Origin of the sequence: Dermabacter hominis NBRC 106157, assembly GCF_001570785.1 — a bacterium.
Classification (GTDB): domain Bacteria; phylum Actinomycetota; class Actinomycetes; order Actinomycetales; family Dermabacteraceae; genus Dermabacter; species Dermabacter hominis.
In genome coordinates this window covers 230,687-272,479 of the sequence record NZ_BCSI01000003.1, presented here as the reverse complement: position 1 = coordinate 272,479, position 41,793 = coordinate 230,687, and the positions used below count along the sequence as shown (strand labels likewise).

At 62.8% G+C, this 41,793-nt stretch carries 35 protein-coding genes (1 of these 35 running past the window's edge); 15 read left to right on the top strand and 20 right to left on the bottom strand.

Features of this window, described 5'->3' with window-relative positions:
• Window positions 1–208: 208 nt before the first annotated feature.
• From DEHOM01_RS05370 to DEHOM01_RS05355, 4 genes are all read right to left on the bottom strand, one after another.
• Window positions 209–655 carry a DUF6318 family protein gene (locus DEHOM01_RS05370; protein ID WP_061211828.1) on the bottom strand — a complete coding sequence of 149 codons (447 nt, stop codon included), beginning with the start codon at window positions 653–655 and terminating at the stop codon, window positions 209–211.
• 359 nt (window positions 656–1,014) lie between these two features.
• On the bottom strand, window positions 1,015–3,675 hold the full coding sequence (gene acnA, locus DEHOM01_RS05365) for an aconitate hydratase AcnA (protein WP_061211827.1): 2,661 nt from the start codon (window positions 3,673–3,675) through the stop codon (window positions 1,015–1,017).
• 39 nt (window positions 3,676–3,714) lie between these two features.
• The gene (locus DEHOM01_RS05360) at window positions 3,715–5,040 is read right to left on the bottom strand and encodes a class I SAM-dependent RNA methyltransferase (RefSeq protein WP_061211826.1); all 1,326 of its coding nucleotides are present in this window, start codon (window positions 5,038–5,040) and stop codon (window positions 3,715–3,717) included.
• Window positions 5,041–5,081: 41 nt separating this feature from the next.
• Window positions 5,082–7,046: an APC family permease gene (locus DEHOM01_RS05355; protein ID WP_061211825.1), complete on the bottom strand. Its 1,965-nt coding sequence runs from the start codon at window positions 7,044–7,046 to the stop codon at window positions 5,082–5,084.
• A gap of 144 nt (window positions 7,047–7,190) precedes the next feature.
• Here DEHOM01_RS05355 and DEHOM01_RS05350 point away from each other — a divergent pair, with 144 nt between their 5' ends.
• Both DEHOM01_RS05350 and DEHOM01_RS05345 read left to right on the top strand, forming a co-directional pair.
• Window positions 7,191–7,859, top strand: coding sequence for a potassium channel family protein (locus tag DEHOM01_RS05350; protein ID WP_016664660.1), 669 nt, complete (start codon window positions 7,191–7,193; stop codon window positions 7,857–7,859).
• Window positions 7,856–8,566, top strand: a complete 711-nt coding sequence (locus DEHOM01_RS05345) for a potassium channel family protein (RefSeq protein ID WP_061211824.1) — start codon at window positions 7,856–7,858, stop codon at window positions 8,564–8,566. Before DEHOM01_RS05350 ends, DEHOM01_RS05345 begins: the two co-directional genes overlap by 4 nt.
• A gap of 40 nt (window positions 8,567–8,606) precedes the next feature.
• On the opposite strand, the gene DEHOM01_RS05340 is transcribed toward DEHOM01_RS05345, so the two are convergent.
• Genes DEHOM01_RS05340 through dut form a run of 4 tightly spaced genes read right to left on the bottom strand, consistent with a single transcriptional unit; the run spans window position 8,607 to window position 10,854 of the window.
• Window positions 8,607–9,305 carry a DUF3159 domain-containing protein gene (locus tag DEHOM01_RS05340; protein WP_061211823.1) on the bottom strand — a complete coding sequence of 233 codons (699 nt, stop codon included), beginning with the start codon at window positions 9,303–9,305 and terminating at the stop codon, window positions 8,607–8,609.
• Window positions 9,302–9,664, bottom strand: coding sequence for an OB-fold nucleic acid binding domain-containing protein (locus DEHOM01_RS05335; protein WP_061211822.1), 363 nt, complete (start codon window positions 9,662–9,664; stop codon window positions 9,302–9,304). The genes DEHOM01_RS05340 and DEHOM01_RS05335 overlap by 4 nt, the downstream gene beginning before the upstream one ends.
• A gap of 3 nt (window positions 9,665–9,667) precedes the next feature.
• Complete coding sequence (locus tag DEHOM01_RS05330) at window positions 9,668–10,351, bottom strand: DUF3710 domain-containing protein (RefSeq protein ID WP_061211821.1); 684 nt, start codon at window positions 10,349–10,351, stop codon at window positions 9,668–9,670.
• Between the two features lie 2 nt (window positions 10,352–10,353).
• Window positions 10,354–10,854 carry a dUTP diphosphatase gene (gene dut / locus DEHOM01_RS05325; protein WP_034373341.1) on the bottom strand — a complete coding sequence of 167 codons (501 nt, stop codon included), beginning with the start codon at window positions 10,852–10,854 and terminating at the stop codon, window positions 10,354–10,356.
• 123 nt (window positions 10,855–10,977) lie between these two features.
• On the opposite strand from dut, the gene DEHOM01_RS05320 reads away from it, so the two are divergent.
• Window positions 10,978–11,457 carry a DUF3093 domain-containing protein gene (locus tag DEHOM01_RS05320; protein WP_051120659.1) on the top strand — a complete coding sequence of 160 codons (480 nt, stop codon included), beginning with the start codon at window positions 10,978–10,980 and terminating at the stop codon, window positions 11,455–11,457.
• A 14-nt stretch (window positions 11,458–11,471) separates the two neighbouring features.
• Here the strand turns inward: DEHOM01_RS05320 and DEHOM01_RS05315 are convergent, their stop codons facing one another.
• Window positions 11,472–11,774, bottom strand: coding sequence for a DUF4193 domain-containing protein (locus DEHOM01_RS05315; RefSeq protein WP_016664667.1), 303 nt, complete (start codon window positions 11,772–11,774; stop codon window positions 11,472–11,474).
• Between the two features lie 244 nt (window positions 11,775–12,018).
• Between DEHOM01_RS05315 and sepH the strand changes: the two genes are divergently transcribed.
• A complete protein-coding gene (gene sepH / locus DEHOM01_RS05310; RefSeq protein WP_061211820.1) occupies window positions 12,019–13,302 on the top strand; it encodes a septation protein SepH in 1,284 nt (427 codons plus the stop codon).
• Between the two features lie 22 nt (window positions 13,303–13,324).
• Here the strand turns inward: sepH and DEHOM01_RS05305 are convergent, their stop codons facing one another.
• Genes DEHOM01_RS05305 through DEHOM01_RS05295 form a run of 3 tightly spaced genes read right to left on the bottom strand, consistent with a single transcriptional unit; the run spans window position 13,325 to window position 17,417 of the window.
• Window positions 13,325–14,419 carry an alkaline phosphatase family protein gene (locus DEHOM01_RS05305; protein ID WP_061211819.1) on the bottom strand — a complete coding sequence of 365 codons (1,095 nt, stop codon included), beginning with the start codon at window positions 14,417–14,419 and terminating at the stop codon, window positions 13,325–13,327.
• Entirely contained in the window at window positions 14,416–14,973 is a 558-nt protein-coding gene (locus DEHOM01_RS05300; protein WP_061211818.1) for a DUF5998 family protein, read from the bottom strand. Before DEHOM01_RS05300 ends, DEHOM01_RS05305 begins: the two co-directional genes overlap by 4 nt.
• Window positions 14,970–17,417, bottom strand: a complete 2,448-nt coding sequence (locus DEHOM01_RS05295; protein WP_061211817.1) for a GNAT family N-acetyltransferase — start codon at window positions 17,415–17,417, stop codon at window positions 14,970–14,972. Before DEHOM01_RS05295 ends, DEHOM01_RS05300 begins: the two co-directional genes overlap by 4 nt.
• Window positions 17,418–17,479: 62 nt before the next feature.
• Between DEHOM01_RS05295 and DEHOM01_RS05290 the strand changes: the two genes are divergently transcribed.
• A complete protein-coding gene (locus DEHOM01_RS05290) occupies window positions 17,480–19,942 on the top strand; it encodes a DNA gyrase/topoisomerase IV subunit A (protein WP_061211816.1) in 2,463 nt (820 codons plus the stop codon).
• Window positions 19,939–20,808 carry a D-hexose-6-phosphate mutarotase gene (locus DEHOM01_RS05285; protein ID WP_061211815.1) on the top strand — a complete coding sequence of 290 codons (870 nt, stop codon included), beginning with the start codon at window positions 19,939–19,941 and terminating at the stop codon, window positions 20,806–20,808. The genes DEHOM01_RS05290 and DEHOM01_RS05285 overlap by 4 nt, the downstream gene beginning before the upstream one ends.
• 3 nt (window positions 20,809–20,811) lie before the next feature.
• Here the strand turns inward: DEHOM01_RS05285 and DEHOM01_RS05280 are convergent, their stop codons facing one another.
• Window positions 20,812–22,929 carry a DNA gyrase/topoisomerase IV subunit B gene (locus DEHOM01_RS05280; RefSeq protein WP_061211814.1) on the bottom strand — a complete coding sequence of 706 codons (2,118 nt, stop codon included), beginning with the start codon at window positions 22,927–22,929 and terminating at the stop codon, window positions 20,812–20,814.
• Window positions 22,930–23,079: 150 nt separating this feature from the next.
• Between DEHOM01_RS05280 and DEHOM01_RS05275 the strand changes: the two genes are divergently transcribed.
• Window positions 23,080–23,280 carry a DUF7455 domain-containing protein gene (locus DEHOM01_RS05275; RefSeq protein WP_016664675.1) on the top strand — a complete coding sequence of 67 codons (201 nt, stop codon included), beginning with the start codon at window positions 23,080–23,082 and terminating at the stop codon, window positions 23,278–23,280.
• A gap of 90 nt (window positions 23,281–23,370) precedes the next feature.
• Here the strand turns inward: DEHOM01_RS05275 and DEHOM01_RS05270 are convergent, their stop codons facing one another.
• From DEHOM01_RS05270 to DEHOM01_RS05260, 3 genes are all read right to left on the bottom strand, one after another.
• Window positions 23,371–24,906, bottom strand: coding sequence for an RNA polymerase sigma factor (locus tag DEHOM01_RS05270; RefSeq protein ID WP_156468307.1), 1,536 nt, complete (start codon window positions 24,904–24,906; stop codon window positions 23,371–23,373).
• Window positions 24,907–25,033: 127 nt separating this feature from the next.
• The gene (locus tag DEHOM01_RS05265) at window positions 25,034–25,459 is read right to left on the bottom strand and encodes a universal stress protein (RefSeq protein WP_061211813.1); all 426 of its coding nucleotides are present in this window, start codon (window positions 25,457–25,459) and stop codon (window positions 25,034–25,036) included.
• Window positions 25,460–25,533: 74 nt separating this feature from the next.
• Window positions 25,534–26,829: a hypothetical protein gene (locus DEHOM01_RS05260; RefSeq protein ID WP_061211812.1), complete on the bottom strand. Its 1,296-nt coding sequence runs from the start codon at window positions 26,827–26,829 to the stop codon at window positions 25,534–25,536.
• A gap of 162 nt (window positions 26,830–26,991) precedes the next feature.
• On the opposite strand from DEHOM01_RS05260, the gene DEHOM01_RS05255 reads away from it, so the two are divergent.
• A complete protein-coding gene (locus DEHOM01_RS05255) occupies window positions 26,992–28,074 on the top strand; it encodes a polyprenyl synthetase family protein (RefSeq protein WP_061211811.1) in 1,083 nt (360 codons plus the stop codon).
• A gap of 51 nt (window positions 28,075–28,125) precedes the next feature.
• On the opposite strand, the gene DEHOM01_RS05250 is transcribed toward DEHOM01_RS05255, so the two are convergent.
• Window positions 28,126–28,500 (bottom strand): Rv2175c family DNA-binding protein, encoded by a 375-nt coding sequence (locus tag DEHOM01_RS05250; protein ID WP_232049701.1) that lies wholly within the window; start codon window positions 28,498–28,500, stop codon window positions 28,126–28,128.
• A gap of 64 nt (window positions 28,501–28,564) precedes the next feature.
• Between DEHOM01_RS05250 and pknB the strand changes: the two genes are divergently transcribed.
• Complete coding sequence (gene pknB, locus DEHOM01_RS05245) at window positions 28,565–30,694, top strand: Stk1 family PASTA domain-containing Ser/Thr kinase (RefSeq protein ID WP_245630659.1); 2,130 nt, start codon at window positions 28,565–28,567, stop codon at window positions 30,692–30,694.
• Between the two features lie 6 nt (window positions 30,695–30,700).
• Here pknB and DEHOM01_RS05240 read toward each other — a convergent pair whose 3' ends face one another.
• Window positions 30,701–32,101 (bottom strand): class II 3-deoxy-7-phosphoheptulonate synthase, encoded by a 1,401-nt coding sequence (locus DEHOM01_RS05240; protein ID WP_245630658.1) that lies wholly within the window; start codon window positions 32,099–32,101, stop codon window positions 30,701–30,703.
• Window positions 32,102–32,171: 70 nt separating this feature from the next.
• Entirely contained in the window at window positions 32,172–32,897 is a 726-nt protein-coding gene (locus tag DEHOM01_RS05235; protein WP_061211808.1) for a lysophospholipid acyltransferase family protein, read from the bottom strand.
• Between the two features lie 133 nt (window positions 32,898–33,030).
• Between DEHOM01_RS05235 and DEHOM01_RS05230 the strand changes: the two genes are divergently transcribed.
• Window positions 33,031–34,830 (top strand): AMP-dependent synthetase/ligase, encoded by a 1,800-nt coding sequence (locus tag DEHOM01_RS05230; RefSeq protein WP_061211807.1) that lies wholly within the window; start codon window positions 33,031–33,033, stop codon window positions 34,828–34,830.
• A gap of 13 nt (window positions 34,831–34,843) precedes the next feature.
• Window positions 34,844–36,616: a DEDD exonuclease domain-containing protein gene (locus tag DEHOM01_RS05225; RefSeq protein WP_061211806.1), complete on the top strand. Its 1,773-nt coding sequence runs from the start codon at window positions 34,844–34,846 to the stop codon at window positions 36,614–36,616.
• On the opposite strand, the gene trpD is transcribed toward DEHOM01_RS05225, so the two are convergent.
• Window positions 36,567–37,664, bottom strand: a complete 1,098-nt coding sequence (trpD, locus tag DEHOM01_RS05220; RefSeq protein WP_156468306.1) for an anthranilate phosphoribosyltransferase — start codon at window positions 37,662–37,664, stop codon at window positions 36,567–36,569. The genes DEHOM01_RS05225 and trpD overlap by 50 nt on opposite strands.
• 228 nt (window positions 37,665–37,892) lie before the next feature.
• On the opposite strand from trpD, the gene ctaE reads away from it, so the two are divergent.
• The 4 genes in view from ctaE to qcrB are tightly spaced (at most 48 nt apart) and all read left to right on the top strand, a layout consistent with a single transcriptional unit that may run on beyond the window.
• Window positions 37,893–38,579: an aa3-type cytochrome oxidase subunit III gene (ctaE, locus tag DEHOM01_RS05215; RefSeq protein ID WP_016664687.1), complete on the top strand. Its 687-nt coding sequence runs from the start codon at window positions 37,893–37,895 to the stop codon at window positions 38,577–38,579.
• 48 nt (window positions 38,580–38,627) lie between these two features.
• Complete coding sequence (qcrC, locus tag DEHOM01_RS05210) at window positions 38,628–39,428, top strand: cytochrome bc1 complex diheme cytochrome c subunit (RefSeq protein ID WP_061211804.1); 801 nt, start codon at window positions 38,628–38,630, stop codon at window positions 39,426–39,428.
• Between the two features lie 5 nt (window positions 39,429–39,433).
• Entirely contained in the window at window positions 39,434–40,510 is a 1,077-nt protein-coding gene (gene qcrA / locus DEHOM01_RS05205; protein WP_034374937.1) for a cytochrome bc1 complex Rieske iron-sulfur subunit, read from the top strand.
• 6 nt (window positions 40,511–40,516) lie between these two features.
• Window positions 40,517–41,793, top strand: partial view of a cytochrome bc1 complex cytochrome b subunit gene (gene qcrB, locus DEHOM01_RS05200; RefSeq protein ID WP_061211803.1) — the 5' portion only. It continues 355 nt past the right edge of the window; only the first 1,277 of its 1,632 coding nucleotides appear in the window; its start codon is at window positions 40,517–40,519; the stop codon falls past the right edge of the window.

Below are 41,793 nucleotides of genomic sequence, written 5' to 3'. Positions count from 1 at the left end.
GTCACGCTTACCCGGCGACATATCCACCGGCCGCTCAACAGAATCACCACGACCACGACCAGGCTTCGGATCACGCCGCACCGTAATGGTGATGCTGTCGTCTTCGCCGTCCCCAGTGAAGACGTCGCCGGTTCCATCGTCGGCTAGCGCTAAAGGGGCTAAACACAATTGTCCGCACAGGATAAACGCACCAAGGGGTAACCGGCTCTTAGTCCTGAACATCGTTGGCGTCCTTCCAAGCCACTCCTTCAACTCGCCAGCCCTTTGACCCGTATTTAAGGTGAAAGCCTGCGGCGTACTGAGTTTCCGGGTAGTCCTTCATTGGGCTGCCGCTTTTAAATTTTTGGGTCTCGCCAGTGGAGTAAACGTATTGCACTTTCTTCACGTCACCGTCGTTGCCGGAGACCCAAACATCTTCCGAGTTGAGTGTCACGGGAGCGAGGTAAATTCCACTGGTACGCCATGATTGAACTTCTGAGACAACCCGGTTACACGCACCGCATTGGTCGAGGTTGACGACGCTTAGAAATGGTTCTAGATCCCCAGTGGCATAGGCGTAATACATGGCATCGAAGAAGTACTTAGCCGTCTCCTGGGCTCCCTGATCGGTCTCGTACTTTATGCCCGTGTAGTCCTTGAAATCGGGAGCCTCCAACGCGGCATTCTCAGGCGGAAGATTCGCCGTTCGAGAGGACGATTCCCCACCGCCATCGCTCGCACCGCCACCGTCCGAGCCGCCAGCATCGCTACTAGGCGAAGAAGCCGATGACTGCGCGGCAGGCGTCGGACCGTCAGCAGGTTCACCCCCACCGCAGCCGGCCAATCCAGCCGCCACCAACGCAACAACGCCCAAAACACCACACGCCCGCGCTCGCCCGCTCACCATGCACTCCCCCGATCCGGTTCACTACCGCCCCACTCCCCCGAGCGAGGCCCATGTCACATAGCCAACCAGAACGCTACAGCCCGCGCAACAGGTGTCGCGCGGGCTGTGGACAAGCGGAGCGTGTGCTCTTACTGGGCGAGCGAGCGAAGCACGTACTGGAGGATGCCCCCGGCACGGAAGTAGTCGGCCTCGCCCGGGGTGTCGATGCGCACGATCGCCTCGAACTCGATGGGCTCTGCACCATCGCGTGTTGCGCGTACGGAGACGGTTTTCGGGGTGACGCCTTCGTTGAGAGCGCTCGCGCCAGAAATGGAGAAGGTTTCTTCGCCCGTGAGGCCGAGGCTTTCAGCCGATTCACCAGCGGGGTACTGCAGCGGCAGTACGCCCATGCCAATCAGGTTTGAGCGGTGAATACGCTCGTAGCTCTCGGCGATGACCGCGCGGACGCCCAGCAGCTTCGTGCCCTTGGCTGCCCAGTCGCGAGAAGAGCCCGTGCCGTACTCCTTGCCGGCGAGAACGACGAGCGGGATTCCCGCTTCGGCGTAGTCCTGGGCAGCATCGTAAATGAAGCTCTGCTCACCCGTGAGGAAGTTCCTCGTGTACCCACCTTCGACGCCGTCAAGAAGAAGGTTCTTGAGACGGATGTTCGCGAAGGTGCCACGGATCATGACCTCGTGGTTGCCGCGGCGCGAGCCGTAGGAGTTGAAATCCTTGCGGTCCACGCCGTGCTCGCGCAGGTACCGTCCGGCAGGCGAGTCGGCCTTGATGGCTCCCGCGGGCGAGATGTGGTCGGTCGTAGTCGAGTCGCCGACCTTCACGAGTACGCGAGCACCGTCGATGTCACGAATGGCATCAAGCTCCATGCTCATCCCCTCGAAGTACGGGGGCTTGCGCACGTAGGTCGAGTCTTCGCTCCACTCGAACGTGTCACCGTCGGGAGTGTCGAGGCCGCGCCAGCGTTCGTCACCGGCGAAGACATCGGAATAGTCGTTTTCGAACATCTCCTGCGTGATGTTCTCGGCAATCGTCCGCTCGACCTCGGTGGGGCTCGGCCAGATGTCTCGCAAAAAGACCTCGTTGCCGTCGGCATCGCGCCCGAGCGGGTCGGTGTCGAAGTCGAAGTCCATGGTGCCCGCGAGGGCATAGGCGATGACGAGGGGCGGCGAGGCCAGGTAGTTCATCTTGACGTCCGGGTTGATACGCCCCTCGAAGTTGCGGTTGCCCGACAGCACAGCGGTCACGGCAAGATCACCCTCGGCAATGGCTTCGGAGATCTCGGGGGCGAGGGGGCCGGAGTTGCCGATGCAGGTCGTGCAGCCGTACCCGACGAGGTGGAAGCCGAGTTTCTCAAGGAGCGGCCATAGGCCGGCTTTCTCGTAGTAGTCGGTGACGACTTTCGAGCCTGGCGCCATGGAGGTTTTCACCCAGGGCTTTACTTCGAGGCCGCGCTCAGTCGCGTTCTTCGCCAGCAGCCCTGCGGCCATCATGACCGATGGGTTCGAGGTGTTAGTGCACGACGTGATCGAGGCGATCGAGACGATGCCGTGGTCGATGGTGTAATCGGTTCCCTTGACCGCTGTGGGGTTCGAGGTGTTCTCGGCATAGGCCGGCAGGGATTTCGCGAAGCTTTCTTTCGCTTCGGTGAGCACGATGCGGTCTTGCGGGCGCTTGGGTCCGGCGATCGAGGGGACGACGGTTGCAAGGTCAAGCTCGAGGTACTCGGAGTACTCCGCTTCCCGCTTCGGGTCATGCCAAAGCCCCTGACGTTTTGCGTAGGCCTCGACGAGGGCGACGTGTTCGTCGTCGCGACCCGTGAGGCGTAGATAGTCCAGGGTCACGTCGTCGATCGGGAAAATGGCGGCGGTCGAACCAAACTCGGGGCTCATGTTCCCGATCGTGGCGCGGTTGGCGAGGGGAACCTGTGCGACACCTTCGCCGTAGAACTCCACGAACTTGCCGACGACACCGTGCGCGCGCAGCATTTCGGTGATGGTGAGAACCACGTCGGTAGCGGTGGCCGCGGGCGGAATCTCTCCCGTGAGCTTGAAGCCGACGACTCGCGGGATAAGCATCGAGACGGGTTGGCCGAGCATCGCTGCTTCTGCTTCGATGCCACCAACACCCCAGCCGAGAACGCCGAGCCCGTTGACCATGGTCGTGTGGGAGTCAGTACCCACGCACGAATCGGGATAGGCGCGCAAGGCGCCGTCGACCTCGCGGGTCATAACGGTGCGGGCGAGGTACTCGATGTTGACCTGGTGGACGATGCCCGTGCCCGGCGGGACAACCTTGAAGTCATCGAAGGCGCCCTGACCCCAACGAAGGAACTGGTAGCGTTCGCGGTTGCGCTCGAACTCGAGGTCCATATTGAGCTCGAGTGCATCGACGCGGCCGGCGACGTCGATCATGACGGAGTGGTCGATCACCATTTCCGCGGGGGCGAGCGGATTGATTTTCGAGGGGTCTCCGCCAAGCTCACTCATGGCTTCGCGCATTGTTGCCAGGTCGACGATGCACGGCACGCCGGTGAAGTCTTGCATGATGACGCGCGCCGGCGTGAATTGGATTTCTTCGCTCGGTTCAGCGTTCGGGTCCCAGCCGGCGAGGGCCTGGACGTGCGCCGCAGTGATGTTTTCGCCGTCCTCGGTGCGCAGGAGGTTTTCGAGCAGCACTTTCAAACTGTAAGGAAGCCGACGGTAGCCTTCGACGGCATCGAGGGCATAAATCTCGTATTCGCGCGCATTGACGGTCAGGGATGTCTTGGCACCGAATGAATTCACCGTGCTCATGGGGTCTCCAATCGATAGTGGGGTCGATCGTTATCAGAATTATCGCGCGGCTCGTTCGAGCTTCACGACGCATTCCATGTGGTGGGTGTGGGGGTAGAGGTCGAAGACCTGGAAGTCAGTGATGGCCCACCCTTCGTGCTCGGCAACGCGCAGGTCACGGGCGAGGGTCGAGGGCTCGCACGACACGTACACCATGCGCGTTCGCGTGAGCTCGGCGAGGCGTGCCATCGCGGCTTCGCCGACGCCTGCGCGCGGTGGATCCATGACAACGCGGTCAGCACCCTCGGTGGAGCGAGCGAGGAAGTCGCGAACGTCAGCACTCACGGTCCTGGCCTGGGGGTATGCGGCAAGGTTGGAAGCGGCGTCAGCGCTCGCTCGCTCCGCGCCTTCGACGCTCACGAGTTCGCCTTCGGCTCCAACCGCGCGGGCGGCAGGGACGGAGAAGAGGCCCGCCCCGGCGTATAGATCCCAGACGCACTCGCCTTCGCGTGCGTCGAGGGCCTGTCCGACGGCGCCTGTGAGGAGGCGGGGAGCATCGACGTGCACCTGCCAGAAACCACCGGCATAGAGCGTGAAAATGTCGTCGCCGACTATTTCGCGAACGGTGTCGTCGCCGCGAAGCGTGGTCGTGGCCTTGCGGGTGGTGAGCAGAACACTCGCCTTGTCGCAGCCTGCGGGGAGGTTAAGCTCCTCGAGACTCAACTCTTTTTCGGCGCGCACAATGATCGCGGGGCTGCTTCCGCTCGGGGCTGCGACATCGACTGCCACGACCCCGCTCGGGGCTTTCCATACCCCGATTCCGAGGCCCTGGATAACGGGGTGGGCAAGAGGATTGGAGCCTACTTCGTGAATGTCGTGGGAGCGCCATCCGCGCATGCCCACCTTGCCGTTGTCGACGGCAAACCGAACGCGGGAGCGCCAGCCGAGGCCCGTGTGGTCGTCGCGCGCGGGTTCGATCTGAATGTCTTCGATCGGGTAGCTGGTGATTCGCGCGCGAGTCATTAGTTCCTGCAGAACTTCGGTTTTGATGCGCCGCTGGGCTTCGATACGGATGTGGGCGTAGTCGGCCCCACCGATCCCTTCGTAACCGGATTCAGGCCATGCGCTCGGTACTCGGTCAGGGCCGGCCTCGATCACGTCGATTGTTTCGGCACGCCAGAAGCGCGCACTCGAACTCGACTCGGGAAGGAGCTCAGCGACGACGGTTTCTCCGGGGCAAGCGCCGCGAACGAAAACGACGCGGCCGTCGTGCCGGGCGACGAACGTTCCGCCATGCGCGGGCTTACCGACCGTCACCGTGATGAGCCGCCCCTCCCCTGCGAGCTCCTGGACTTCTTCGGGACGCTCAGACGCAGGACGGGTCATGGGGTGCACTCCTTGACGACAGTGGTCGGGATGGTCACGATCTATGCGCTGTGCTCGGGATCGTTGAGATCCCAGGGGACCGGGCAAATGGACACGCGCTCGTACTTATCGAGCCGCGTTGTCACTCGCCTGAGCACGTGATTGTGCATGATCGACTCCCACCAGTGTCCCACGAGATATTCCGGAATGTAGACAACGACAGCGTCGCGCGGATAGGTGCGTGTAAAAGATCGCACGTAATCGTCGAGGGGCGCGAGCAGATCACGATAGGGCGAGTTAATGACGCGAAGCGGGATGGGAATTTCGCGCCGGAGCCATTCAGAGCTGAGCTTGTCGATCGCCGAGTCGTTGGTTCTCACCGCGACAGCCTGGAGACTCAGGTGCGGCGAGCTCATCGCCTTCTTAATGGCATGAATCGCTGGCCTGTTGAGCTGCGTGAGGAGCACGATTCCGCGCGTGGGGTCCTTGCCATCGAGGGGTGCGGGTGCAGCGATAGGCCAGCGGCCGCAGTCGTCGTTCTTTTCGAGAGCGAGGCGCGAGGAGATCCGTGAGTAGTACCCACTCACAATTGTCATCACGCCCCACATGAGGGCTACGGCGCTGAGCGTGACCCAGGCTCCGAGGAGGAAGTTTGCGGTCGCGACGGTAAGCAGCACCGCGGTGAGGCACACGGCAGCGACGATGCTCACGACGCGTTTACGACCGTAGCGTTGGCGTTCCTTGAGCCGCACCGCGAGGCGGTATTTCTTCGTGTAGTGACGGAACATGCCGAATTGGCCGATCGTGAAGGTGGTAAACACACCCACGACGTACATGTGAATCAGCAGCGTGATGTTGGCTCCGGTCGCGAGAACGACAACGCCCGCGAGTGCTGCGAGAAGCAAAATGCCGTTGGAGTACACGAGCCTGTCGCCCCGTGCGGCAAAAACGCGAGGGACATACCCGGTGCGCGCGAGAGCAGCCGTCAGAACGGGGAGGCCCGTGAACGCAGTGTTCGCAGCGATGCAGAGCACGAGGGTTGCCATCGCGAGCATTGCAATGGCCATGATCGACCCTGGCCCGAAGATCGCTTCGGCGATCTGCCCGAGGACCGGGATCGCTTCACTCACGCGAGCCCCGCCGGCTTGGCGAGGAGAAAGGGACACCCCGGTGGCACTGGCAAGGATCATCACCCCGACGAAAAGTGTCGCCGTGAGCGCACCGGAGATGACGAGAGTGATCCGCGCGTTGCGAGCCTTCGGTGGTTGAAAGACGGGCACGGTGTTGGTGATGGCTTTGATCCCTGACACGACGGGCAGACCGCTGGAGAAGGCTCGTGCGAGAACCAGGATTCCCCCGAGTGCGGTGAGGGCAGCTGGCGCCCCCTCCCCCGGCTCTGGGATGCTCCCGGCCTGCGGCGACATGCCGAGAGTTCCACGCATCGCTTCAATTCCGCCCCACATGAGCGTCGCAGCTATGAGGCCGATGAAGCCGTACACGGGCAGACTCACGAAGCGCGCTGACTCCCGCGCTCCTCGGAGGTTCACGAGGGCGAGGAGCGCAACGATCACGATCGCAATGCCGGTTTGGAAAGGGGCGAGGGCGCTCATGGCACCGCCGATGTACGCGCCGGCCTGCGAGGTGGCGACAGCGACCGTGAGCACATAGTCGGTCACGAGTGCGGCGCCAGCGAGACGCCCCGCGTGGGGTCCAAGGGTTGTGCGAGCAACAACAAAGTCGCTGCCACCGCCCGGGAACTCCTCGATCACATTGAGGTGGGCCGTCACCACGATGGCCATAACGGCAACAACGGCGAGAGCTACCCACGGGCTTAGCGCGAGAAGGCCGACGCCTGACAAGCCGAGCGTGAGGATGATCTCGTCTGGTGCGTACGCGAGTGCGCTGACGGTATCGGCGGCGAAGGAGGGGATTGCAAAGCGTTTGGGAAGGCGCTGGCGCGCAAGGCGATCGGAACTGAACGGACGCCCGATGACGATGCGTTTGACAGAAGCAAAGGGGCCAAGCACACGATTAATCTACTCCGCGCCCACGTCAGACGCACATCCGCACCGCTTGCACACATCCCTTCTCCGGTGTGCGCGCTAGGCTGGGCGATGCACGGGCACTACCCGTCACACTCTAGACATCCGCATCTGCGCGAGGATCACTCAATGCATATCGTCATCATGGGCTGCGGCCGTGTCGGCGCCACGCTCGCCACGAAGCTCCAGGCAATTGGGCACTCGGTAGCGATCATTGACCGCAACGACAAGGCCTTCCGTATGCTCCCCGATGATTTCACGGGCCTAAAGGTCCACGGAATTGGTTTCGATCGCCGCTCCCTCGAACGCGCGCGATGCGACGAAGCGGTCGCGTTCGCCGCCGTTGCGGGCGGGGACAACTCGAACATTATCGCGGCACGTGCAGCGAGACAGCTGTACGGGATCCGCAACGTTGTCGCTCGCATCTACGACCCCAAACGCGCCGAGGTCTACGAACGTCTCGGCATCGCGACGGTGCCCACGGCCCGCTGGACGACGAACCAGATGCTCACGCGACTCATCCCCGGGCAGTCAGCTCGCGAATTTCAAGACATCTCCGGCAACGTGTCGATTCTTGCGTGCGACTTCCACTCGAGTTGGGTAGGAACGACCCTCGCAGACCTCGAGGAACTGACCGCTTCGCGCGTCGCGTTCGTCACCCGATACGGCGAGGGAACCCTGCCCGCTCGCGACTACCGCATCCAGGAAGAGGACATCGTTCACCTCGCACTCGAAACGACCCGCGAGGGTGAAGTCACCGCGCTTCTCACCCACCGATTCGAGGAGGAAGCCGAATGAAAATCGTCATCGTAGGCGCAGGAAGCGTCGGTCGGAGTATCGCGCGCGAGCTCATCGATAAAGGCCGCACCGTTACCCTGGTCGACCTTGAAGAGGCACGGCCCGGCCTCGAGGACGTCTCGTGGGTACAGGGCGATGCCGCTGAGCTCGATGTCCTCGAGCGTGCGCAGCTCGCCGAGGCGGACGTCGTCGTTGCAGCGACGGGCGATGACAAGGTCAACCTCGTCGTCTCGCTTCTCGCCAAGACAGAGTTCGGAGTTCCCCGCACCGTCGGTCGCGTCAACCACCCTCGCAACGAGTGGATGTTCGACGACGCCTGGGGCGTGGACGTTGCGGTCTCGACCCCACGCATCATGACGTCCCTCGTTGAGGAGGCCGTGAGCGTTGGCACCGTTGTCACTATGTTTTCGTTCGCAAAGTCCGAGACGGACATGGTCGAAATTACGGTCCCGGAGACCTCCCCGATCGTCGGCAAGGACATCGGCGACGTTGCGTGGCCATCAAGCGCGACGCTCGTGGGCGTCGTACGCGAGGGGCATCCGCGCCCCCCGGCGCAGTCCGAAGCCCTTGAGCCGCGCGATGAACTCCTCTTCCTCGCACACCGCTCGTGCCTGACCGCGCTCCAGCACACGGTCGTCCCCCGCGGTCTTGAAGAAACCACCGCGGCGCTTCCGGTCGTTCGCGACGCGGATGAGGACGACGACTAGACGCCGCGCGAATGAGCCACGAGCCCGACGCTCGCAGGCTTCACGCGCTCGGCGCAGAAGGGTGTGAGGCGCGGGAGGCGTCGGATTCCATTCGCCCCACGAGCGCTCGGTGCTGCAGAAAAACCGCGTAGGTCACGAGGACAAACGCGGGTATTCCCATGAGCAGTTTGGCTACGCCGAGCGCGTCCGTCGCCCCCGCGAAATACAGCGGGGCCTGCACCGCGACCTTGAGCACGAAAAGTCCTGCAAAAAGGAGCGTGGAAGAGGTGTAGGTGTGCATGCCCGCTTTTGACGATCGCCACTGGGCCACGCGCGGGTCAACGATCGCTGCGACATAGCCCACGGCGGGATGTCTCACGAGCACAGAGAGCAGAAGTCCGATGGCGTACACGGCGTTCGTGACAAGGCCCGGCACATAAAAGCCGCTTCCGTTGCCGCTTTTAATGGCGATGAACGCCCCAAGAGCCACCCCAATTGCACCGCTTATCGCCGGCGTGACCTGGCTTTTCGTGACAATCCGCCAGATGAGGGCAATAGCCACAACGGCAAGCGAGGCGGCGCTTCCGATGACGACGTTGCGAGTGAGCAAGAACAGGATGACGAAAAGGAGAGTCGGCACGACCGACTCGACTAGCCCGCGCACACCGCCGATCGCGTCCACGACGCTGTATTCCTTGGAGGAAAAACTCGCCTTGAGGCCGGTTGCGGGTGGCTCGGGAGCAGAAGAAGGAGAGGTCACTGGCCGTCGTCCTTTACACCGTGGATTGCGTAGCGCGGGTTGTACATGAGGCGTTTGCGGCCGCGAAGACCCACAAACCCCTCGACTTCGAGACGTGTCCCAGGCTCGATGCCTGCGATTGATTGCCGCCCGAGCCAGACGAGTGCGAGCCTTCCCGTGCCGTCGTGTAGCTCGACGTCGAGCTTCGGGTCGCGGCCGGCCGGCTGCACGACGATCGAGCTCACCGTGCCGAGGCAGCGGGCGCGGCGACGCGAGGTGATCGAACCAATCTCATCGCGATCCGCGAGGCCGTCATCCTCATCATCGGTGACCGACGATGAGACGTTCAGGATTTCCTTCGCCTTCGCAAAGACGCTCACGCGCTACCTCACTTCGGCGATTGTGGGCCCCTGACCGAGCGGGTCGGTTTCATCCGGGAGCGCAGTCGCAGCACCTTCCCCAGGAATCGTCAACTCGAGTACCTCGCGGGGTGCCTTCGCCATCGAACCGCGAACGACGACGATTGAGCGAATGATGTCCTCGATCTCTTCGCGGATCGGTCCCGCCTGCAGTGCGGCACCGGAAATGACAGCGCGCAAGAACCAGCGGGGACCATCGATACCCACGAAACGCATGGGTCGGTGCGCGCGCGAGTTCGATCCCTTGACGGCGATCGGGATACGAGCGTAAAGCTCGGTGCCGAACGCCCCCTCGCGCGTTTCAGTTGTCCCGCCTTGCGACGCGATCGATTCGCGCAAGGACTTCCGGATCTCATCCCACAGCCCTTCGCTTTTGGGAGCCGCGAACGCATTGACCTGGACCTGGGAATCCCCGTAGGTCAGGGTGAGGCCCGTGACAGCCCTCGAGCGTTGCTCGACCTCAACGGCGATGCTCATACCCTCGCGTGCGGGGATTTGCAGCGATCCGAAATCGAGTCGCTCGTCGTCGGGCGCGTCCGCGATGTCGTAAGGTCCCTTCACCTCTTCTGGTTCAGGGGCGCTTTCCTCTGAAGCCTGCACGTTTTCAGCGGGCGCAGCCTTCCTCTTTGAGCGTCCAAAAAGTCCCATGACTATGCCTCGTTTCCTGTGCTGACAGCGGTCGAAGAAAAGCCGCCGCTCGAGCCAAAACCTGCTTCGCCTCGCTCTGCTTCGTCGAGAGAATCCACGTCCACGATGCGCGGACGCAGAATCGGGACGATCACGAGTTGCGCGATGCGATCACCGCGGGAAATGCGAAGAGTGTCGCTCCGGTCCGTGTTGAGAAGGGCAACCTTGAGTTCGCCACGGTAGCCCTCATCCACGATCCCGGGACCATTCACAATTGTGATGCCATGCTTTGCGGCGAGCCCCGAACGGGGGCACACAAGTCCGACGGTAGCCGACGGAAGCGCGATCCTCACTCCCGTGGGAATGAGAGCGCGTTCACCGGGGGCGAGCTCGTAGTCAATGGCACTCGCGAGATCAAGTCCCGCATCGTCGGCGTGCGCTCGTGTGAGCGAGAGTTCTGGAGCGTCGCACACGGTCTGAAGTTCGACCGCCGACGCCGTGGATGCCGTGGCGTTTTCACTCATGTCTCAAGCCTATCCCCGCGCGGGTCCTTCTCGCTGATTCCTGGGTGCGTGGTGCGGCACGTATAGAGACGAACCCAAGGCGCGACGCGTGTACGCCTCGAGGCATGTGAGACGATGGCAGCCATGACCTCCCTGTTTCATGAGCGCCTCCATCCCGGCCCATTTGTCGTGTGCATCGCGATTATCTTCGGTGTTTTGCTAGGGGCGATTCTTACTCCATTGAGCGAGATCGTCGGTATTGCCACCGCCATCACCCTCGGGGCTTTCTTTCCGGCGCTTCTCGTCGCCTCCTCGCCCGTGGTGGAGGTTCGCGAGGACGTGGTTGCCGCAGGTCCCGCGCGCATCGAGGTGGATGTTCTCGGTGAACCGCGCATCCTGAACAAAGCGGATTTCGAAAAAATTCTGGGACCGGACATTCGCCCTCTTGATTTTCGAGTTGTACGCGGATGGATTTCGACCGGCGTGGAAGTACCGGTTATCGACCCCGACGACCCGACACCCGCACTCGTGTTATCGCTACGACGCCCCGAAGATTTTGCCTTGGCTCTCAAAGCCGCGCAGAAAAAACGGGCGCACGAGGATTCTTCCTCGCACACCCGCTAAAGGTTCGCAGGGTTTTAGTCGCCCGAGCATTCTTTACAAATGATGAGCTTGCCCTCGACGTGATCGATCTGGCTGCGGTGCTTCACAAGGAAGCACGAGCCACACGTGAATTCGTCAACCTGACGAGGCAGCACGGTTACCGAGAGTTCCTCGTTGGAAAGGTCGGCACCGGGAAGTTCGAACCCCTCGGCAGCTTCGGCTTCGTCTTCGTCAACGGCAGGCGAGGCGTTATCGTTCCGGCGCCCCTTGAGTTCCTCAATCGAGTCCTCGCTCGAGTCGTCGTCCTTCTTGAATGGGGCGTCGTAATCGGTGGCCATGATTCTCTTTCACGGGGGTCTGGGGCGCTGGGGGTTTTGCGCCAAATGCGGAGTTGAGCAACGGCGGGAATTCTCCCAGGTTGGCTCTCACTTTTCAAGCTGTCCGAAGAAGATACCAGAGTTCCGCTCCTCGCGCCTCTATCGCCGCGATCGCTCTGACCTCGACGTGTCAGCAGTATTTTTCGAGGCCGGCCCTTTAGTATTGGCAGCACGCGAGACCTCGACAGAGAAAGAAGGCCGTTTAATGCGCGAGCTCACACTCGGCGGATTGCACGAGAACTCCGATCACCTCATTCTGCTCGATGCTGAGGGCGAGCGGTACACGGTGCGCATTGATGAGGCTTTGCGCGCGGCGGTGCGCCGCGATGCCTCGTCCGTTGGCCTCATTCAGCAGTCCCATTCGTCCGCGCTGCGACCGAAAGACATCCAAGCCATGCTCAGGGGTGGCTCGACCGTCGAGTCGATCGCCGAGCTTGCGGACATGGATGTTGAGCATGTGAAGCGCTACGAGGGGCCCGTGCGAGCAGAACGCGATCACACGGCCCGTCGCGCTCAAGAATTCCGCACGTCCAAAGGCGGAACAGAAAAACTCATCGATGTTGTTGAGCCTCGCCTCCGTGCGCGAGGGGTTGAAGACGACATCGACTGGGACGCGTGGCGCCGAAGCGACGGTACATGGACTCTCCAGCTCACCTTCGTCGCGGGAGGTCGCTCGCGCATCGCAACGTGGCAGGCCGATCTTCCGAACCGTGTCGTGACCGCCGAAGACAACGAGGCCCGCTGGCTTTCGGATTCTGAAGTGTCCCACGAGGCTCCCTCCGCGCGCCCCCGCTTCAAGGCGCAGCGCGCACACGTGTTCAACGTCGAAGAGGGCGAATCACCTCGTTCGGCGCAGTCTCCTGCGGCGGCCACTCCCATTTCGGAGCGTGAGCTCGATGAGCTCAATGCCCGCCGCGGTACGCCACCGATCGATCACGGCCAGCAGGCACCCGTGTCACAGCCCGAGTCGCAGCTCGAGCACTCGACCGACGCCGCAGAAACCTCACCGTGGCAGAGCCTCGAGGAATACACGCCAGAAGAACCAGCCGATTCGACTCCGTCGGCCAGCGAGGAACCCGAACCTGTGAGTGAGGAACGCCCCGCTCCCGTGCGTATTGTGCCGATTACCGCGCGGCACCATGACCGCAAGGTTCAGGCTGATTCTTTCGACACCGAGGAAGTCTCCTATGTCGAGGCTCCCGAGGACCTGAGCGAAGCTCCTGACCCCGCGCACGACCCCTCGGCCTCCGAAGAGGACCATCACGAAGGCGAGATTCACGAGAGCGAAGAGCCGGCCGAAGAATCCGCAGAAACCGCACCGGCCGCCGATGGCGCCGAAGAGTCAGCCGAAGAAGGCGAGGACGAGGACTCTCAGCTCACACCGCTTCCGGGCTTTGACGATGAGCCAAAGAAGCCAGCGAAGAAGCCCAAGCGCCAGCGCGCTTCGATTCCGTCATGGGATGACATCGTCTTCGGGCACAGGGACTGACACTTCCACCTCAAGACGCCACTCACACCTCGATTTGAAGGAACGGCACGAAAAGTTCGGCTTCGCTCAGCGAGCCGTGCACGCCGCGCTGCTCGAGAGAGGCCGCTGACACGAAGCCGGTGTGAGTGAATTGGTGGTGTCCCCGCGCAAAGATGAGGGCATCTCCGAGGCGTTCGTGCACCACCCGCGAATCGGCGAAACCCGGGTCGCCGAGCAGACCGCTCGAAAGCATCTGTTCGGCGTCGAGAACGAGGCCCCGCTCCCCGACCCAGTCGCGAAGATCGGCGAGGGGCGGGCACCCGTCGGAACTGTTGAACCGAAGCATGAGTGCGCGCCCCTCCCCCGCGACGCCCGTGCACCGCGAAAGCGGAGCGGGCGCCTGGGCGAGATCGGCAATGTGGTCAAAGTTGGCGGGGACCATGCCGTGATCAGCGGTGATACTCACCCGGGTCCGTGGAGGAAGCGCACGCATGACCGTGCTGAGGAACCTATCCGTATCCTCGAGGGCGTCGAGCCACGCGGTTGAGCCTGGTCCGTAGCGATGTCCAGCCTTGTCGATTTCAGGAACGTGAAGATAGCACGCACCGTTATCGCCCGCGTGAGCGAGTGCCTTTCGCAGGGCACCGATCCGGCCTCCGGGTGAGGAGTAGCCGAAGAAGTCCCAGTGTTCGGCGGGCTGGAGCATTCCCGTAAGGAAGCTCGTGCGGTAGCGTGCGGGCCCCACGTGCGCGACCCGCCGCTGCTGGCGCTGCTCGGAAATATCCACGCGAATCCACTCGCGCGGCCCAAGGTCCTTAGCACCCGTAAGATTGTTGACTCGGGAGCCGCTCGCCGTAAGCCCTTCATAGCCGAGGATGCCGTGACTGAGCGGCGCGAGCCCCGTGAAGAGTGAGGCGAGCACGCTCGTCGTGGTCGCGGGCGCGATGGTCGTCTCTCGTTCGATCTCCCTCGCGTGGGCACGGAAAAACCGAGCGTGTGCTCTCGCACGCTCGAGCGCCTCAAAGCCTAGGCCGTCGACGAGGATCAAGAGGTCGCGCCCTGAACCGTCCTCGAGCGCGTCACGCCACTTTCGCACGAGGCGGGGCGTGCCCTCGCGCCAATCGACGGGGGCGGTCATTGCGTAGCGTCGTAGAGAGAATCGAAAAACGCGAGTGCGTCGGCGATGGCCTGCTCGCCGTCGGCGAGTGCGCTCACCCTCAGCACGAGGTCGGCCTCGCGACTCTCACCCGTGTAGCCGTGATCGGCGCTGCATTGGGGGTCATCGCACCATGCGGGCTGGACATCGAGCCTGCGGTTCGCGCCCCAACTGAGACCGAGCGTCACTTCTGCTTCGCGCGGTGCGATCGCGGTTCCGTCAGTGTCGTACGCCTGGGCAAGCGCGAGATTGCCCACGCGAGCGAGTTTCACGCGCTCGGTCGACACAATCACCTGGGTGGGATTGAGTGCATCCGCGCTCTCATCGTCGAGATGCACAATGAGCAAATGGTCCTCGGTGAGCGCGAGGATCGTGAGGTGACGGCGCACTTCCGGCCCGTCGAATGTGGTCTCGGGCCTCACGAGGTAGCTGCGGATCCGGGCATCGCGCACCGCACGCTCAAGAGCGGCGCGGGCCGTGTCGGGGAAGTATCCGGCAAGCTCAAGTTCCGTGAGGAGTGTCGGTGGAAGGCTCATGGTTCCAGTGTAGTGAGGTCAGGCGTGCTCAGGCGGCGTGGTCCGACGGTTGCCTCGCATCCGCCGATCTCTATCCCACGGGCATTCACTCGCACTGGGCTCAGGGTGAGCGACGTGAGGTCATCAAGCTCGAGGAATGCAGAGGCGAGAGTATCGATGGCGCTCACGAGAAGCGCGCGGCCATGCGAACCACGTGGAGCGGCGGCATCAAGCACGCTCACCGCAACAAGTTCCTCGAGCATGGCCTCCGCTGTGCCGCTGTGAAGCGGCAAGCGCGCATAGGACGCATCGCCAAAGACCTCGTAGGCGATTCCGGTGAGTGCGAGAGAGAGGATCGGTCCGAGAGCTTCATCCCGGTCGAGCCGAATACGAAGCTCACACTCGTGCTCGCGAGCCCTGCGCACGTCGTTATACGGGAGGTCGAGAGCACTGAGGAGGGCTCGTGGAAATTGGGACGACGCAAGGGCCGTGCGCGCGGCATCGAGCTGAGCGGCGGTCAGCGTTCGAGGGACGTGCGCAGAGGGGCGCCTTTGTGCACGCGTGTGCGCAGCCCGCAGCGACGTAGCCAGAGCCTCGCTTGCACGGGATGCAGTGGCGAATACCGGCGGCAGGTTCGGGTTTTCGCGAAGCGCGGACCTGAGCACGCGAACGCGGGGCTCATCGCTCACGACGACCATGAGAACCTGGACGGCGGAGCCGGAGGCGAGGGTCGCGAGGGCCTCGGCGAGATGTACGAGATCCACGCGCTGAGTGTCAAGAATCGCGGCGATGACGCAGTCCACTCCCCCGGGCGCGGCCATCGCCGTGAAGGCGCGCGAAACGAACCGGTCGTCGCCGACGATCGGCACGCGAAAGTTCTCACTTCGCACGTCGAGTCCAGCCTCGTGCGCGGCGGCGCGCAAGGTCGCACCGAGCGCACTCGAATTCGAGAGAAGGCCCACGCGAGTGCCGTGCGCACGCCCCTCTCGGGATAGCAGGGCAAGGGTATCGAGGAGGTGGTCGACACTCTGGGTGCGCAAGGCTCCGGCACGGTCGAGGACCTGATTAATCGCGTCATCGGGAAGCGTCGAGGACTGACGCGCGGTATCGGCGGGCCCTCGCTCAGGTTCGTTCGGCGGGCGCACGATGAGCACGGGCACGCGCGCCGAAAGGGCCTCAATGTGGGAAATGAGCCGCGCGGGGTCGCCGAGGGACTCGAGCGAGAGTGCGACGAGCTCGATGTCCTCATCCTCGCGCCAGCGTTCAAGAGCGTCCGTCAGGGATAGGTCTGCGCGATTTCCCGCGGAAAGAAATTCCTTCACCCGCAAGCCCCGCGAATCAGCCCCCGCGAGAATCATCGCGCTGAGCGCCGTTGACTGCCCCGCCATCGCGATCGTTCCACGTTCCGAGGTGCGCGGAGACAAAGATACGTTGAGGGGGTTCTCCCCCGTTCTAAAGAAGCCAAGGGACGAGGGACCCAGAATGCGGATTCCGTGCTTTCGAGCAGCGTGCACGAGCGCTTCTTGCGCGGCAAAGCCTTCATCGCCCGCGTCGGCAAAACCTGCGCTCACCACGACCGCTGCCTTCACGCCGCGCTCCGCGAGATCATCTATGGCCGAGATGCAACGGTCGGGCCGGAGGGCGAGGACAGCAAGGTCAACGGGGCCTGGCACATCGGCGATGCTTCCAAAACTTTTCAACCCGTTGATCTCGTAAGCCTCGGGATTCACGGGGAAAATCGTGCCGTTGAAACCGCTTGCGATAAGCCCGCGAATGATCTGCGCCCCAACTTGGTCGCGCCGTCGACTCGCCCCAACGACCATGATCGACGTCGCGTCAAACAACAGCGACATGGATGCGGCCTCGGCACGACGTACGCGATCGCAGCGCGCCTCATCGGTGGCAGCCGTCGGAACCGCGCTCCATGAAAGGGCCACGGCCCCTTCTTCCGCCTCGCCACGCTCGAGAGCGAAACCCAAACGCTCGAGGACGCGGAACATCGCGTCGTTGTCTGCGAGGACATCTGCGGTGAAGGTCTCGATCCCGACCGAACGTGCGAGTTCGGTGATGCGCTCAAGAAGTACTGTGCCAATTCCCTGCCCCTGGAGGTGGTCGGCCACGACGCACGCGAAGTCCGCAACCGTGGGAGCGGTCCGGGTAAAACGCGCGACGCCGACGATCTGTTCCCCCCGGAACGCACCGAGGGCGATGCGATCGCGTCCGTCGACGCGCGTGAGCCGCTTGAGCTCATCGCGGCTAAGCGACTGCTTCGACGTGAAAAACCGCTGATACCGCGTTCGCTGGGATAAAACGCCGTAAAAGGCCTCGAGTGCACGGGCATCCGCGGGCGTGAGAGGCCGAACGAGGATGCCCATGCCGTTTGCCGCGCATTCGTAGGAGGACCACCACTCGGGGTAGAGCCCACCGTGTGCGCGCCCTTTCGCGCTTCGCCTTCCTCGTGCCATGTGACAATTCTACGTTTGCCGCCTGCGCCGTATGTGGGATTGACGCTGGCACAATGGTTTGCATGGCCTCACGTACATCCACGCCCGCCCCGGAGCCGATCAAGGAAAACATCGTCGACATCGACGTCACGAGCGAGATGGAGACGTCTTTCCTTGAGTACGCGTATTCGGTGATCTACTCCCGCGCGCTCCCCGACGCCCGCGACGGCCTCAAGCCTGTTCAGCGCAGGATTCTCTACACGATGGACAACATGGGCCTTCGCCCCGATAAGGGGCACGTGAAGAGCCAGCGTGTGGTCGGCGATGTGATGGGTAAGCTCCACCCGCACGGTGACTCCGCAATCTACGACGCACTCGTGAGGCTCGCGCAAGACTTCAACATGCGCCTGCCCCTCGTGGATGGCCACGGCAACTTTGGCTCGCTCGACAACGGCCCCGCGGCCGCCCGCTACACCGAGGCGCGCATGGCTAAGGCCGCGCTCCTGATGACGGCCTCGCTCGACGAGGACGTCGTCACCATGGTGCCGAACTACGACAACCAGCTTCTCCAGCCGGAAGTCCTGCCCGCCCAATACCCGAACCTCCTCGTCAACGGCGCCGCGGGCATCGCGGTGGGCATGGCCACCAACATGGCGCCCCACAACCTCGTCGAGGTCATCGCGGCTGCGCGTCACCTCCTCGACAATCCAGAGGCCTCGCTCGAGGACCTTATGCGCTTCGTTCCCGGCCCCGATCTTCCAAGCGGTGGCCGCATCGTAGGGCTCGACGGTATCCGTGACGCCTACGAGACCGGCCGCGGAACTTTCAAGATGCGCGCGACCACCAAAGTCGAGAATGTCACGAGCCGCAAGAAGGCAATCGTCGTGACCGAACTGCCCTACCAGATCGGTCCGGAGAAAATCGCCGAAAAGCTCCGCGATGCAGTGCAGGCCAAGAAGGTCCAGGGCATTAGCGACTATCAGGACCTCTCCGACCGCAAGAACGGAATGCGGCTCGTGCTCACCCTCAAGAGCGGCTTCAATCCCGAGGCAGTCCTCCAGCAGCTGTACAAGCACACCCCCATGGAGGATTCCTTCGGCATTAACAATGTCGCGCTCGTGAACGGGCAACCCCGCACGCTCGGCCTCAAATCGCTCTTGCGCGTCTTCCTCGATCACCGCATCGACGTCGTGCGTCGCCGCACAGAGTTCCGTCTCGGCAAACGGCGCGATCGTCTCCACCTCGTCGAGGGCCTCCTCATTGCGATCGTCGACATCGACGAGGTCATTCAGATCATTCGCTCTTCGGACACGGTCGAGAGTGCGCGCGAGCGCCTCATGGCCGTCTTCGACCTTTCGAGTGCACAGGCCGAATACATTCTCGAACTGCGTCTTCGCCGACTCACAAAGTTCTCGCGGCTCGAGCTCGAGTCAGAACGCGACGAACTCGAACGCGAGATCGCAGAGCTGCTGGAAATTCTCTCCGAGGAGGCTGCGCTCCACCGCGTTGTGAGCGCAGAGCTTCAGGCCGTCGCCGAAGAGCATGGAACGCCGCGCCGAACGATCCTCCTCGAGGCCGATGCCGCAAAGGCCAAAGCCACGCCCGCGAGCCTCGAGATCGAAGACGCGCCGTGCGATGTCCTCCTGTCCGGAACGGGACTCGTTGCGAGGGTCCCGCGCGTCGACGCCGTGAATGCCGATGCGCACACGCGCTCGCAACACGATGTCATCCGTGCACGCGTGAGCACAACGACACGCTCCGTGATTGGCGCCGTCACCGACCTCGGTCGTCTCCTCCACGTCGATGTCGTCGACCTTCCCGCGCTCGCACCTGCGGCCGGCTCCTCGTCGATCGCGGGCGGCACACGCTTGACCGACCTCCTCTCGCTCGAGAAAGATGAAACGGTCGTGGGCCTCGTGCGGCTCGACCTTCCCGAGGGGGAAACCGACAAAGGCGGCATCGCGCTCGGTACCGCGAACGGCGTCGTCAAGCGCGTCAACAGAGACTTCCCGAAGTCGGACGGTTTCGACATCGTGACACTCAAGGGTGACGACCGTGTCGTGGGCGTCGTCGACATGCGCGACGATGCCGACATGGATCTCGCCTTTATCACCGCTCACGCTCACCTCCTCCACTTCCCCGCCTCGGGCGTGCGTCCCCAGGGACGCAGCGGCTCGGGCGTCGCCGGCATCAAGCTCGGCGAAGGCGACGCGGTTATCGGATTCGGCGCCTTCGATGTCACGAAACCCGGCGAAGTCGTGACCATCGCGGGCTCCTCGAGCGCACTCGACGGAGTCCAATCAGGCTCGCTCAAGGTTTCCGCCGCCTCGGAATACCCGGCGAAGGGACGAGCGACAGGTGGCGTTCGCTGCCATCGCTTCCTGCGCGGCGAAGACGTGCTGATCTCCGCGTGGATCGTTAATTCGCCCGCACTCGCATGTTCGGATGCCGGCGCGCCCATCGACCTTCCTTCGCCGATCGCCAGGCGAGACGGATCCGGCTCGCCCCTCACGCTCCCGATCGCCTCGGTGGGCTCTCTGTCATGACGCCACTGAATATTCCCGACGGCGTGACGCTCAGCGAGCGCGATGGCGCCACCGTGCTGAGCGCTCGCACTCACGCATGTGCCCTTGACCTCTCGCTGTCCGGCGGCCACGTGACGAGCTGGATCCCGAACGGTCATGACGAGACCCTGTGGCTCTCGCCCCTTGCGGCGTTCACCCCCGGGCATCACATCCGCGGCGGCGTCCCAATCGTAGGCCCGTGGTTCGGTCGTGGAAACTCGGGCACCGAAGAGCCACAACACGGATGGTTCCGGCGTGCCCAGTGGAAGCTTGCAGGCGTTGAGGTCACCCCCGGCGGCACCATCGACGTCTCCCTCGACCTCGCTGAGATCCGCGACTATCCCGGCTTCGAGGTAGAAGCGGCCAGGATGCACGTCCGTGCGGGCGCGACACTCGAGCTCAGCTTGGACGTCACCGCGGGCGGCACACCCCTCGACCTTGAGGCGGCGTTCCACACGTATTTCCTCGTGAGCGACGTGCGCGAGACAACCGTCGGAGGCCTCGAGAACGTTCCCTACACCGATGCTGCCCGCTCTCGCACCGCGGGCCTAGGCCCCTCGGTCCTCCGCTTCGCCGCCCCCACCGACCTGGTCTTCGAAGCAGCACCGCCGCTCGTGTTGACCGACCCGGGCGCCGCGCGGCGGATCGTCATCGACCAGCATGGTGCAAGCCGTACGGTCGTATGGACGCCGTGGCAGGCGGACGTCGCCGCCACCGCCGACATTCCCGACAGCGAATGGACGCGATTCGTGTGCGTCGAAACTGCGGTGAGCGAAGGCGGAACTGTGCATCTCGCCCCAGGAACGACGCACACTCTCACGGCGCGCTATACCCTCGAGCACAGCTGAGCCCTAGGCGTCGATCCTCTCGACGTCGAGTTCTTCCGCGCCTTCGACGATGAACTGCTTGCGAGGGGCGACCTCGGAGCCCATGAGGAGCTCGAACACGCGATCAGCCGATTCGGCATCCTGAATCGTCACGCGACGAAGCAGGCGCTGCGACGGGTCCATGGTCGTGTCCGCGAGCTGGTCAGCATCCATTTCACCAAGGCCCTTGTAGCGCTGAATAGGCTCCTTGTACCGCTTCTTCGAGCGCTCGAGCTTCTTGAGAAGCTGGTGCAGTTCCTTCTCGGAGTACGTGTACACGTACTCGTTCTTTTTCGAACCGCCGTGAATAATTTCGACGCGGTGCAGAGGGGGCACTGCCGCGTAGATACGGCCTTGCTCGATGAGCGGGCGCATGTAGCGGTGGAAAAGCGTGAGTAGGAGCGTACGGATGTGGGCGCCGTCGACGTCAGCATCGGTCATCATGACGATTTTGCCGTAGCGCGCCTGCTCAATATCGAATGTGCGCCCGGAGCCTGCCCCAATCACCTGGATGATGTTGGCGCATTCGGCGTTCTTGAGCATGTCCGTAATCGAGGCTTTTTGCACGTTGAGGATCTTGCCGCGGATCGGCAGGAGCGCCTGAAATTCCGAGTCGCGTGCGCTTTTCGCGGTGCCGAGTGCCGAGTCGCCCTCGACGATGAACAGCTCGGAGCGGTCGATCCCGGTGTGGCGGCAGTCGGCGAGCTTCGTGGGCATGGTCGAGGATTCGAGCGCGTTCTTGCGGCGCGAAACTTCCTTGTGCATGCGTGCAGCCACGCGCGCCCGCATCTCGCTCACGACCTTGTCCACAACGAGCGCCGCCTGCTCTTTTTCGCCCTTCTTGGTCGATGCGAGGAATGCGCCGAGTTCACGCTCGACAACTTTCGCGACGATCTGACGCGCGGCGGGGGTCCCGAGGACTTCTTTCGTTTGGCCCTCGAACTGTGGTTCATCGATACGGACGGTGACCACCGCGGCGAGGCCCGCGAGGGTGTCGTCCTTTTCGATCTTTTCTTTCTTCGCGTTGAATTTCACGCGGCGCGATTGCGCATCGACGGCCTTACGGACGACCTTGACGAGCGCCTGCTCAAAGCCGGTGACGTGGGTTCCGCCCTTGGGCGTTGCGACAATGTTGACGAAACTGCGAACGGTCGTGTCGTAATCCGCGCCCCACCGCAAAGCGATATCAACTTCGCACGTACGACTCACGTCCTTGGAGACCATGTGGCCGCTCTTATCGAGAACCGGCACGGTTTCCGTGTAGTCGCCCGATCCGGTCAGCCGAATCACGTCGGTGATTTTCTGGTCCTTCGCGAGATAGTCGACGAATTCGGAGATACCGCCCGCGTAGTGGAAAACGGTGCGCTCGCTCTGTTCGGGGGTGCGCTCTTCGCGCCTATCGAGAAGAACGATTGTGAGCCCTGGAACGAGGAACGCCGTTTGGCGGGCACGACGCTGAATCTCGTCGAGAACGACGTGGGCTCCTTTGATAAAGATCTGCGAGTCGACCCAGTAGCGCACGCGCGTGCCAGTGACGCCTCGCTTGACCTTGCCGATCTCGCGCAATTCACCTGCGCCTGTGAACTTCGTAAACGGCGAGGCAGGATCGGGCGCGCCCTGATCGTCAAAAGTGCCCGCGATGCCTCGCTGGAAACTCATGGCGTAGGTTTTGCCGCCTCGGTCAACCTCGACGTCCATGCGAGAACTCAGCGCGTTGACGACCGATGCACCGACGCCGTGGAGGCCGCCCGAATTCGAGTATGAACCGCCGCCGAACTTCCCACCCGCGTGCAGCTTGGTGTAAACGACTTCGACGCCCGTGAGCCCCGTGCGCGGCTCCTTGTCGATCGGGACGCCTCGCGCTTTGTCCTGAACTTCGATCGAGCCGTCGGGGTGGAGGATGATCGTGATCTCGTCGCCAAAACCGCCGAGGGCCTCGTCAACCGCGTTATCAAGAATCTCCCACAGGCAGTGCATGAGGCCGCGCGAATCTGTCGAGCCGATGTACATACCTGGGCGTTTGCGTACGGCTTCGAGGCCTTCGAGGACCTGAAGGTTCGCTGCATCGTAGGCTGCCGTCTGGGAGTTTGTCTTTCGTGCCACGCTCCGATCTTAGGCGGGAACGCGCCTGTTTCGGTGGATTTTTAGGTCCGACGGTTGCCCCGCGTTAGGCGTACCACAGGCGATTGCGCTGCGAGCGAACCGGGATCGTTACTGCTCGCTTCGGGGGCGCGTCAAGGCGAGAATGGGGGCATGGAAACGATGCTTGAAGAACGCACTTTGACCGCGCACGATCGCTGCGATCGCTGCGGCGCGCAGGCTTACGTGAAGTTCGAACTTGAGGTGGGCGGCGAGCTTCTGTTTTGCGCCCACCACGCGCGCGCAAACGCCGAGGCGCTCGAGGGAATCGCCACTCGCGTTGTCGACGAAACCGAGCGCTTGAGCGCCGAATAGGGCGCAGTTACTGCGGGAAGCCCAAAAGCTCTTAGAAAAGAACAGTGGCCGCACCACACGGTGCGGCCACTGTTCTTCTCTTGACTCGACTTAATCGAGGTAATCGCGAAGGACCTGCGAGCGCGACGGGTGCCGGAGCTTGCTCATGGTCTTCGACTCGATCTGGCGGATACGCTCGCGCGTCACTCCGTAGACCTTGCCGATTTCATCGAGGGTCTTGGGCTGGCCGTCCTCGAGGCCGAAACGCATCGCGACCACACCGGATTCGCGCTCGCTGAGCGTATCGAGTACGGAGTGAAGCTGTTCCTGCAAAAGCGTGAAGCTCACGGCATCTGCGGGCACAACGGCTTCGGAGTCTTCGATGAGGTCACCGAACTCGCTGTCGCCGTCCTCGCCCAGCGGGGTGTGCAGCGAGATGGGCTCGCGGCCGTATTTCTGGACCTCGACGACCTTTTCGGGGGTCATATCGAGTTCCTTCGCGAGTTCTTCTGGAAGCGGCTCGCGGCCGAGATCCTGGAGCATCTGGCGCTGAACGCGTGCGAGTTTATTGATGACCTCGACCATGTGAACCGGGATGCGGATCGTGCGGGCCTGGTCTGCCATCGCACGTGTGATCGCCTGACGAATCCACCAGGTCGCGTAGGTCGAGAACTTGTAGCCCTTCGCGTAATCGAACTTCTCTACGGCGCGAATGAGACCGAGGTTGCCCTCCTGAATGAGGTCAAGGAAGAGCATGCCGCGGCCCGTATACCGCTTTGCCAGCGACACGACGAGTCGGAGGTTTGCCTCGAGCAGGTGGTCCTTCGCGGCCTTGCCGTCAGCAACGATAAGTTCGAGGTCGCGGCCCTCGATGCTCTTCTTGAGCGATGGATCTTGCTTAAGCTTGTGCTCGGCATAGAGCCCGGCCTCGATGCGTTCGGCGAGCTCAACCTCCTGGACGGCATTGAGCAGCGCGACCTTGCCGATCTGCTTGAGGTAGTCCTTCACCGGGTCGGCAGTGGCGCCGGCGGTCACAACCTGCTGAGCCGGCGAATCATCATCGTCGTTCGTGAGCGCGAAGCCCTTGCTCGGATCGTCGTCGTCGGCGGAGTCGGTGTCGTCTGCGCCGCTGGAGCCTTCCGCAGCAGAATCTTCTTTCTTGGTGCCGCGTTTGCCGGCCTTCTTCGCCGACGTACGCTTGGCAGCCCTCTTGCGCGAGGCCTTCGATTCTGTTTCTTCGGAGCCGTCCTTTTCACGAGGAGCGTCTTGCTCGGCCGTCTCCGCTTCGGGCTCGCTCTTCGCACTCGAAGCGGTCTTTTTCGAGGTGTCCTTTTTCGACGCAGCTTTCTTGCCGCGCTTCGGGGCACTCTTCGAGGCCTCGACGGAATCAGCGGCATCGCCCTTACTCGCGCCGGCGCTCTTCGAGGCTGCCTTCTTCTTGCGGGAGTCGCTCGGACGGTCGAGGATCTCGATCCCGGTCTCCTCGAGCTTGTTGGAGAGCGATGCAACCTTGTACGGGGAGATACCGAGGGACTTGGCGGAGGCCTTGAGGGCCTCGTAGCTCACCGAAGTCGCTCCATCGAGAGCCGACGTGAGGGCCTCGATGTTCTTCGTGACTTCTTCTTTCTTAGACGTGCTCGTCGACACAGGCTTCCTTCAGTTGGGATCCGAGGGTGGTGCGCGGGCTCAGCTCTCGCACCGTGTGGCGGCGGGCGAATCGCGCACGAACCGTACAATTATAACGGCCCGATATTCGGATCTATTCCAGGCGCACCTAGTCTTTTGTCACGAGAACGGGGCACGGCGCCTCGAGTAGGAGCCGTTTCACGGTTTGGCCGAGCATGAGTCTGCCTACGGGGGCGCTGTGCCGAAGGCCGATCACGATGACGCTTGCGTTCTCCTCGCGCGCAACCCGCAGAAGAAAATCACCTATGTCTTTGCTGCTTTCAGCTCCCGCCTCACGCACGCGCACTTTGAGAGTTTCGAGGTAGGCACGCTCGTCGTGGCTCATGCGTGCAGACACGCGGTTGATCGCTTCCTGGACTTCCTCGGCATTCGCGCAGCACGCACCTTCGAAAGGATCCGCGTACGGGAACGAAGCTACGAGGAGCTCGCGGTCAGTGACGGCCACGTCGCGGATCGCAGCCTCGAGCGCGGCATCTCCCTGAGACGTCGGGGCATAGGCGGCGACGACAACCATGGCGATCCTTTCTACAAACAGCGCGCTCGAGTAGTGAGCACGCGGGGGAAGCTCAATAATCGTGCGGAGCAAGTCTACTGAGTTTCGGCCCGGTTCGTCACACGTACACGCGGTCCCGGACTCTTGCTCTGACCACAGTTATCCATGAGTCGAGGCATACGTTTTTCAAGCCAAAGCGGGCATATTCCCGCATGCGCGAGACCCAGAACGAGTTCAGCCATATCGCAGTGGTCTCCGGCTGCGAGGATGTCATCCGCCAAGCGGAAGGCCTCCCCCATACGCCCGCTGAACCACAGGAGGAAGGCGGCAATCGCCCCAAGATTGGCGAGAGCCTCGCGGTAGCGAGGCGAACAATCCCACGCATTCGACCTTCGCCACAGGCCCTTAAACACCTCGATCACACGATCGCCCTGGCCGCCGGGCATGAGATGCGGCCCCGGAAGAAACTCTGGGTCCTCGAACACTGAAGCGATGGCCACCGAGGGGCTCGCAAAAGCGTCCTGTTCAGATTCCACGACGTGCGCGATGATGTGGTCACGCCCGGGCCCCAATGCCGCTAGCGATGCGAGCACGTGAACGGCGTCCTGAAGGCGCTTGGAGTCACCATCCCCGATGCGCCCGCCCTCTCGTTCTTGACGCGCGTGCTGAGCACTCAGTTCCTCGAGCGCGCTACGACTCGGCCCCTCGAGGCACGTGAAGGTGCGAAATTCGGTATCGCTCTCGCACAGCGAGCGAACGGAGGCAAGGAAAGCATCGTCCATCGCCTCCCTCTCGACTTTTTCGCGAAAGGGAATGCCGCTTGCGACCGCGCTCGCAGCGAACTGACTTTCTTCGAGCAGACCAAGGTGCGTGACTTTCCAGTAGTCGCCATCTGCCGTCGTACTGAGCGCCCACGGCCCTTCATAGGCGTGTAAGGCACAGGGGATAGTGAGACCGCGCATGAGGCACGCCTCGGCGACAAGGTCGCACAGCGCAACGAGCAGATCGATGGTCTGCGTGTCGTGACGATCTCTATCGAAGCATTCGGCCCTCTCCCCCGGGCACTCTTTGCATTCGCCGGGAACCGGCGAACCCGTAGCGAGGATGGCAAGGTGAGTTGCGCCGAGCGCCTGGAGGTTGAGTGCGAGCCGCGACACCTCAAAGGCTGCCCATTCGGGCTCTGTGCCCTCGTCAATGCGCATCCTGCTGAGCATGACCCCCGCCTCGCCGTTTGGACTCGCACCACATCCAAAAACGATGAGTGAGGAATCGATATCAAGGCGGTCAAAGTGCATGGCGACTGCCGCAAAAACATCGCGTGCATCAAGCAGATTAACGGTGGGAGCAAGCGCTTGTGACTCGCATGAAAAATGCTGTGTTTTATGTGTCATGCCTCAAGCGTTACCGCTGTTGACCGAGCGTGCACGCCTGAGATCCTCGCTTGTGGAGGCCTGCGTCTGTGGGGCCCGAACCGCAGTTCGTCGCTCTGTGGCACGATGGAAATTCACAACAGCACGGCGAGAGCACGCCACACCGAGCCGAGGAGGATCCGCGTGCATCACCCCCCTTTCGACGACGTTCGCGAGAGCGTCACCACAACCCTCACGCGCTTCCTCGAAACCGAGAGCGACGCCCTGGGGACAATCGCGCCGGAAGCTGCAGATCTTGCCGCGCTCCTCACGGGTTTTCTTGAGGGAGGCAAGTGCCTGCGACCGATGTTCGTGCACGCGGGCGCGTGTGCTGCCAACCCTTCGCTCGGAGACGCAGATGCGAATGACGTGGCGACGCTCGGCGCGGCCGTCGAACTCGTGCAAGCAGCGGCCCTCATCCACGACGATGTTCTCGATCACTCGCCGACCCGCAGGGGACGCCCCGCTATACATGCCGCCGCCACCCACGCACACGAGGCACGCAACCTCGCGGGAAGCGCGGAGGATTTCGGTATCGCGACCGCGGTCATCCTCGGTGATCTCGCCCTTGCGCTCGCCCATCAGCTTGCCTCTCACGCTTTTGCCGGAGCCGACGACCGCTCTCATTTCCACGCGCTGTGTGCAGAGGTGATGGCCGGCCAGTACCTCGACATCTTGAACCAGTCCGGCGCCATCACCTCCACGAAATCTGCAACGGATTCCGCCTCCCTCGTGACGCGCTGGAAGACCGTCTCCTACACGGTCCACAGGCCTCTCATGATCGGTGCGACCCGCTGCGGCGCTTCTCCCGCACTCCTCGAATCCCTCGGCGCCTACGCACTTCCCGCTGGCGAAGCTTTCCAGCTCCGCGACGACCTCGACGGAGTCTTCGGGGACGAGGCCGCCCTTGGGAAATCCACAAGCTCAGACATCCGTGAAGGCAAGCGCACGATGCTCCTCGCTCTCGCGCAGGAGCGCGCAGGCGAAACCGACCGCCGCGTTCTCGCAGCAACCGTCGGAAACCCTGACGCAGATACGGAGAGCATCGAACGCGTGCGCGAGATCATGACGGCCACGGGGGCCCGCGAGAGCGTCGAGAACCTCATTCGTCAACGCGAGGACGACGCGCGCGAAGTTATCGCGAACGAGCTCTCATCGCTCACCTCGAACGAATCGTGCGAACTCCTCGACTCGCTCGTGCGAAAACTCGCCCGAACGGACCGCTGAGCCCCGTTCCCAGATGAGTGAAGACGCTCGGACCGTGCCCGAAAACTACGGCTAAAAGCCGAGCGACTGGGCGCGCCGGCGCACCTCGCCACGCTGCCCGCTTCGCAAATGGTCGATAGGCCGGCCGGGCAGAGAAGCATCGTCGGTAAACAGCCACTCGATGATCTCGTGGTCGGCGAAATGCTGGTCGTGGAGAAGCATGATCGTGCCTCGCAGGTGCGGAAGGACCGCCCCGTCACGCAGGAATTCGGCGGGCACAGAACGGACCTTAGGGGTTCCGCGGCGCACCTCGACGAGGTGGAAGTCCTCAATCAAGCGCTGCACCTTGGTCACCGAGATACCGAGGATCTCCGCGACGTCGGGCAGTGGAAGCCACGCCTCTACGAGAGAGTCGAGCCGGTCGATGTCGTCAGCTGAGATATTCACGCCTTCAGCATATTCCAGGGTGTCGTGCGCGGGCACCCGGTGGCTGCCCGCATAGACTTGCGGCGTGAGTACCGAGTCTTCTTCCCCAGACATCGGCCTCGTCCTTAGCAACCGCTACCGCGTCGAGCATCTGATCGCGCGCGGTGGCATGGCCACGGTGTATCGCGGCTTCGACGAGCGCCTGCATCGCCCTGTCGCGCTCAAAATCATGCACCCGCATCTCGCGGACAACCCTGAATTCATCTCGCGCTTCTCTCGCGAAGCCCGAAGCGCGGCCCGGCTCACCCACCCCCACGTGGTCAATGTCTACGACCAGGGCGAAGATCAGGGGCGCGTGTACCTTGCCATGCAACTCGTCGAGGGCGAGACACTGCGCGACGAACTCCGCCGCGACAAAACCCTCAGCCTCAAACGCGCACTGCGTGTTGGCCGCGACGTCCTCGCCGCGCTTGATGCCGCACACCGCTCCGGCATTATCCACCGCGATATCAAGCCCGAAAACGTTCTCGTGAACGCCGAGCGCGACATCCTCGTCGCCGACTTTGGCCTCGCACGCGCCGTTGGATCCGCGACGACCTCCGCCACCGGCACCTTGCTCGGTACGGTCGCGTATGTCAGCCCAGAGGTCGTCACACGCGGCGTGAGCGATGCCCGAAGCGACCTGTACTCGTGGGGCATCATGATGTTCGAAATGCTCGTGGGCCGCACTCCTTTCCAGGGCGACTCGGCCGTGCATATCGCCTACCAGCACGCGCATGAGGACATCCCCGCGCCGTCACAATTTGCGCCGGGCATCCCCGCCTCTGTTGACTCCATCATCACGTGGGCGGCCTCGCGTTTGCCCGCCTCGAGGCCCACGCGCGCCCACGAAGTACTCCTCGCCCTTGACGAGGCTCTCGACACACTAAGCCCCACCGAACTCGCCTACCGCGCGCATCCCGCACCGAACGTCAAGGCCAATGCCGAGACGGCCGGCGTTCCTCGACTCACACGCCAGTTCTCACCCTCAACGGCGCGCACCGATTCCGCTTCGTCACCAGCCTCCCCGGTATCACCGGTATCACCGGCATCGCCGTCGAACGAAGCCCTCTTCGATGACAAAACCTCAGAAAAGTTCTGGGAAAACGACACCCCAGGTCGCGAACTTTCCACGACCGGAAGTGGTGCGGGAGCGGCGGTCAGGAAAAAGTTCGAGCTCCGCGAGCAGCCGTCGGACTCCCCCGATGCCGACGAAAGCATCCGGGAAGTAACCCTCACGGGCCCTCGCCGCTCGCGCGGTGCCCATGCGAGCGAGTCCCGCCCCTCGCCAGCCCTGCGCTTCCTCGCGCTCGCAAGCGTCCTTGCACTCGTCGCAGCGCTCGTCTTTGGCGGCGTGCACTGGTACGACACAGAAGGCCCCGGCGGCGCGCGCACCGTGCCGCTCGTTGCGGGCGCAACTCTCAGCGACGCTGAAGCCGCGCTAACGGCGCAACAACTTACGGTGACAACGGCACAGGCCTACAGCGACGACGTCCCGAAGGGCCACGTTATATCCTCGGATCCCGCCACGGGAGCGGAGGTGCGCAAAGGCAGTTCCGTGCGCCTCACCATTTCCCTCGGGCAGGAACTCTTTGACGTTCCGCAGGTGAAGGGCCAGGCGGTTTCCGACGCCACCTCAGCCCTCACTGACGCGGGTTTTCAGGTCACCGAGACCCGCGAATACTCGGCAGACGTGCCGAAAGACACCGTCATCAGCCAAAACCCCGCAGACGCGTCTCTGCCTGCGGGCGCGCACGTCACGCTCACGGTCAGTGACGGACCCGAGCCGGTCGAGGTTCCGAGCGTCGCGGGAAGTGAGCGCAAAGCGGCAATCAAGGCCATTGAAGGCGCGGGCCTCGTGCCAAAGGTGAACGAGCAGTACAACTCGAACGTGCCCGCCGGCCAGGTCATCTCGCAAGATCCCGCCGGGGCCACGTCGGTGCTTCCCGGCAGCGAAGTCAAGATCTCCATCTCGCTCGGCCCCAACCTCGTCGGGGTTCCCGACGTCTTCCGCAAGAGCGAAGCCGACGCCCGCGCGGCGCTCGAAAAAGCCGGGCTCAAGGTCCAGGTCGTCTACGAGCGAGGCACGCCCGTCTTTGGCCTCGTGTCCCAGCAGTCGCAGCCGGGCGGCACAAAAGTACCGCGCGGCTCGACCGTGACGATCACGGTGTACTAGCGGCGATCAGCTCGGCCGATCGCCAAGCATGTCGGCGACGAGAAACGCGAGCTCAAGCGACTGCGAGTGATTGAGGCGCGGGTCGACGAGCGTCTCATAGCGGCGGTGCAAGCCCTCTTCGTCAAGCTCGCTAGAACCGCCTAGAACCTCGGTGACGTCGTCGCCCGTGAGCTCCATGTGGAGACCAGCCGGGGTTGTGCCAACCTCCCAGTGCGCCTCAAAGAACCCGCGCACCTCGTCCATGATGTCGTCGAAACGGCGAGTCTTATAACCGTTCGAGCTCGTGATCGTGTTGCCGTGCATCGGGTCTGTCACCCACACGGCTTCGATTCCTTCACGCTTTGCTGCCGTGAGCAGCACGGGAAGCTTCTCGCGCACGTTCGTGGCGCCCATGCGGGTCACAAAGGTGAGACGGCCCGGCTCGCGCTCCGGATCAAGGACCTCTGCGAGCCGAAGCATGTCATCCACGCTCGCGTTCGGGCCGAGCTTCACGCCGATCGGGTTGCGCAGTTGCGACATAAAGTACACGTGCGCACCGTCGAGCTGGCGCGTTCGCTCACCGATCCACAGGAAGTGGCCAGAGCAGCCGTAGATCTCACCCGTGCGAGAGTCGACGCGCGCGAGGGCCTCCTCGTAGTCGAGGAGAAGCGCCTCGTGCGACGAATAAAACTCGACCATGCGAATCGGGTCGAAGTCCACACCGATGGCCTCCATGAAACGCACGGCTCGCTCAATGTCTTCCGCGACTCGCACGTACTTCGAGTAGGCGTCGGACTCCACGAACCCCTTGTTCCAGGCCTGCACCTGCCGCAGGTCCGCGAAGCCGCCGCCCGTGAACGCGCGCAGAAGGTTGAGGGTCTGCGAAGCGGTCGTGTACATCTTCCACAGGCGCGAGGGATCGGGCGTGCGGGATTCGGAGGTGAACTCGTAGCCGTTGACCGCATCGCCGCGGTAGCTCGGGAGGCTCACGCCGTCGATCGTCTCGGTGTCGCTCGAGCGAGGTTTGGCGAACTGACCGGCCATGCGCCCCATCTTGATCGTGGGAAGCGAGGCGCCGTAGGTCAAGATCGCCGCCATCTGGAGGATCGTCTGGACCTTGTTCTTGATGCGGTCGGCAGTCGAGTCCGCAAAGGTTTCTGCGCAGTCACCTCCCTGAAGGAGGAACGCCTCGCCACGCGCCGCTTTAGCGAGGTGGGTGCGAAGGAGGTCAACTTCGCCCGCAAACACGAGTGGGGGCGCTGCCCTCAGTTCATCGAAGACCCGCGCCCGCTCCTGCTCGTTCGGCCACGTTGGCTGCTGGACCCTCGGATAGTCGCGCCACGACGAAAGCGCCTCGAGATGCGCGGATGATTCGGAAAGCTCGAACGGATGGAATGTCGCGGCAACGTTACGGTTCTGATAACTCACCCGGTCATAGTAGGCGAAAGTCACGAGTGCGGCATGTGGATCCGCTCAGCGTCGCTCTCACGACCGGAACTTACGAAGCGTTCGCGTCCTTGAGTCTTTTCTTCACGTCCGCGGCGTACTCGTCCACATACTCCTGGCCGGATAGCTCGCGAATCGCCTCCATGAGCGAGCGCGTGAGCGCGCGAAGTTCTTCGCGCGTGGCGGGTGCGTCGCTCGGATTGTCTGCCCTCAACGTCGACAACTGCGCGCGCATGTCGATCGTGGGGCCGATCTGTGTATGGAGCTTTGAACGGAACTTCGGCACGATGGAATTCTTCGAGCGCTGCGCCTCAAAGGCGCCAAGTTCGGCGACGGGAAGGATGGGCGCACCCGTCGCGAGCGCGAGGCGTACCGCGCCCGTCTTACCGCGATACATCCGCCCGTCATGGCTCCTCGTGCCCTCGGGGAACACACCGAGAGCGTGCTCACCTTCGAGCACCGCGATCCCCGCGTCGAGCGCCGAGCTCGCGCCACCGCTTCCCGAACGATCCACGGGAATCACATTGACCGAACGCATGAGCCACGCAAAAAACTTCCCTGGGACCCCTTTGCCCTTGAAAAGAGCATCCTTTCCAAGCCAGTGGATCTCGCGCGGAATCATGCACGGCACAAAATAGGTTTCGAACGCGGAGGTGTGATTGCACGCCATGATCATGCGTCCCGAGGATGGAACGTGCTGGAGGCCCGATACGGTGGGCCGCCAAAGGAGCGTGAGGAGAAATTTAACGATGGGTTGCAAGACGGGATAGAGATGCACGGGGATAACCCTATAGGGCAGCGCCCATCGTGAGGGAAGGAACGCGCCACACGAAGCCTCCTACATCCCTCAATGGTCGTGAGGCGCGTACACTCGAGTGCAGCCCCGCCTAGAAGTCAAGGAGCATTCCCCCGTGTCACGCGAGTTCGAAACGCCGCAAATCGCAGAGTCGAAGCCAGACGAAAACATCACCGACTTCCTCCTTCTACGCCGCACCAAGTACGCCGACATTCCCCTGTGGGAACGTCAGCTCACCCCCGGCACATGGTCGCCCATGTACGCACCTGAATTCATCACGCTCGTGAAGCGTCTCGCACAGGGGCTTATCAACGAAGGCGTCCAGCCAGGCGACCGAGTCGCGATCATGTCTCGCACGCGCTTCGAATGGGTACTCATCGACTGGGCATTGTGGTTCACCGGGGCGATCAGCGTGCCGATCTACGAAACGTCCTCCCCCGGGCAGATCGAATGGATCGCTTCGGACTCCGGTGCACGCTTCATTTTTTGCGAGAACGCCGGCCATGCGCAGGATATCGACGAAGTTCGCCCTTCGCTCTCGGACCTCGAGCAGGTGTGGGTCATCGAAGAGGGCATCATCGAGCAGCTCTCCGTCGCAGAAGCCGACATCGACGACGACGCGATCGAGAAGGCGCGCAAGAGCCGGCACAAGTCAGACACCGCGACGATCGTCTACACCTCCGGCACGACCGGCCGGCCCAAGGGCGTGGAGCTCACGCACGCAAACTTCATGGATCAGTCCCTCAACGCAGTGGGCCTTCTGGGTGAAGCGGTTATGCCCCCTGGCTCGCGCCTGCTGATGTTCCTTCCGCTCGCGCACGTGTTCGCACGCGACATCACGTTCATCACCATCGTGTGCGGGTGCACGACAGGTTTCTCCCCCGATGCGAAGCACCTCCTCGACGATCTCGCCTCGTTCAAGCCCACGTCCCTGCTCGCAGTCCCTCGCGTGTTCGAAAAGGTCTACAACGGCGCCGAGCAAAAGGCTGTTGGAGACGGTAAGGGTAAGATCTTCCACCGTGCCGTCGAGGTGGCCATCCAGTATTCGAAGGGCCTCGACACGGGCAAGATTCCCCTGCACGTGAAAGCCCAGTACAAGCTGTTCGACACGCTCGTGTACTCGAAGCTGCGCAATCTCATGGGTGGAAAGCTCACCTACGCAATCTCGGGTGGTGCACCACTTGGCGACCGCCTCCCCCACTTCTTCCGCGGCATCGGTGTCACGATCCTGGAAGGCTATGGCCTCACGGAAACGACCGCCCCCGTAGGCGTCAACAATCCGTGGGATGTCAAGGTCGGCACCGTCGGCCCCCCGTTCCCAGGCGCCAAAGTCAAGCTCAACGACAAGGGCGAGCTGCTCGTCAAGGGCGTCATGGTTTTCAAGGGCTACTGGAACAATCCCGACGCCACCGCGCTGGCCCTCCAGGACGGCTGGTTCAACACGGGCGACACCGCGAGCATCGATGAGGACGGCTACATCACGATTACGGGCCGTTCAAAGGAAATCATCGTCACCGCAGGCGGCAAGAACGTGTCGCCTGCCCAGCTCGAGGACACCGTTCGCCAGAGCCCCGTCGTTGGCCAGTGCATCGTTCTTGGCGACCAAAAGCCGTTCGTGTCCGCGATCGTGACTCTCGACCGCGAAATGCTCCCCCGGTGGCTCAAGAACCAGGGGCTCGGGTCGATGTCACTTGCCGAAGCCATTACGAACGAGCAGGTCATCGCCGAGGTCCAGAAAGCCGTTGACGAAGCGAATACCTCGGTCTCTCGCGCCGAGTCGATCCGCAAGTTCGAGATTATTGATGCGGATTTCACGGAGGAAAACGGTTACCTCACCCCGTCGTTCAAGCTCAAGCGTGCCGCTGTTGTGAAGGATTTCTCCGAGGTCATCGACCGCATTTACACGAAGAAGTAAGGCGGACGGCGCCATCGCTCGGGCTGCGCAGCGGGCATTCGAGGATCTTGGCCCGGAGCTCATCGACGTCGAGTTCGTTGTCGTCGACCTCGAGACCACCGGAACGAATACCGAGCTGGATGCCATTACGGAAATTGGCGCCGTGCGGGTCGTGGGCGGCGAGGTTGTCGAGGAGTTTCAGACGTTCGTCAACCCCGAACGCCCGATACCTGCGTACATCGCCGCGCTCACGGGGATCTCTGACCACATGGTTCGCGATGCGCCGTCGGCAGAAGCGGTCATCCCCGCGTTCCTCGAGTTCGCGCGCACCTCGGTTCTCGTCGCGCACAACGCACGCTTCGACATCGGTTTCCTAAAGGCGGCTGCTCTTCGGCTCGATTACCGGTGGCCTCCCTTCGAGGTCGTCGATACACTCACGCTTGCACGCCGCGTTTTCGGACGCGACGAAGTGAAGAACCACAAGCTTTCGACTCTCGCGGGGGCGGTTGGGGCAACTACGGTGCCCAACCACCGCGCGCTTTCGGATGCGCGAGCAACGGTCGATGTGCTCCATGAGATCATCGCGCGACTTTCTGTCGGTGGCGCAAGCCATCTCTCGGATCTCACCTCGAGCGGGAAGAAAGCAAGCCCCGCCCAAATCCGCAAACGCCACCTCGCGGCGGACATCCCGCCCGTGCCCGGCGTGTACTCCTTCGTCGACGCCAACGGTTCAACGCTGTACATCGGCAAGTCGGGCAATCTCCGCTCGCGCGTGCGCACCTATTTTTCACCGAACGAGACAAGGCGCGCCGTCCTCGACATCATTCCCGTGACCGAGCGCATCGACGTTGTGCAGTGTTCGAGCGAAACCGAGGCCGCTATCCGCGAGCTGCGCGCAATCGCGAGTGAACGCCCCATCGCCAACCGTCAGGGAATCCGTCCCTCTAAGGGCAATTGGCTTCGGGTCACGACCGATGGGCTGCGCCTCGCGCGCACTGTGAAAAGTGAAACGTCGCTCCACGCCTATATCGGCCCGCTTCGCTCGCGCCACGACGTCGAGCCAATTCGCTCCCTCGTGTACGCGGCGCTGACTGCGGCTATCGGGGCTGAAGAGGACAACGCTGGTGCCGCGGAAGGTCGCGCCGGGACCGAAAGTCCGACGGTTCCCCGGGAACCGTCGGCTGCCGTGGGTGGTCTGCCGGTGCCACCGGTTTATGGACCGACGCTTGCCACAGAACCGTCGGAGCCCGTGCACGGCAGCGCAGGCTTCCACGCACGTATGTACCGGGCCCTCACCGAGGATCCGAGCGATGTATTTGAGTACGCGGCTAAGAAAATGCGCACGCTCGTGGGGCGTGGTCTCTACGAGAACGCCGAGGCGCTGCGCACAAGGGTCGAGTTGTTTGCTGATGCCGCACGGCGTGCCGCACGATTGCGATCGATCGCGGAGGTTCCACTCCTCGTCGCGGCGCGCAAAATCTCGTCCCACGACGCTTCGGCTGAATCGCCCTGGCAGTGGGAGATTCTTGCCGTACGACACGGGCGGCTTGGGGCAGCGCGCACGATGCCGGCGTGGAGCGACCCGCTTTCGGCTATCGAGGCACTTGCTCGCGAAAGCGAAGCGGAGGCCGCCCTGTGCACCCCGCTTTGCTTCGGCTACCACCACGAGGCTGAGCTCATCCTCGAATGGCTCGCGAAACCTGGCATCCGGATCGTTCACGTGGAGGGCGAGTGGTCGATGCCGTCGACCGCCCGCTTTACGATCGAAGAGTTTCAGCGGGTATTTCGACGCTCTGCGATACGTTGATCCACCGCTCAAGCGCGGCCTTGGCGGCTCCGGAATCGAGTGAGTCTTCGGCCCGCTTCACGGCGCTGAGCATTCGCTCGGCGAAGGCCGGGCTGGCGTCGGAACTCTCCCTGAGCCCCTCGGCTGCGACGATGCCAGAAGCGGCATTGAGCACGACGGCATCTCGCACGGGCCCAGTCTTGCCGGCAAGCAGGTCTCGCGCCACCTGGGCATTGTAGGAGGGGTCGCCACCGCGCAACGCGTCGATACGTGCGCGTGAGAGTCCGTAGTCTTCGGGTGCGACAACGTGCGACGTAACGGAGCCGTCCCTTACCTCCCACACATCGGTTTCGGCGGAGATACTCAGCTCGTCGAGGCCGTCGCGCCCGCGCACGACGATTGCGGACGCGCCGCGGTCTGCAAAGACACCCGCGATGACAGGCGCCATCTCCTCGAATGCCACGCCGACGGAATGAGCACGAACCCCGGCGGGATTGGTGATGGGACCGAGCACGTTGAAAACCGTGGGCAGTTTGAGACCGGCTCGGGCAACCGCACCGTGTTTCATCGACGGATGAAAAACCTGGGCGAAACAAAACGAGATTCCCGCTTCGTCAAGCACGCGCTGCACGCCCTCCACGGGAAGATTCAGGCGCACCCCGAGCGCGTCGAGTACGTCCGCCGAACCCGATTTCGAACTCACGGCACGGTTGCCGTGCTTCGCCACAGGAATCCCCGCGCCGCGGATCACGAGCGAGGCCATGGTCGAAATATTGACGGTATTGGCGCCGTCTCCGCCCATCCCCACGATGTCGACGGCGCCAGTGGGCGCACTAATGATCCTCGAGTGCTCGAGCATAGAGGAGGAGAGAGCGTTGACCTCATGGGTCACCGCCCCCTTCGACTGAAGCGCCACGAGGAAACCGGCGAGAGGGACCGGACCAACGTCGCCGCGCATGATCTGCTGCATCGCCCACCACGCCTCTTCGGACGTGAGATCGCGCCCTTTGATGAGGGCGTGGGTCAGCGCGGGCCACGTATAGATTTCTTGATCCGTCATGGCGGTCATATTAAGGCGTGAACGCTCGTGACGTAGAGCAAGCCCACCAGACGGAACACGGCTTAGATCACGGAAAAAACCGGGACAAAAGCCCCGTTCGATTCAACAATCGCGGCTCCAACAGGTATGCTGAAAAAACCTGCGCACGGACTTTTGTCCCAGCAGGGTCGCACGGGCCTTGCCCGCAGCGGCCGAGACCATGTGCCGTGCATGGCCTCGCAACCCGACCAACGACGAATGAGAACCGTGACAACTGCGACTCTTTCCTCCGCCCCTCGCACCTCCCCCGTGAGCAGGCCGAACACCACTCAGGTCGGCACCATCGTGTGGCTCGCGAGCGAAATCATGTTCTTCGGTGCGCTCTTTGCTATGTACTTCACGCTGTACGGCGTCGTACCCGAGGTTTTCTACGAGGGTCAGAAGAACTTCACGCTCAACTTCGCCATCACCAACACCCTCATCCTTGTCACGAGCTCAATCACGTGCCAGATGGGTGTATTCGCCGCAGAAAAGCGCCGCAAGCGCCGCACCGGCTCGATCGTCAACATCGCCGGCTGGGGCCTCATCGAGTGGTACACCCTCACCTTCATTCTCGGCGCGATCTTCGTGTCGGGCCAGGCCTTCGAATATGCCGAGCTCGTGCATAAGGGCCTCACCATCTCGAGCACGCCTCATGGCTCAATCTTCTACCTCGCCACGGGCTTCCACGGCCTCCACGTCCTTGGCGGGCTTATCGCCTTCCTCTTCGTCCTCGCGCGCGCCTACTCCGCGAAGAATTTCACGCACCACGAAGAGGTCAGCGCGATTTGCGTGTCGTACTACTGGCACTTCGTCGACGTCATCTGGGTAGCCCTCTTCTTCGTGGTCTACCTGCTTGACCCGCTTGTTCTCCACACCGTTGAAGGCAACTGGGCCTTCTTCTAAAGCTCCCCTACTCGGATTCGCACCCTTTATCGAAACGAGGTCCTCACAGTGAAGGCTCTGGCCACACACCGCCATCACCCGATGGCGCTCCTTGCCATCATCTTGATGGCGTTGATCGCCACGGGCGGTTTGTTTGCCGTCCTCTCCCCCAAAGACGCATCCGCCGAGGCCTTCTCGGCCTCCGACGTCGCCGAAGGGAAGAAGCTCTTCGTCTCGAACTGCGCGACGTGCCACGGCATGAACGGCGAAGGTCGCAAAGACAGTGACGGCAACACGGTTGGCTCCTCGCTCATCGGCGTTGGCGCCGCTGCCGTCGACTTCCAGGTGGGCACGGGCCGCATGCCCATGCAGGAGTCTGGCCCGCAGGCGCAGCGCAAGCCCGTGCAGTTCACCGATAAGCAGATCTCCCAGCTTGCCGCTTACGTGGCCTCGCTGGGCCCCGGCCCGTCGATTCCCACTGAGGAGCAGCTGAGCAAGGAAGGCGCCGACATCACCAAAGGTGGCGAGATCTTCCGCATCAACTGCGCCATGTGCCACAGCGCGTCTGCTGCCGGCGGCGCACTTACGGAAGGCAAGTGGGCCCCGACTCTTCGCGATGTCGAGGACAAGCACATCTACGAAGCCATGGAATCCGGCCCGCAGAACATGCCGGTGTTTAACGACAACAACCTGAGCCCCGAAGACAAGCGCGACGTCATCGCCTACCTCAACCAGCTTGAAGAGAACGGCTCGCCCGGCGGCTACTCCCTCGGCGCGCTCGGCCCGGTCACCGAGGGCCTCTTCGCCTGGACGGCGATTCTCGCGATTCTGCTCGGCTGCGCTATCTGGTTGGGAGCTAAGGCAAAGTGAACGAACTGACACACAACATCGACGGCACCTCGCCGCGCACAGGCGTAAGCACTGTCGCCCGCGCGGAAGAGGGCGGTTTCCGCAACCCGGGCATTCCGCCGCACGAGTACCGCCAAGCAGATCTCGACCCCAAAGCTGAAAAGCGGGCTGAGCGCATCGTGTCGCTGCTGTTCGTCATCTCGATTCTCGGCACGGCATTCTTCATCGCTTCCTACTTCCTCTTCAGCCCCACGGGCACAAACCTCCTTGCAGAAGAGGGCACCCTCTCAGCGGTGCACTGGTCAACTCTCACCATGGGTATCGGCCTCGCTGTTGGCATCTTCTTCATCGGTGCAGGTGCGATCCACTGGGCAAAGACGCTCATGCCCGATCACGAAGTCACCGAGGAGCGTCACGCACAGCGCGGCGATGAAGAAACGCGCGAGGCTGCGTCGAAGATTCTTGTCGACGGCATCAATGAGTCCGGTATCGCCCGCCGCCCGCTGGTCGTCGCCTCGCTCGTGGGTGCGCTGGCGGCCCTTCCTATCGCCGTGCTCTTCCCGATCTCGACCCTCGGCCCCCTTCCCGGCAACAAGCTCCACCACACGTTCTGGGGCCGCGCCACGGAAAACAAGAAGCGCGTTCGTATCGCACGCGACCATGACCAGACGCCCATCAAGGCTTCGGACGTCACCGTCGGCTCGATTTTCCACGTGATGCCCGAGGGCCTCACCGAGGAGACTCCCGACTGGATCGAGGAGCGCGCGAAAGCAGCAGCTATTCTCGTGCGCATCGATCCTGCAGACGGCAAGAATGAGGCTTCACTTGAGGCTGGCCACGAGGGAATCCTCGCGTTCTCGAAGATCTGCACGCACGTCGGTTGCCCCGTCGCGCTCTACGAACAGCAGACCCACCACATGCTGTGCCCGTGCCACCAATCGACGTTCGATGTCACCGACGGCGCCAAGGTTGTCTTCGGCCCGGCGCACCGTCCGCTCCCGCAGCTTCCCATCGAGGTTGACGACGAGGGCTACCTTGTCGCAACCGGCGATTTCCCCGAGCCCATCGGTCCCAGCTTCTGGGACATTCACAAGGAGAAGTAATTCCTCATGAGTGACACCCAGACCACCGGCCTCGACCGCAACTCGAAGGCCTTCAAGCTCGGCTCGGTAGGCGCTAGCTGGCTCGATGAGCGTACGAGCGGCGCCAACATCGTCAAAGGTTTCGCACGGAAGATCTTCCCCGACCACTGGTCGTTCATGTTCGGCGAAGTCGCGCTCTACAGCTTCGTCGTTCTCGTAATCTCGGGCATCTTCCTCACGATGTTCTTCGTTCCCTCGATGAATGAAGTCGTCTACGAAGGCTCCTACACGGCGCTCCAGGGCTCGCACATGTCAGCAGCGTTCAACTCGACGCTGCACCTGTCATTCGACGTGTGGGGTGGCCTCCTCTTCAGGCAGATCCACCACTGGGCAGCGCTCACGTTCATGGTGGCGATCTTCGTGCACATGTTCCGCGTCTTCTTCACGGGTGCTTTCCGCAAGCCGCGTGAGCTGAACTGGCTCATCGGCTTCGGCCTCATGGTGCTCGCCATGCTTGCTGGCTTCTCCGGGTACTCGCTTCCCGACGACGTTCTCTCGGGCAACGGTTTGCGTATTGCCGACGGCGTCATGAAGGCCATCCCGATCCTCGGCACCTACGGTTCGATGCTCATGTTTGGCGGTGAATTCCCGGGCCATGACATCATCCCGCGACTCTTCACCGTCCACATCCTTCTCATCCCCGGTGCGATCCTGGCGCTCATCGCACTGCACATGTTCTTCCTCGTGATGCACAAGCACACGCAGTACCCCGGCCCGGGTCGCACCGATCGCAACGTGGTCGGCTACCCGCTTTTCCCCGTTTACACGGCGAAAGCCGGCGGCTTCTTCTTCATCGTGTTCGGTGTACTCACCCTCGTGGGCGCCACCGTCGCCATGAACCCGGTATGGAACTACGGTCCTTACGACCCCTCCCCCGTGTCGGCTGGTTCGCAGCCCGACTGGTACATGCTGTTCCTCGAAGGCTCGCTGCGCCTCATGCCGGGCTGGGAGCCCACGATCTTCGGCTACCCAATCTCGCTCAACATCATCATTCCCGGCATGATCTTCCCGGGCATCATGTTCGGCAGCCTCGCGCTGTATCCGTTCATTGAACAGTGGGTCACCGGCGACGACCGCGAACACCACGTTCTCGACCTTCCGTACAACACGCCCGTGCGCACGGGCTTCGGCGTCGCCTGGATTTCTGCCTACGTCGTCTCGATGCTTGCCGGCGCGAACGACCTCATGGCCGTCGCCTTCCACATGTCGCTGAACAACCTCACGTGGTTCTTCCGCATCGGCAT

Coding starts and splice junctions, on each gene's coding strand:
- acnA (WP_061211827.1), bottom strand. CDS start 3,675: ATGAGCACGGTGAATTCATTCGGTGCCAAGACATCCCTGACCGTCAAT.
- DEHOM01_RS05360 (WP_061211826.1), bottom strand. CDS start 5,040: ATGACCCGTCCTGCGTCTGAGCGTCCCGAAGAAGTCCAGGAGCTCGCA.
- DEHOM01_RS05350 (WP_016664660.1), top strand. CDS start 7,191: ATGCATATCGTCATCATGGGCTGCGGCCGTGTCGGCGCCACGCTCGCC.
- DEHOM01_RS05345 (WP_061211824.1), top strand. CDS start 7,856: ATGAAAATCGTCATCGTAGGCGCAGGAAGCGTCGGTCGGAGTATCGCG.
- DEHOM01_RS05330 (WP_061211821.1), bottom strand. CDS start 10,351: ATGGGACTTTTTGGACGCTCAAAGAGGAAGGCTGCGCCCGCTGAAAAC.
- dut (WP_034373341.1), bottom strand. CDS start 10,854: ATGAGTGAAAACGCCACGGCATCCACGGCGTCGGCGGTCGAACTTCAG.
- DEHOM01_RS05320 (WP_051120659.1), top strand. CDS start 10,978: ATGACCTCCCTGTTTCATGAGCGCCTCCATCCCGGCCCATTTGTCGTG.
- DEHOM01_RS05315 (WP_016664667.1), bottom strand. CDS start 11,774: ATGGCCACCGATTACGACGCCCCATTCAAGAAGGACGACGACTCGAGC.
- sepH (WP_061211820.1), top strand. CDS start 12,019: ATGCGCGAGCTCACACTCGGCGGATTGCACGAGAACTCCGATCACCTC.
- DEHOM01_RS05305 (WP_061211819.1), bottom strand. CDS start 14,419: ATGACCGCCCCCGTCGATTGGCGCGAGGGCACGCCCCGCCTCGTGCGA.
- DEHOM01_RS05300 (WP_061211818.1), bottom strand. CDS start 14,973: ATGAGCCTTCCACCGACACTCCTCACGGAACTTGAGCTTGCCGGATAC.
- DEHOM01_RS05295 (WP_061211817.1), bottom strand. CDS start 17,417: ATGGCACGAGGAAGGCGAAGCGCGAAAGGGCGCGCACACGGTGGGCTC.
- DEHOM01_RS05290 (WP_061211816.1), top strand. CDS start 17,480: ATGGCCTCACGTACATCCACGCCCGCCCCGGAGCCGATCAAGGAAAAC.
- DEHOM01_RS05285 (WP_061211815.1), top strand. CDS start 19,939: ATGACGCCACTGAATATTCCCGACGGCGTGACGCTCAGCGAGCGCGAT.
- DEHOM01_RS05275 (WP_016664675.1), top strand. CDS start 23,080: ATGGAAACGATGCTTGAAGAACGCACTTTGACCGCGCACGATCGCTGC.
- DEHOM01_RS05265 (WP_061211813.1), bottom strand. CDS start 25,459: ATGGTTGTCGTCGCCGCCTATGCCCCGACGTCTCAGGGAGATGCCGCG.
- DEHOM01_RS05260 (WP_061211812.1), bottom strand. CDS start 26,829: ATGACACATAAAACACAGCATTTTTCATGCGAGTCACAAGCGCTTGCT.
- trpD (WP_156468306.1), bottom strand. CDS start 37,664: ATGACCGCCATGACGGATCAAGAAATCTATACGTGGCCCGCGCTGACC.
- ctaE (WP_016664687.1), top strand. CDS start 37,893: ATGAGAACCGTGACAACTGCGACTCTTTCCTCCGCCCCTCGCACCTCC.